General features: G+C 70.5%; 50 protein-coding genes and 1 pseudogene. 25 read left to right on the top strand and 26 right to left on the bottom strand.

The window, feature by feature from the left end; translation table 11 throughout:
• The first annotated feature begins 425 nt into the window (after positions 1–425).
• Positions 426–674, top strand: coding sequence for a hypothetical protein (locus AWZ10_RS34390; RefSeq protein WP_046704025.1), 249 nt, complete (start codon positions 426–428; stop codon positions 672–674).
• Between the two features lie 567 nt (positions 675–1241).
• Entirely contained in the window at positions 1242–1664 is a 423-nt protein-coding gene (locus tag AWZ10_RS34385; protein ID WP_046704026.1) for a hypothetical protein, read from the top strand.
• Positions 1665–1910: 246 nt separating this feature from the next.
• Here AWZ10_RS34385 and AWZ10_RS34380 read toward each other — a convergent pair whose 3' ends face one another.
• The 5 genes from AWZ10_RS34380 to AWZ10_RS34360 form a co-directional block, all read right to left on the bottom strand.
• Positions 1911–2282 carry an iron chaperone gene (locus AWZ10_RS34380; protein ID WP_060892965.1) on the bottom strand — a complete coding sequence of 124 codons (372 nt, stop codon included), beginning with the start codon at positions 2280–2282 and terminating at the stop codon, positions 1911–1913.
• Positions 2283–2544: 262 nt separating this feature from the next.
• A complete protein-coding gene (locus tag AWZ10_RS34375) occupies positions 2545–3636 on the bottom strand; it encodes a beta propeller repeat protein (RefSeq protein ID WP_060892964.1) in 1092 nt (363 codons plus the stop codon).
• A gap of 162 nt (positions 3637–3798) precedes the next feature.
• The gene (locus tag AWZ10_RS34370) at positions 3799–4092 is read right to left on the bottom strand and encodes a putative quinol monooxygenase (RefSeq protein WP_046704029.1); all 294 of its coding nucleotides are present in this window, start codon (positions 4090–4092) and stop codon (positions 3799–3801) included.
• Positions 4093–4139: 47 nt separating this feature from the next.
• Positions 4140–6701 (bottom strand): GH32 C-terminal domain-containing protein, encoded by a 2562-nt coding sequence (locus AWZ10_RS34365; RefSeq protein WP_060892963.1) that lies wholly within the window; start codon positions 6699–6701, stop codon positions 4140–4142.
• A gap of 218 nt (positions 6702–6919) precedes the next feature.
• Complete coding sequence (locus AWZ10_RS34360) at positions 6920–7882, bottom strand: carbohydrate kinase family protein (RefSeq protein WP_060892962.1); 963 nt, start codon at positions 7880–7882, stop codon at positions 6920–6922.
• Between the two features lie 249 nt (positions 7883–8131).
• Here AWZ10_RS34360 and AWZ10_RS34355 point away from each other — a divergent pair, with 249 nt between their 5' ends.
• The 4 genes from AWZ10_RS34355 (at position 8132) to AWZ10_RS34340 (ending at position 12256) form a co-directional block, all read left to right on the top strand.
• Positions 8132–9148 carry a sugar ABC transporter substrate-binding protein gene (locus AWZ10_RS34355; RefSeq protein ID WP_046704032.1) on the top strand — a complete coding sequence of 339 codons (1017 nt, stop codon included), beginning with the start codon at positions 8132–8134 and terminating at the stop codon, positions 9146–9148.
• A gap of 147 nt (positions 9149–9295) precedes the next feature.
• Complete coding sequence (locus AWZ10_RS34350; protein WP_046704033.1) at positions 9296–10309, top strand: ABC transporter permease; 1014 nt, start codon at positions 9296–9298, stop codon at positions 10307–10309.
• Positions 10306–11142 (top strand): ATP-binding cassette domain-containing protein, encoded by an 837-nt coding sequence (locus AWZ10_RS34345; protein WP_046704034.1) that lies wholly within the window; start codon positions 10306–10308, stop codon positions 11140–11142. The genes AWZ10_RS34350 and AWZ10_RS34345 overlap by 4 nt, the downstream gene beginning before the upstream one ends.
• An 82-nt stretch (positions 11143–11224) precedes the next feature.
• Entirely contained in the window at positions 11225–12256 is a 1032-nt protein-coding gene (locus tag AWZ10_RS34340; protein WP_046704035.1) for a LacI family DNA-binding transcriptional regulator, read from the top strand.
• 123 nt (positions 12257–12379) lie between these two features.
• Here AWZ10_RS34340 and AWZ10_RS34335 read toward each other — a convergent pair whose 3' ends face one another.
• Both AWZ10_RS34335 and AWZ10_RS34330 read right to left on the bottom strand, forming a co-directional pair.
• Positions 12380–12991, bottom strand: a complete 612-nt coding sequence (locus AWZ10_RS34335; protein WP_046704036.1) for a calcium-binding protein — start codon at positions 12989–12991, stop codon at positions 12380–12382.
• Between the two features lie 422 nt (positions 12992–13413).
• Entirely contained in the window at positions 13414–14058 is a 645-nt protein-coding gene (locus AWZ10_RS34330) for a hypothetical protein (RefSeq protein ID WP_060892961.1), read from the bottom strand.
• A gap of 187 nt (positions 14059–14245) precedes the next feature.
• Between AWZ10_RS34330 and AWZ10_RS34325 the strand changes: the two genes are divergently transcribed.
• Positions 14246–14443 carry a toxin-antitoxin system HicB family antitoxin gene (locus tag AWZ10_RS34325; protein ID WP_234360633.1) on the top strand — a complete coding sequence of 66 codons (198 nt, stop codon included), beginning with the start codon at positions 14246–14248 and terminating at the stop codon, positions 14441–14443.
• A complete protein-coding gene (locus AWZ10_RS34320; RefSeq protein ID WP_046704038.1) occupies positions 14440–14736 on the top strand; it encodes a hypothetical protein in 297 nt (98 codons plus the stop codon). Before AWZ10_RS34325 ends, AWZ10_RS34320 begins: the two co-directional genes overlap by 4 nt.
• A 72-nt stretch (positions 14737–14808) precedes the next feature.
• Here the strand turns inward: AWZ10_RS34320 and AWZ10_RS34315 are convergent, their stop codons facing one another.
• Together AWZ10_RS34315 and AWZ10_RS34310 are read right to left on the bottom strand one after the other, a co-directional pair.
• Positions 14809–15276, bottom strand: a complete 468-nt coding sequence (locus AWZ10_RS34315) for an ATP-binding protein (protein ID WP_046704039.1) — start codon at positions 15274–15276, stop codon at positions 14809–14811.
• 143 nt (positions 15277–15419) lie between these two features.
• A complete protein-coding gene (locus AWZ10_RS34310; RefSeq protein ID WP_046704040.1) occupies positions 15420–17546 on the bottom strand; it encodes a SpoIIE family protein phosphatase in 2127 nt (708 codons plus the stop codon).
• 207 nt (positions 17547–17753) lie between these two features.
• Here AWZ10_RS34310 and AWZ10_RS34305 point away from each other — a divergent pair, with 207 nt between their 5' ends.
• From AWZ10_RS34305 to AWZ10_RS34290, 4 genes are all read left to right on the top strand, one after another.
• A complete protein-coding gene (locus AWZ10_RS34305) occupies positions 17754–18803 on the top strand; it encodes a beta propeller repeat protein (protein WP_046704059.1) in 1050 nt (349 codons plus the stop codon).
• Positions 18804–18806: 3 nt separating this feature from the next.
• Positions 18807–19916 carry a hypothetical protein gene (locus tag AWZ10_RS34300; RefSeq protein WP_046704041.1) on the top strand — a complete coding sequence of 370 codons (1110 nt, stop codon included), beginning with the start codon at positions 18807–18809 and terminating at the stop codon, positions 19914–19916.
• 188 nt (positions 19917–20104) lie between these two features.
• Positions 20105–20416 carry an NIPSNAP family protein gene (locus AWZ10_RS34295; protein WP_046704042.1) on the top strand — a complete coding sequence of 104 codons (312 nt, stop codon included), beginning with the start codon at positions 20105–20107 and terminating at the stop codon, positions 20414–20416.
• Between the two features lie 332 nt (positions 20417–20748).
• On the top strand, positions 20749–20985 hold the full coding sequence (locus tag AWZ10_RS34290; protein WP_046704043.1) for a hypothetical protein: 237 nt from the start codon (positions 20749–20751) through the stop codon (positions 20983–20985).
• Between the two features lie 291 nt (positions 20986–21276).
• On the opposite strand, the gene AWZ10_RS34285 is transcribed toward AWZ10_RS34290, so the two are convergent.
• Entirely contained in the window at positions 21277–22260 is a 984-nt protein-coding gene (locus AWZ10_RS34285; RefSeq protein WP_060892960.1) for a cyclase family protein, read from the bottom strand.
• Between the two features lie 456 nt (positions 22261–22716).
• Between AWZ10_RS34285 and AWZ10_RS34280 the strand changes: the two genes are divergently transcribed.
• Positions 22717–22971 carry a hypothetical protein gene (locus AWZ10_RS34280; RefSeq protein WP_052769554.1) on the top strand — a complete coding sequence of 85 codons (255 nt, stop codon included), beginning with the start codon at positions 22717–22719 and terminating at the stop codon, positions 22969–22971.
• A 204-nt stretch (positions 22972–23175) separates the two neighbouring features.
• Positions 23176–23709 carry a MarR family winged helix-turn-helix transcriptional regulator gene (locus AWZ10_RS34275; RefSeq protein ID WP_234360632.1) on the top strand — a complete coding sequence of 178 codons (534 nt, stop codon included), beginning with the start codon at positions 23176–23178 and terminating at the stop codon, positions 23707–23709.
• Between the two features lie 161 nt (positions 23710–23870).
• Here the strand turns inward: AWZ10_RS34275 and AWZ10_RS34270 are convergent, their stop codons facing one another.
• Genes AWZ10_RS34270 through AWZ10_RS34250 form a run of 5 tightly spaced genes read right to left on the bottom strand, consistent with a single transcriptional unit; the run spans position 23871 to position 29711 of the window.
• Complete coding sequence (locus AWZ10_RS34270) at positions 23871–25283, bottom strand: MATE family efflux transporter (RefSeq protein WP_060892959.1); 1413 nt, start codon at positions 25281–25283, stop codon at positions 23871–23873.
• Positions 25283–26341: a cysteine synthase family protein gene (locus AWZ10_RS34265; protein ID WP_060892958.1), complete on the bottom strand. Its 1059-nt coding sequence runs from the start codon at positions 26339–26341 to the stop codon at positions 25283–25285. Before AWZ10_RS34265 ends, AWZ10_RS34270 begins: the two co-directional genes overlap by 1 nt.
• An 18-nt stretch (positions 26342–26359) precedes the next feature.
• Positions 26360–27706, bottom strand: a complete 1347-nt coding sequence (locus AWZ10_RS34260; protein ID WP_060892957.1) for an alanine racemase — start codon at positions 27704–27706, stop codon at positions 26360–26362.
• Complete coding sequence (locus AWZ10_RS34255; RefSeq protein WP_079104553.1) at positions 27703–28725, bottom strand: ornithine cyclodeaminase family protein; 1023 nt, start codon at positions 28723–28725, stop codon at positions 27703–27705. Before AWZ10_RS34255 ends, AWZ10_RS34260 begins: the two co-directional genes overlap by 4 nt.
• Positions 28722–29711, bottom strand: coding sequence for a TauD/TfdA family dioxygenase (locus AWZ10_RS34250; RefSeq protein WP_046704048.1), 990 nt, complete (start codon positions 29709–29711; stop codon positions 28722–28724). Before AWZ10_RS34250 ends, AWZ10_RS34255 begins: the two co-directional genes overlap by 4 nt.
• A gap of 289 nt (positions 29712–30000) precedes the next feature.
• On the opposite strand from AWZ10_RS34250, the gene AWZ10_RS34245 reads away from it, so the two are divergent.
• The 4 genes from AWZ10_RS34245 to AWZ10_RS34230 are packed head-to-tail and all read left to right on the top strand — an operon-like array spanning position 30001 to position 34887.
• Complete coding sequence (locus tag AWZ10_RS34245; protein ID WP_060892956.1) at positions 30001–31554, top strand: ABC transporter substrate-binding protein; 1554 nt, start codon at positions 30001–30003, stop codon at positions 31552–31554.
• Positions 31539–32558 carry an ABC transporter permease gene (locus AWZ10_RS34240; protein ID WP_408991795.1) on the top strand — a complete coding sequence of 340 codons (1020 nt, stop codon included), beginning with the start codon at positions 31539–31541 and terminating at the stop codon, positions 32556–32558. Before AWZ10_RS34245 ends, AWZ10_RS34240 begins: the two co-directional genes overlap by 16 nt.
• Positions 32555–33361 carry an ABC transporter permease gene (locus AWZ10_RS34235; protein ID WP_060892955.1) on the top strand — a complete coding sequence of 269 codons (807 nt, stop codon included), beginning with the start codon at positions 32555–32557 and terminating at the stop codon, positions 33359–33361. The genes AWZ10_RS34240 and AWZ10_RS34235 overlap by 4 nt, the downstream gene beginning before the upstream one ends.
• Complete coding sequence (locus tag AWZ10_RS34230) at positions 33358–34887, top strand: ABC transporter ATP-binding protein (protein ID WP_060892954.1); 1530 nt, start codon at positions 33358–33360, stop codon at positions 34885–34887. The genes AWZ10_RS34235 and AWZ10_RS34230 overlap by 4 nt, the downstream gene beginning before the upstream one ends.
• 118 nt (positions 34888–35005) lie before the next feature.
• Here AWZ10_RS34230 and AWZ10_RS34225 read toward each other — a convergent pair whose 3' ends face one another.
• Positions 35006–35704 carry a 2-phosphosulfolactate phosphatase gene (locus AWZ10_RS34225; protein ID WP_046704064.1) on the bottom strand — a complete coding sequence of 233 codons (699 nt, stop codon included), beginning with the start codon at positions 35702–35704 and terminating at the stop codon, positions 35006–35008.
• Positions 35705–35943: 239 nt separating this feature from the next.
• On the opposite strand from AWZ10_RS34225, the pseudogene AWZ10_RS48660 reads away from it, so the two are divergent.
• Positions 35944–36805: pseudogene (locus tag AWZ10_RS48660) on the top strand (oxygenase MpaB family protein).
• A gap of 590 nt (positions 36806–37395) precedes the next feature.
• Here AWZ10_RS48660 and AWZ10_RS34220 read toward each other — a convergent pair.
• On the bottom strand, positions 37396–37764 hold the full coding sequence (locus AWZ10_RS34220) for an STAS domain-containing protein (RefSeq protein WP_046704053.1): 369 nt from the start codon (positions 37762–37764) through the stop codon (positions 37396–37398).
• A 218-nt stretch (positions 37765–37982) separates the two neighbouring features.
• On the opposite strand from AWZ10_RS34220, the gene AWZ10_RS34215 reads away from it, so the two are divergent.
• The gene (locus AWZ10_RS34215) at positions 37983–38411 is read left to right on the top strand and encodes an ATP-binding protein (RefSeq protein ID WP_244172638.1); all 429 of its coding nucleotides are present in this window, start codon (positions 37983–37985) and stop codon (positions 38409–38411) included.
• Positions 38412–38866: 455 nt separating this feature from the next.
• Here the strand turns inward: AWZ10_RS34215 and AWZ10_RS34210 are convergent, their stop codons facing one another.
• The 4 genes from AWZ10_RS34210 to AWZ10_RS34195 all read right to left on the bottom strand — a co-directional run bounded on the left by AWZ10_RS34210 (position 38867) and on the right by AWZ10_RS34195 (position 42888).
• Entirely contained in the window at positions 38867–39772 is a 906-nt protein-coding gene (locus AWZ10_RS34210) for an aminoglycoside phosphotransferase family protein (protein ID WP_107417554.1), read from the bottom strand.
• 689 nt (positions 39773–40461) lie between these two features.
• Positions 40462–40647, bottom strand: a complete 186-nt coding sequence (locus tag AWZ10_RS34205) for a hypothetical protein (protein WP_046707792.1) — start codon at positions 40645–40647, stop codon at positions 40462–40464.
• 881 nt (positions 40648–41528) lie between these two features.
• Entirely contained in the window at positions 41529–41894 is a 366-nt protein-coding gene (locus AWZ10_RS34200) for a DUF1330 domain-containing protein (protein ID WP_046707799.1), read from the bottom strand.
• Between the two features lie 253 nt (positions 41895–42147).
• A complete protein-coding gene (locus tag AWZ10_RS34195; protein ID WP_046707793.1) occupies positions 42148–42888 on the bottom strand; it encodes a VOC family protein in 741 nt (246 codons plus the stop codon).
• A 313-nt stretch (positions 42889–43201) separates the two neighbouring features.
• Between AWZ10_RS34195 and AWZ10_RS34190 the strand changes: the two genes are divergently transcribed.
• Complete coding sequence (locus AWZ10_RS34190) at positions 43202–44398, top strand: N(5)-(carboxyethyl)ornithine synthase (RefSeq protein WP_060892952.1); 1197 nt, start codon at positions 43202–43204, stop codon at positions 44396–44398.
• 430 nt (positions 44399–44828) lie between these two features.
• On the opposite strand, the gene AWZ10_RS34185 is transcribed toward AWZ10_RS34190, so the two are convergent.
• Together AWZ10_RS34185 and AWZ10_RS34175 are read right to left on the bottom strand one after the other, a co-directional pair.
• A complete protein-coding gene (locus AWZ10_RS34185) occupies positions 44829–45230 on the bottom strand; it encodes a VOC family protein (RefSeq protein ID WP_046707795.1) in 402 nt (133 codons plus the stop codon).
• A 992-nt stretch (positions 45231–46222) separates the two neighbouring features.
• Entirely contained in the window at positions 46223–46897 is a 675-nt protein-coding gene (locus tag AWZ10_RS34175) for a DUF4232 domain-containing protein (RefSeq protein ID WP_060892951.1), read from the bottom strand.
• A 607-nt stretch (positions 46898–47504) separates the two neighbouring features.
• On the opposite strand from AWZ10_RS34175, the gene AWZ10_RS34170 reads away from it, so the two are divergent.
• Positions 47505–49403: a serine/threonine-protein kinase gene (locus AWZ10_RS34170; protein WP_060892950.1), complete on the top strand. Its 1899-nt coding sequence runs from the start codon at positions 47505–47507 to the stop codon at positions 49401–49403.
• Positions 49404–49796: 393 nt separating this feature from the next.
• On the opposite strand, the gene AWZ10_RS34165 is transcribed toward AWZ10_RS34170, so the two are convergent.
• The 3 genes from AWZ10_RS34165 to AWZ10_RS34155 form a co-directional block, all read right to left on the bottom strand.
• Entirely contained in the window at positions 49797–51350 is a 1554-nt protein-coding gene (locus AWZ10_RS34165; RefSeq protein ID WP_167366016.1) for an FAD-dependent oxidoreductase, read from the bottom strand.
• A complete protein-coding gene (locus tag AWZ10_RS34160; protein WP_046709987.1) occupies positions 51347–52075 on the bottom strand; it encodes a methyltransferase domain-containing protein in 729 nt (242 codons plus the stop codon). The genes AWZ10_RS34165 and AWZ10_RS34160 overlap by 4 nt, the downstream gene beginning before the upstream one ends.
• Positions 52076–52178: 103 nt before the next feature.
• Complete coding sequence (locus AWZ10_RS34155) at positions 52179–53414, bottom strand: lycopene cyclase family protein (RefSeq protein WP_046709578.1); 1236 nt, start codon at positions 53412–53414, stop codon at positions 52179–52181.
• Between the two features lie 452 nt (positions 53415–53866).
• Between AWZ10_RS34155 and AWZ10_RS34150 the strand changes: the two genes are divergently transcribed.
• The 3 genes from AWZ10_RS34150 to AWZ10_RS34140 form a co-directional block, all read left to right on the top strand.
• Positions 53867–55204, top strand: coding sequence for a polyprenyl synthetase family protein (locus AWZ10_RS34150; RefSeq protein ID WP_046709577.1), 1338 nt, complete (start codon positions 53867–53869; stop codon positions 55202–55204).
• Positions 55201–56745 (top strand): phytoene desaturase family protein, encoded by a 1545-nt coding sequence (crtI, locus tag AWZ10_RS34145; RefSeq protein ID WP_060892949.1) that lies wholly within the window; start codon positions 55201–55203, stop codon positions 56743–56745. The genes AWZ10_RS34150 and crtI overlap by 4 nt, the downstream gene beginning before the upstream one ends.
• The coding region (locus tag AWZ10_RS34140) for a phytoene/squalene synthase family protein (protein ID WP_060892948.1) at positions 56742–57671 on the top strand (930 nt) is incomplete at its 3' end. The genes crtI and AWZ10_RS34140, both read left to right, overlap by 4 nt.

Genomic DNA, 57671 nt, shown 5'->3' with positions numbered 1-57671 from the left:
GCTCCTCGTGTCGCCCGCGTGATTCCGTCGTCCGGCACGACCGACATCGCGGCTGGCCTACGGACCCGGCCTACGGACCCGGCCTACGGACCCGGCCTACGGACCCGGCCTACGGACCGGACCCACGTCATGCGACTACGCCGCGCCCGCAGCCGCCCGCCAAGGCCTGGGCGTGCCGCAAGGCCGCCCCCGGCGAATTCGCGCCTGCCGACCGCATCCCCGCACACGGCAGCCGGCGCGGACGCCGACGTCTGCGAGATGCCCCAGTCAGACGCCACATCGCCTGATCTCTCCATGTCCTGCAGAAGTGCGGTCAGTTGGTGGCGCCTTGGCGATTGGTCGCTACGCATTCATGGGCGCGATCGGCATACCATCGAACCTGCACGGAAGGTGATCGTGCGCGGGGGACGAGGGGGGACCACGTAATGGTGGGAGCCGACTGGGCGCTCTTCGTCGTGAGCCTGGTCTTTTTGGGTCTGCCGGCGGTGTGGATCGCGTTGCTGCTCGTGCTGGGGTGGTCGGAGAATGGGTGGGGCAACCGCATCCTGAGAGTTCTCGGCGCGTTCTGCCTGGTCGCGACAGCTGTCTCACTGGCCTGGTACCTACCGTCGCGGAACGTCGAGTGCCGCCAGAACCCGACGTCCAGCGCATGCGTGCCCATCGAGGCCCCCTGATCCACCGCGTCATGCGCCCTCGGATACACCGACCAGGCCCCATGGGCCCACGCGAGCCTTGGCGGATGCTTCGCCCGCGGGGTCATGTAGCTCCCGGTGCGAGGGGGAGAGACCCTCACTGTGGAGAGGCTGAACCGCAGACTGAGTAGGGGGCGGCCGGACACCACCTGGTGCCTTCCTCGGACTCGGCCGAAGGTGTGACAGAAGACCTGGTCAGGACAGGTGTTGGCGTACGGCCGTAGCCACGGTGAGACGGTCGTGGCCGGCACCGGTCGACCATTCGCTGCCCTCGGCAGCGGCATCCCGGCCAGGGAGCGACAACAACCGGGTAATGTCGATCTGCCCCTGGTCGAGCCCTCTGTGCAGAGATTCGTGCCCGCGGCGCTGTTCCGGCGCGAGCCCAAGGTCGACCAGCGGCCTTCGAGCTGTTCTTCTGCTTCTGTGACGGGGCGCAGGATCAGACGGACGCCGCCTATAGGGCCGGTGGCGGGTGTCGAACGGCAAGCTCGCCTTGTCGTTCGACCGTCAGGGAGCGAACGGAACGCGTATCCGTAGCGTCTGAGATGCATGAACGTATCGCGCCAAGCCGCTCTTCTGCTCCTGAGTGCCGGGCTGTTGCTCTCGGGGTGCTCGTCCTCGTCCGACAGTCCGGGCGGCGAGGGGTACACCGGCCCCACCCTGCCTGCCCGCACCGTCGCGGAGGGCAAGTGGCAGGAAGGGCCGGCCAAGCCCAAGCAGCACAAGCCGTATCCGTACGACATCAATACGCACTGCGGAATCAAGTGGCTGCATTTCGGCGGCCGTTGGTGGGTCCTCGACTCCGTGTTCCCCGGTGTCGAGCAGGTGAAGGGGGAGCCGCCCTCGCGCGAGAGCGAGAGGCTCGCCGGTTACATGACTCTGATCGGCCCGGATACCGCCAACTTCGACGCCGTCCAGATGCCCACGATGCAATTCGTACCGGCCGAGGATGAACCGCCGGGCTGCGCCTAGGCCGAAGGGCGGGGCCTTGCCGGGAAAGCGCCGGCCGCCCTCGTCCTCCTGGCGGCGGGGTGCACGGGGGCAACCGGGGAAGGTCTGACCTGGGGGAGCGGTCCTGCCCCCTCCCGGGGCTGCCGCACGGGAGGGCGCGACGACCGCCGATGCATCAGCCCGACGACATCCGCGAACACCAGTGGTTCACAAGGGCCCGCCTCACAGCGCCCGCCCGTCAGAAGTCCCGGTTCGCCTCCTCGGCCGTCACATCCACAGCACGCCGTCGTCCTCGTGCTCGCGGATGCGGAACGCAATCATGCGGCGCAGCAGGTCGCCCGGCACAGCCCGGCCGTACGGGAGCTGGACCGAGCCCTTGCCGGTGGCGAAACCGGCGAGGGCGGCGTCGAACGCCTCGCGGGTGCTCGGGGTGAAAACGATGTTGGCGTGCTTCGCGTGGCCGCTGACCATGAACAGGATCGTCCCGGATGGGTGAACCCATGAGGGATGACCCCACTTGATCGCCTCGCTCGCCGCGGGGACCGCATCGCGGGCCAGCGCCCGTACCTGCTCAAGTACCTCACGGCTCTGCCCCGCGAAGCCCTCGATGTACTCGTCGATCGTCTGCGGCTTTCCCATGGCGTCAGTGTGGCACCGCCCACCCTGAAGGGTCCGCAACGGAATGCCCCGTTGTCGGCTCCCGCCGTAGGCGCGGCCAACTGGAGTGCACAGGGCTGAGCGGCGTGCTCAGTTGTAGTCCAGGCCGGTGTTCCAGGTCGCGAAAGCGGGTATCGCCGTCCTTGGCCCGGCTGGCCCGGCTGGCCCGGCTGGCGCCGATGGGGTCGACCGGGAACGCAGTGCGGCTCAGAGCGCGGCGCGAACGTTCAGGCAGGGCGGTCCGTCAGCGCTTCAGGCTGACGATCACCGAGGAGTCTCCAAGGGAGCCGACACCGAGGATCCTGTCGGTGTCAGGGACTGCCGTGATGGCGTTCAGCCTGAGTGGTCGGCCCGTGCCGGACCTGATCCCGTCGGTGCTCGGTGGCTTCGACCGCGCGATCCCTTCACAGCGCCCGTCCGCGGTGAGGTACCGGCCGGCGCTGAGGACCGCCCCGCGTTCACCGTCGTCGACCCAGGGGCCGCGGTCGCCGCATGCTCCCTGGGCGTTCGGCAGCTTGATCCAGGCGGTGCCGTTCCACCGCAGCCGGACGCTCTCCGGAGCGGGGTCGGGCTCGTCGTCCTCGCTGATGGAGGTGTGCTCGCCGTAGACACGGACGTCGTCCTTCGCCAGCGCGGCGACCTCGGTGAGGTAGGCCAGTTCCTCGGGCGCCGGGTCCGTGTAGTGGTACTCCGGTGCCGGTACGCGCTTCCAGGCACGGCCGTCCCAGTGCATGGCGGCGGGCTGGGCGCCAGGCAGGCCGAGGCTTTCGTCGGGACCGTGCGGGTAGTGGTGGCCGACCGCCCACAGATCCCCGGGCGCGACGCCGTCGAGTGCCGTGACGGTGACGGGCAGGTCGATCGCGGTCCAGCGGGCGCCGTCCCAGTGGGACGCGCCGGTGCTGCCGTCGAGGACCCAGATGTCGTCTGCGGCGAAAGCCCGCACATCCACGGCACGGTTGCCCGGCGGACTGGGCAGTGCCGTCCAACGGGTGCCGTCCCAGCGGGCCATCCGTGGTGAGTGGCCGTCCTTCACGCTCGCCGTCAGCAGGAAGCCGCCGGAGTCCACGGCGTCGAAGCGCGCCCGGTGGACGCTGTCGCCGAACGACGTCGGCAAGGGGCGGCGCTGCCAGCCGGTGCCGTCGTCGTGCAGCAGGTAGCCGTCGCCTGCCACCCAGATGTCGTCGGCACCCGTCGCCGCCACGCCGGACAGTTCACCGGCGCCCGGGATGACCTTGTCGTACTCCCAGGTCATACGGGGGCCGATCACGGCACGCAGGGCCACCACGGAGACGAACAGAAGCAGGATCGCGGCGAGTGCGACGTTGATCTTCACCATGCGCGTGTGCACCTACGTCTTCCCCGCCCCGTGCCTACCGCGAGCCTTCGGTTGGTCGCAGACCATACCTTCCGTCCAGGCAGGTCGGCCCGGCCGTCCGCCGTGAAGGGCCGGGCCCGCGAGGCGGGCCCGGCCGATGTCGGTCCCCGGACGAGAGAGCCGTCAGGTCACGGGGTTGAGGAAGGTCAGCACCGAGGCGTCCTCCTCGATCAGCGGAGTGAGGACGGTGTTGAACGGGCCGCCGTACGGCGCCTTGAGATGGGCCTGGAAGGCGTCCTCGTCCCGGTACACCTCGAAGATCCAGAAGGCGCGGGGGCGGGACGCCTTGGTGTAGACGTCGAAGGCGAGATTGCCGTCCTCCTCCCGCACCTTCTCGGCGTACTCCAGGATCAGGCGGGTGACCTCGTCCTCCGCTCCCTCGCGGGCGGTGAATTCGGCGAGCAGGGTCTTGTTCACGGTGAGGTGTCCTTCACGGTGGGGTGTCCTTCAGGTCGGGGCGGGGATCAGCCGTGGGCGGAGTCGAGGTGCCAGACGACGGCCTTGTCGAGCTTCACCGTGCCGTTCTCGGCGAAGACCTGCACTCCCTGGCTGGCGGGGTCGGGGAAGATCTGGTCGGTGATCACCGCTTCGCCGTTGCCGCCGAAGACCTCGACGGAGGACCAGTCGACGAGGATCCGCAGCTTGACCTTGCCGTTCTTGGCCTTCAGCGGTGCTGTCTGGATACCGGGGAAGGTGCTGTTGAAGTCGACGGCGCCGGAGTGGGTGCGGTCGACGTACAGCTCCTGCGTCGTGGTGTCGTAGCCGATCACGGTCTCCTCGCCGTTCGCGCCCGTGCGGACCTTCAGGCCGAAGCGGTCGGCGTCCTCGAGGGAGAAGGTCGCTTGGATGTCGAGGGCTTTGCCCTGGGCCGCGGGGCCGATCAGGGCCTTGAAGGTGTCCTTGACGGTGACGTCGGACGCGGACACCGCGTGCGGCTGCCGCAGGGACTCCAGGGCGTCGACCGGATTGCTGACCAGCTGGATCCGGCCGTTCACCGTGCGCAGGGCCATCTCCCGGGGGACGCTCTGCGCGCCGCGCCAGGGGGAGGTGGGAACGGCACCGCTGTAGTCCCAGTTGCTCATCCAGCCGACCATGTACCGCTTGCCGTCCGGGGCGTCCTCCCAGGACACGGCGGCGTAGTAGTCCTTGCCGTAGTCGGCCCAGTCGGCGCGCTGCACGACGGACTTGGCGGCGGCGTCGGCTTCGGTGAACCGGTCGGCCAGGATGTGGCCCCAGCCGGCGTTGTTCATGTCGACGATCTGGATCTTCGCCCTTTCGCCCGCGTAGGGACGCAGGTCGAAGGAGGCCCAGTCCAGGGTTTCGCTGTTGGCGCCGGTGGCGCTGCCGACGACCTGACCGTCGACGATCAGGTTGACGGCCGTCTCCTGGGAGACGGGCTGGGCCCGGGTGTCGGACAGCATGATGTGGTCGACGTTGAGGTGGCCCCAGCCGCCGGTGTTGTCGTCGACGATCCGGATCCGCGCCCGCTTGCCGGCGAGGTCGCCGATGTCCCAGGAGGCCCAGTTGAGCGCCTCGCCGTCCTTTCCGGTGGCGCTGCGCACCACTTCGCCGTCGACGACGAGTTCGATGGCGGTCGGGTCGGCGGAACCGGCGGGATGGTTGCCGCCGCCGATGAGGAAGTTGAGGTGTTTCCTGTCGATGGTGAATTCGGGTGAGGTGAGGGTGCCGGTCGCGGTATCGCCGTCCAGGTAACTGTTGACCAGGCCGTCGCCCAGGAATCCGGAGACTTCCTGCTGGTTGGGGAGGGTGCCGGTGGCCGGTGCCGAGCCGAAGGCGTCTCCGGTCGTCGTCCAGTCGCCGTAGCTGCCGCCTTCGAAGTCGGCGAGGACCGTGCCCTCGGGCGGCGGTCCCTGCTCCATGACGGTTCCGGACTCGTGCGGGTGACGTCCACCGCCGATCTTGAAGTTCAGGTAGGGGCTGTCGACGGTGAACTCGGGTGAGGTGAGGGTGCCGGTCGTGCCGTCACCGGAGTGGAAGCTGTTGGCGAGGCCCTTGCCGTCGAAGCCGTCGACGGTCCCCTGCCCGGCCACCGCCCCGGCCGCCGGTCCGTCGCCGAAGGCGGTGCCGGTCGTCGTCCACGTACCGAAGTCGGCGTTCTCGAAGTCCTGCACCACCGTGCCGGTGGGCGGGGTGTAGGTGCCCTTGTCGTCGGCGGTGAACTTCTTGCCGTCGAAGTCGCCGACGAAGTACTGGGCGGCCGAACCACCGGCGATACCACCGGGGTTGATGTTGACGACCAGGACCCACTTGATCTTCTTCTTGTTCCCGTCGACCGCGAGGGGGAACAGGTCGGGGCACTCCCACACACCGCCGGTCGCGCCGGCCGGTCCGAACTCGCTCTGCAGCGTCCAGTCCTTGAGGTTCTTGGACGAGTAGAACCGCACCTTGTGCTCGGTGGACAGCGACACCGTCATCAGCCAGCTCTTGGTGGGCGCGTACCACTGGACCTTGGGGTCGCGGAATTCCTTGGAGCCGATGTCGAGGACGGGATTGCCCTGGTACCTGGTCCAGGTCCGGCCGCGGTCGGTGCTGTAGGCGAGCGACTGGGCTTGGACGCCCGTGTCCTTGGCGTGACTGGTGTAGATCGCCACCATGGCCGGGTTCTCCTTCGTGCCGAACCCGGTGGTGTTGTCCCGGTCGACGACCGCGCTGCCGGAGAACACCATCTCCTCGTCGTCGTGCGACAGGGCGAGCGGCAGCTCCTTCCAGTGCACGAGGTCCTTGCTCACCGCGTGTCCCCAGGACATGTCGCCCCAGGAGTTCCCGTTCGGGTTGTACTGGTAGAAGAGGTGGTACTCGCCCTCGTAGTACACGAGCCCGTTGGGATCGTTCATCCAGTTCTTCTCCGGAGTGAAGTGGAACTGGGGCCGGTAGGTCTCGGAGTACGCAGGGGTGTCGGCGGCGACGGCCTGGGGGGCCAACGGGGCTGCGGACAGGGCGCAGACGGTCGCCACCGCCGCGATCATCCGTATGCGGGCATGCCCGGGTACACGTCCAGAGCTCATGAGGTCTCCTGTGCTGCGGCCGTCCGGGCGGCCGCGCTCGATGCCCGGCGCGGACCAGCCGGAAGTGACGTCTTGTCGGGGCCGTCGTCCACGGCGCCCGACCGAGAATGTCATCGTTGACTTGTGTCATCGATGTCATCGACTGCCCGATGATGGGGGGAATCCGGCCGACGCGTCAACGGGTTCGGCCGTAACGTCCGCCTAGGCTCGCATGCCCGTCACGCCTGGTCCGCGGTGGCCAGCTGCGTCAGCTGGCTCTCCCACGGGGGATTGGGTCCGGCGACCGAGCAGGTCAGGGCCGCTACCCGGACGGCGAACCGGCACGCTTCCGCGACGTCACCGACGCCGAGTCCCGTCAGTCGGCCGCCCAGCAGGCCGCGGCTGCCGAGGTGGTGCAACAGCCCGGCGGTGAAGGAGTCCCCGGCCCCGACCGTGTCGGCGACGGTCGTCGCCACGGCGGGCACCTGGATCCGTTCGCCGTCGAGCGAGGCCAGCACACCGTCGGCACCCCGCGTGATCACGACGAGCCGCGCCCCCGCCGCGTGCCACAGGTCGCACGCCTGCTCGGGCGGGGTGCCCGGCAGCAGCAGCTCCAGGTCGTCCTCGCTCAGCCGGAGCACATCGGCGAGGGCGCACCAGTGAGCCAGCCGGGCGCGGTATACGTCGGGGTGCACCAGCAGTGGCCGGACATTGGGGTCGATGCTGACGGTCACGCCGGGGGCGGCCGCCGCGAGGAAGTCCTCCACCGCCGCCGCGCCGGGCTCCCGGACCAGGGCCAGCGACCCGGTGTGCACGCAGGCGGTGTCGGACAGGTCCACCCGTGCCAGTTCCCCGGCCGTCCACTGCCAGTCGGCCGTGTTCTGCGCGTGGAAGGAGAACGCGGCCTGCCCCTGGGAATCCAGTTCCGCCACGGCCAGGGTGCTGGGCTCGGCGGCCTGTACGGCACTCGACAGGTCCACCCCGGACGCCTCCAGGTGGGCCCGGAAGAGGCGGCCGAACACATCGCCGGACAGGCGTGCGAGGAAGCGGGCCGGGGTGCCGAGCCGTGCCAGGGCCACTGCCGTGTTCGCAGGTCCGCCGCCCGGCAGTACACGCAGGGCGAGTTCGTTCGAGGTGTTCGAGGGTTCGGCGAAGGCGTCCGCGACGCACTCTCCCAGGACGGTGATCTGACGCGGGCTCATGGGCTGCTCTTCTCTGACGAACGAACGGGCAGACCGGACCTGTCGTGGCGAGGCTACCGGCGGGCGACGGCCGCGGGCGTTGCGGGCGTTGCCGATTTGTGACGGTCGCAGGGCATTGACGTTTCCGGGAGACGGAGTCCATCATCCTCGCCAGGCAGTGTCAACGATGACATAAGTCAACGATGACACTCCCGGACGGCATGCTCAGTATCCGGCCCCGTGCCGCCCGCTATCCCACAGGAGTCGATCATGTCTCGCACCACTCGCCTGTCCTCCTCCCTCATCAGAACCGCTGCTGTCGCGGGTGTCGCGGCGCTCACCCTGACGGCCTGCGGATCCGGCTCCGGATCGACGTCCTCCGGCTCCGATTCGGGCGAGGTCAAGGTCGGTCTGATCACCAAGACCGACACCAACCCGTTCTTCGTGAAGATGAAGGAGGGCGCCGAGAAGGCCGCGGAGGCCGAGGGCGTCAAGCTGATGACGGCGGCCGGCAAGTTCGACGGCGACAACGCCGGTCAGGTCACGGCCATCGAGAACATGGTCGCCGCCGGCGTGAAGGGCATCCTGATCACCCCGAGCGACTCCAAGGCCATCGTGCCCGCGATCGAGAAGGCCAAGGCCAAGGGCGTCCTGGTCATCGCCCTGGACACCCCGACCGAACCGGAGAGCGCGGTCGACGCCCTCTTCGCCACCGACAACCTCAAGGCGGGCGAGCTGATCGGCGAGTACGCCAAGGCCGCCATGAAGGGCAAGACCGCGAAGATAGCCGCCCTCGACCTCGCACCGGGTGTCTCCGTCGGCGTCCAGCGGCACAACGGCTTCCTCAAGGGCTTCGGCGCCACCGAGAAGGACGTCGCCTGCGCCCAGGACACCGGCGGCGACCAGGCCAAGGGCCAGACGGCGATGGAGAACTGTCTCCAGAAGGAGCCGGACATCAACGTCGTCTACACGATCAACGAGCCCGCCGCGCTGGGCGCCTACACCGCGCTCAAGGCCAAGGGCCGGGAGAAGGACGTCCTGATCGTCTCCGTCGACGGCGGCTGCACCGGGACCCAGGCGGTCAAGGACGGAAAGATCGCCGCCACCTCGCAGCAGTACCCGCTGAAGATGGCCTCCGAGGGCGTCAAGGCCGTGGTGACGTACGCCAAGGACGGCAAGAAGGCGTCCGGATACACCGACACGGGCGTCACCCTGATCACCGACAAGGCACTGGACGGGGTCACGTCCAAGGACACCGGATACGGCCTGGAGAACTGCTGGGGCTGAGCCGCCCCCTGAGGCCCGCACGACTCCGCCTCTCCCCTCAGCGGGGCGGCCGTCCCTTCCTCCCTGACCGGGGGACGGCCGCCCGCTTGTCCTCGTGCCCTCCGACCAGGGCGGGCAACGACTTCTGTCTTCCGACAAGGACTTCGCATGACAGCCACGACCACACCCCCGGGCACGTCCTCGCCGTACGCCGAGCTCAAAGCACCGACCACGGCCCGCCGACTGCTCACGGCACCGACCACCGGCCCCCTGGTCGCCCTCCTGTTGGCCTGCGCCTTCTTCGCCCTCTCGACCGACCAGTTCCTCACCGGCGGCAACTTCTCGCTGATCGTGCAGCAGGTCATGGTCGTCGGCACCCTCGCCATCGGACAGACCCTGATCATCCTCACGGCGGGCATCGACCTGTCGTGCGGAGCCGTGATGGCGTTCGGCAGCATCATGATCGCCAAGATGGCCGCCGAGGGCTCCCTGCCCCCACTCGCGGCCATCGCCCTGGGCCTGGTCGTCTGCGGCGGCTTCGGGCTGCTCAACGGGCTGCTGGTGCAGAAGATCCCGCTGCCGCCCTTCATCGTCACCCTCGGCATGCTCAACGTGGCGTTCGCGCTGACCCACATCTACTCCGAGGAACAGACGGTCACCAACCTGCCCGGCCCCCTCACCGCCCTCGGGCAGACCTTCCCCCTCGGCAACACCGACATCACCTACGGCTCCCTGGTCACCATCGCCCTGTTCCTCCTCCTCGCCTACGCGTTGAGCAGCACCGGCTGGGGCCGGCACGTCTACGCGCTGGGCAACAGCCCGGAAGCGGCACGCCTGAACGGCATCCGCACCTCCCGCCTGACCATCGGCGTGTACACCGTGGCCGGCCTCCTCTACGGCATCGCCGCCGTCCTGCTCATCTCCCGCACCGGAGTCGGCGACCCGCAGGCCGGGCAGACCGACAACCTCGACAGCATCACCGCCGTGGTCCTCGGCGGCACCAGCCTCTTCGGCGGCCGCGGATCGGTCCTGGGCACCTTCATCGGCGTCCTCATCGTCGGTGTCTTCCGCAACGGCCTGCAGCTGATGGGCGTCGCCTCCATCTACCAGACCCTGATCACCGGTGTCCTGGTGATCCTCGCGGTGACCGTCGACCAGCTCTCCCGGAAGAAGGCCCGATGACCGCCACCTCCTCTCCCACGCCCGTGCTGCAGGCCCGCGGTCTGGTCAAGCGCTACGGCCAGGTCACCGCCATCGACGGTGCCGACTTCGACCTGCTGCCCGGCGAGGTCCTCGCTGTCATCGGCGACAACGGAGCCGGCAAGACCAGCCTGATCAAGGCCCTCACCGGCGCGGTGACCCCGGACGAGGGCGAGATACGCCTCAACGGCCGACCCATCACCTTCTCCGGACCGCAGAGCGCACGCGCCCATGGCATCGAGACGGTCTATCAGGACCTGGCCGTGGCCGCCTCCATGGACATCGCCTCCAACATGTTCCTCGGACGCGAACTGCGCCGCTCCGGCGTCCTCGGCAGTGTCTTCCGCATGCTCGACAAGAAGCGCATGCGCGAAGAGGCCGCCGAACACATGGCCGACCTGAAGATCGGCCTGCGCTCGCTGACCCAGTCGGTCGAGACCCTCTCCGGCGGACAGCGGCAGGCCGTCGCCGTCGCCCGTTCCGTCGCCTGGGCCCGCAGCGTCGTCGTCATGGACGAACCCACCGCCGCCCTCGGCGTCAAGGAGTCCGGCCAGGTCCTCGACCTCATCCGCCGCGTCCGGGACAAGGGCATGCCGGTCGTCCTGATCAGCCACAACATGCCGCACGTCTTCGAGATCGCCGACCGGATCCACGTCCACCGGCTCGGCAGGCGCGCCGCCGTGATCAAGCCCTCCGACTACTCCATGGCGGAGGTCGTCGCCATCATGACCGGCGCGCTCACGGTCGACGCGGCCGGAGATACTGTCGTGGCGGATTCCGCGGCGGCCAAGGCCGCCGGAGTCCAGGCCAACTGACGTACGACTGAAGCACTCACAGGTTCCGGCCCAGGCCGTGTCCGGAGCCTGTGAGTGACGAGCACAGGAGACCGTTTCCTCCATGGCAGCCAACCGCCGCCCCACCCTGGCCGACGTCGCCCGAGAAGTGGGCGTCAGCGCCAAAACCGTCTCCCGCGTCCTCAACGAGGACGGACCCGCCTCGGCCCAGACCCGGGAACAGGTCCTGGCCGCCGTGGCCAAGCTCGGCTTCCAGCCGAACCTCATGGCCCGCAACATCCGCGTCGGTGGACCCGACACCACCGTCGGCCTGGTCATCCCCGACCTCGGCAACCCCTTCTTCGGAGCCGTGGCCAGCAGCATCGAGGACACCGTCCGCGACCGCGGCCTGACCCTGCTCATGGGTTCCTCCGCGGACGACCCCGACCGTGAACGCGCGCTGACGGACAAGTTCCTCGCGCGCCGCATCAGCATCCTGATGGTCGTGCCCTCCGTCGGCGCCGAACACTCCCACCTCAAGTCCCACCGCGCCGCCGGCCTGCCCGTCGTCTTCCTCGACCGCCCGGGTTCGGGCCTGGCCACGGACAGTGTGGTCAGCACCAACCGCACGGGCGCCCACGACGGCGTCGCGCACCTGGTCGCCCACGGGCACCGGCGCATCGGCTTCATCGGCGACCTGCCCGCCAAGCTCTACACCCGCCGCGAACGTCTGGCGGGCTACCGCTCGGCGCTGCAGGAGAGCGAGATCCCCTACGATCGCGCCCTGGTCACCAACGCCCACGACCAGCACGGTGCCTCCGCCGCCACGTCCCAACTGCTGGGCCTGGCCGACCCTCCCACCGCCCTGTTCGCAGGCAACAACATCGTCGCGCTGGGGATAGTGACCGAACTGGCCCGCACCGGCCGCAAGGACGTCGCTGTCGTCGCCTTCGACGACGTGGCCCTCGCCGAGGCACTCGAACCCGCCTTGAGCGTCGTCGCCCAGGACCCTGAGGAGATCGGCAGGACCGCCGCGACCACCGCTCTGGCCCGCCTGGACGGGGACCGCTCGCGCGCCCGCACCGTCACGGTTCCCACCCGCCTCATCATCCGGGGGTCGGGGGAGCGGCCTGCTCCGGTTCTGCAGCGGGCGTGACCCTGGAGGCGTGTCGGGCACGGCCCAGGTGACCGCCGGGATCGGGGATGCGTCGTGGGTGGAGCCTGCCCTGGCGGAGACCCTCCGCAGGGTCCCCGCCAGGGCAGGCCGGAGGCGAGTCGGTCAGCGTTCGCAGCTGTCCTTGAGGTCGTTGGCGTCCCCGGTGCAGGTGTCGGTGCCGGCGTCTCCGTAGGAGCGGTCGTTGCCGGCCGTGGAGTCACCGGCGGTGAGGCGGTCGTCGCCGTTTCTGCCGAACATGATGTCGTCTCCGGCCCCACCGGTGATGTTGTCGACCCCGGCGCCGCCGAAGATGGTGTCGTGCCCGCCCTGACCGTCCAGGAAGGTCTGCGCGGTGGCGGTGTAGTCGATCGTGATGATGTCGTCGCCCGTGCCGCCGTTGATGTTGACGGGCAGGTTGCCCGTCACGAGGACCATGTCACCGAGGTCCCCCATCCCGAGAGTGAGGGTGCGGCTGTCGTACGGACAGGTGACGGTGTCACGGTCGACCTGGGCGCACCCGGATCCCGCGGTGACGGCGTCGCCGCCGTCGCTGATGGTGACCGTGTTGCCGGACCGGGTGACGGAAAGATCGTTCGCCTTCCCTGCCACGGCGTTGACGTGGATGCGAACCGAGTCCACCCGCACACCGGTCGCGGCGTGCGCCTGGCCGGCCGACAGTACGGTCGCCGCGCCCAGTGCCGCGGTCGTCACGACGGCCTGTACCGCTCTGCGCATTGAGGTTTTCACTGCTCCTCCTGTTCCCCCTGATGAACACGGGCTGGTCTTGCCGTGATCCATCCTGGGCGCGGAGCGGTGGGTGCACATGGGGGGAGCACCCCCAATTACCGACGGTGATCCGGGTGCCCGCAGCGTGATGTCTCGCTGCGACGTCGCCCGCGGCTCCCACCTGAGGATCCATGTCCCTCACTGGTCGCAGAGCGCCGCCTGGACGCGGTTCGACTGCCGGTCAGCCGGGTGATGACAGCGCCGATGATGACGGCACTGATGATGACGACACCGATCGCGCCGGCCCTGGACGGCCGGTGGAGCCCCTCAAGCGGAGCATGCACGGCCGCGCATCCTCCGCGCTCCTCCGATCGCGGATTCTCAGCCCACCGTGATGCCGACCACCGTGCCGAGGCCACCGCCACCCTCGCTCAACCCTGGTAGCGGTGAAATTCGTTGCGCAACCTCCAGATCGCGTTCCACCGCCGGGCGTGATCGGCCGCCAACAACGGGTCGGGCGCGTCCGCCCGCCGTACCGCGAGGCCGACCCCGCAGTCCCTGCACAGCTGATAGATCCGGTGGGCGCCGTCGTGCCAGACCCTGGCGTTGTCCCGGTTTCCACATACACGGCACGCCGGCGCAGCAGCTTCATCGGGCGGGACCGACGAACGGAGCACCCGCTCGACGACGACTGGCAGCGGCTCGTCGGGATGGCTCGTCGGCTCGGGGCAGTAGGCGATGCTCCCCCATCCATGCTGCTGGCCCCGCCAGGGCGCGTCTGCTCTCAGCTGCCGAAGGCCACGCGCCTTGTCCGCTCGACGGCTGTTGGCATAGGCGCGTTCGTCAGCGAGCCAGAGTTGCCGGGCGTGGTGCAGCTCCTCGACGGCCCGTACCAGCGAGCTCGGATCCTTCTCCAGATTCCGGGAAATCCCCGCGCTGAGGCAGAGATGGTGATACGTGGCCCGGAAGCCGTACGGTGCGAACTGGACCACGCAGGACCGCAGGTTCGTATGCCGGACGCACGCGGACAGGCCCTCGTCGTAGACCCGTCTCCGGTGCGTGGCGAAGCTGCTCATCCCACGACGTTACGGTCTGCCGAGCACGGACCGCACTTCACTTCGGCGGCCCGAGGTCTCGCCCTGGTCGTGCCCTTCACGAAACAGCTGCCGGGACCTTCGCCCCGATCAACTGGGTGCAGGCCACACCGGGACCACTTCGTGCCACCGACCGACGCCACCGCGAAACGGTGGCTATTCTGCATTCATGTCTGTCACCACGATGACTCTGCGCATTCCTGATGAACTGGCCCCCTCGATCAGGGCGGCGGCCTCGGGCGCCAACATGAGCGTGAACGCGTGGATCGTGCGCGCGGCACGCCGCGCCGCGACCCTCGACGCCGCGCACCAGCTCGCCGATCTCGGCCTCGGAGACGAGCTCGCGGGAGAGGGAGACGCTCTGTGAAACGTGGTGAGGTCTGGGCCCTCCCCGACGAGCGCAATGTTCTGATCATCTCCCTGACCGGCCTGGAAGAGGCCTACGGAGCGGTGGTCGCGATCCTGCTGCACCCGTCCGGGAGGTTCCCCGACACCGCCATGTCCGTCGTGATCGGTGACCCGATTCCGTGTACCGCCGTCGCGGTCAACGTTCAGCAGCTGCGGGCCACCCGGTTCGACGGCGCGAAGCTCCTCGGCGAGATCCACCCCGAGGCGATGGCCCGCGTCGACCAGGCGCTGCGCGCCGTCCTCGACCTGTAGCGCCTGCCTTGAGCTCCGCCGCCACGTGTCCTGCCGCCCCGCGCTCGCGCCGCCGGGCTCGGCATCCTCGGATCATGTCAGGCCGGGTCGGCCGTCGGCGTCGTCCGCGAGCATGACCGCGGCGGTGGTGCTCTTGCCGACCGCTTCCCGGTGCACTTCGTAGCTCTGGCACACGGCCATGACGATCTCCAGCCCGTGCTGCCCGACCCGGCTGGGCTCTGCGGCCGCGGGCACCGGCAGCCTCGGGTCGCTGTCCCAGACCGTGACCCGCACCGAGCCGCCGGACACCTCCAGATCCAGCAGGCAGGGACCGGGCGCGTACGTGCACGCGTTCGTCAGCAGCTCGCTGACCACCAGTTGCACGGTGCCCATCGCTCGAGTGGACACCGGAAGGTGCCGGACGGACTGCAGGCGCACAAGGAAGGCTCGTGCCATGGCGCGACCCTGGGCGATGTCGCCCGGACTGCCGTCGTACACGGCTGAGCTTTTGACCAGCGCGCCGTCCTGCGGCGTGCCGTTGTCGTGGGCAGCCTCGTCCATGCGCTCCGCCCGCTTCCTGAGCCTTGATCCATACACGGGGCGTCTACCCCCAGAACCCAGGAACACCGGACTCCGCCGTACCGTCCCGCCATCCGCTCGCGTGCCGTGAGTCAGAACCCGGTTCGCAGGGGGAGGACAGTCGCCTACCGGCTGCGCAGGAGGAGCAGGGCGATGTCGTCGGTGCGGATGTGGTGGGGGCCGGCGTGGTGGAGGAGGCTGTCGGCGAGGTCGTCCAAGGGCCGGTCGCCGTTGCCGGTGAGGTGGTCGGCGAGGGCTGTGATGGAGTCGGTGATGTCGGTGTCGGGGGTTTCCACGAGGCCGTCGGTGTAGAGGGCGAGAAGTGATCCTGCGGGAAGTGGCGTGGTGGTGACCGGGTAGTCGGCCTCGATGCCCATGCCGATACCGAGCAGTGGGCCCGGTTCCACCGTGAGCGCGACGGTTCGCGGCGTGGGCGCGGGGCTGCGCAGGAGAGGGGGCGGATGTCCCGCGCTGGCCAGGTGGAGCCGTCGCCCGGCGAGGTCGATGTGGATGTAGAGGCAGGAGACGAACAAGTCGGTTTCGAGATCCGTCAGGACGCGGTTGGTGCGGGCAAGGACTTCACCGGGCAGCGCGCCGGCGGTGGCGTGGACAGCGGTGCGGACCTGGCCCATGAGGGCCGCGGCGTGCATGTTGTGACCCTGTACGTCCCCGATGACGGCGGCAGCGGTGTTGTCGCTGAGGCGGATCAGGTCGTAGAAGTCGCCGCCGATGCCCATGCCGTGGGTGGCCGGCAGATAGCGGGCGGCGACGGCGAGGTCGGGGAAGCGGGGCAGGGCCACCGGCAGGAGGGCCTGCTGCAGACCGTGGGCGAGGTCGTGTTTGGCGTCGTACAGAAGCGCGCGGTCCATGGCCTGGGCGATGAGCCCGCCCAGTGACACGAGGACGGCGCGGTCGCCGGAACTGAAGGGGTGCGGCTGGTCGTAGGACAGGACGCAGCAGCCGACGCGGCGGTCGGAGACCAGCAGGGGCAAGAACGCCCAGGCCTGTTTGTCGCTGAGTCCCGATGCCCTGGGGTAGGCGCGGGCCATTTCGGCGGGGTCTGCGAAGAAGGCCGGGATGCCGCTGTGCAGGACATGGCCGGCGGGGGTGAGTTCGGTGTCGAGGGGCAGGCCGTCCAGGCGGGAGACGTTGCGCGGGTCGTAGCCCCGGTGCCCTGCGATCCTCAGGCGTCCGGCGTCGGCTGCGGAGAGGACCATGCCCTGGGCGCCGAACGCGGGCAGGATCTGGTCGGCCACCACGTTGATGACGTCGGCCACGGTGACGGTCTGGCTCAAGGCCGCCGCCAGGTGGATCAGCTGGTGGATCCGCCCAGTTCCGGTTCTCGTCGGTGAGGTGCCCAGGTCCGGGCTGATACGGGGCGGCGACGCGTCGGCCGACCGTCGGTGGAGACTGGGTGAGACGAGGGCGCTGATGCCGCTGTCGTCGGGGTAGAGCCGGATGTCGAGCCAGTGGTCGGGTGGGCGCAGCGCGGTGTAGGCGACGGGCTCGCGGGTGAAGACGGCGGTGCGGTAGTGGTCCTCGTGGACCGGGTCGTCGAGCCAGGGCACGGACTGCCACGGCAGGGTGCCCAGGAGGCGGTCGGCCCTGCGGCCGAGCAGCCGGGCGGCGGCGTCGTTGAGGTAGGTGATGCGGCCCTGCAGGTCGAAGCCGAGGGCGCCGACGGGCATCCGCTGCAGCAGGTCGACGGCGGCGAGCCCGCTCTGTGCCGGGTCCGGGCCGGGGCGGCGCAGGGGCACGGCACGCGGCTGATCAGGAATGCTCCATGGAGCGGGTGCCTGGTCCAGCACCTGGGTGATGCTGCTCGCGCTGGAGAGGATGTGCCCGCGTTCACGCCGGGTCAGTGAGGATGGGTGGCTTTTGGGCCACACCAGAGCCAGCGCTCCCCACCGGCGGACACCGTGCAGGGGAGCGAAGGCCAGCGCGAACTGGTAGGGCAGCCCCGCCGAGGCGCTCGGGTACAGGCGGGCCATGTCCTCCTGCCGACCCACCCACACGAGGCGGTCCTCCCGCACCGCCTCCGACAGCGGGCCCACGGCCGATACCGCCACCCGTCGCCACGGTGCCACCGCCATCACCGGCACCCCGCAGACCGCGGCCAGGCACAACACCGGCTCAGTCGCAGGCAGCAGGTACACGCCCGCTGCCAGAGCGCCCGTCCGTTGAACCGTGCCGCTGAGCACCTGGTCCAAGGACGCCTCGCCGACTGGTACCACATAACTGCCTTCACTCACATATCAGACAGTATGCCGCCGGAGGTCCGAACGGGGTCTACGCGTGGCATCCAGTCACTCAGCCCCGGGGACGAACCGCCTCACGGGGTTCCAGGAGCCCCGCGATGCGGTGGGCCTCCGGAGGGAATCGTGATCGGCCGGATGCCGCCTGTTCACGGGTGGGTGAACGCCCCTAGCGTGTGCGACCTTCGCGTTGTGGGGGGTCTCGTGAACGGTCTCCGTGTGGTCATCGTCTGCCTCGTGATCGCTTGTGCCGCGGTGGTGTCACCGGCTGCGGCCGTGACGCCGAGCTGGTCGGTGCTGCCGGTGCCGGCGGCGGCCCTGCCCGTGACCGTGTCCGATCTCGCCGCCCGCGGACCGGGTGAGGCGTGGGCGACCGGGTACGAGTACGCCCCCGATGGGCCGCGGCCGATGCTGTACCGGTGGAACGGCACGGCCTGGAGCCGGGACACAACCTTCCCCGGCGCCGGTGAGCCGGGCGGGCTCGGCAAGGTGCAGTTCGTCGGCAAGGAGGCGTGGATCTTCCACAACCGCGAGGGGGTGGGGCAGATCCTGCGCCGGTCGGCGGGTGGGTGGAGTGCCGTCCCGCTGCCGCAGACCCTGTGGACCTACCAGGACTTCACCGCCGTACCCGGTGGAGCGTGGGTGGTCGGGGAGGACGACACCGGGCTGAAGGTGTTGCACTACGACGGTTCCGGCTGGACCACACAGCCCACCCCGGACGGTGTGCTGTACCTGATGGGAATCACCGCGCGTACCGCCACCGACGCCTGGGCCTGGGCGGACACCAGCACCGGGACCACCGTCCTGCGCTGGGACGGCACGGCATGGCGGGACGCGAAGGTACCGCTGCCACCGGACAGCAACGTGCACACGATCGTGCTCGAACCGTCCGGCCGGGTCACCGTCGGCGGCAGCCGGTACACCGACGGTGTGGCCCGCACCTACCTGATGACCCGGAACGGGCAGGCCTGGCGCACCACCTACCCACCGCTGGGCGACACCTCCACCGAGGCCATGGTGCGCGGCCCGGACGGCGCGCTGTGGCTGCCCGTGCGCAGCGACCGCGCGTTCCAGTCGAAGTACGCACGGGTGGACGGCTCGCGCACCACCTTCTCCTACGGTCCGGAGCGCACGAACGCGATCGACGTGAAACCGCGTGCACTGGCGAAGGCCGGGTCAGCACTGATGTCCTTCGGGACCGTCGAGATCTACGGCTCGAAACCGAACCTGATGAGCGAGTGGCTGGGAGGCTGACCCATGGCACGCCGACTTCTCGTCGCGGCCCTCGCCGCCGCCATGACCATCCTCACCATCATGACCTCGGCGGCAGCCGAAACCCTGTCCTGGCACCACGTTCAGGTCCCGGCCCAGGTACGCCCACAGGCCGGTCTGCAGGACGCCGTGGCGTTCGGGCCCGACCGGGCATGGGCGGTGGGCGCCGACGCCGTCGGTCGCGAGGCACCGGGCTTCCCGCTGGTGCTGCGCTGGGACGGAACCGCGTGGCAGCGCCGGCCGCTGCCCGGGATCGGCTGGCAGGGAGAACTGCTGTCCATCGCCGCGACCTCACCGACCGCGGTCTGGGCGGTCGGCCGCGACTCCGCGGGCGGCGCCCACCTGCTCCACTTCGACGGCACCGCCTGGCAGGAGAGCCGGGTGCCGCGCGGCGTCCTGTTGACCAAAGTCGTCACCGGCGGCGGTGAGACCTGGCTGATCGGTTCGAGGGACGGAGCGCAGGTCCTGCTGCGCCGGGACGGGCGCGACTGGCGGGACATGCCGGTGCCGCCGGGAGCCGTGTACGGCCTGCACATCCTGGCGGGCGACGACGTCTGGGCCGCGGGCGCCGCCGCCACGGGTGCGGCCGTGTCGCACTGGAACGGGCAGGAGTGGCAGCAGACGATCGTGGACGGGTTCCCGCGGTCGGGCGTGGGCACCGTGCTGGCGGTCTCGCCGACGGAGGTGTGGGCGGGTGGCACGGCCGGGTTCGTCGGCGGCCCGGTGGGCCGGCCGATTCCGCCGTTGCTGGTCCGCTTCGACGGGCAAACGTGGAGCCGGGTGACCATGCCCACCGACTTCGGCTCGGTCACCTCACTGGTGCCCGACACGTCCGGCGCGCTGGCCTGGGTCTCGGTGGCCCGCTCTCAGAAGTGGGGCCCGCCGGGCAGCAGCCCGCCGTTCGTCCCCGGGCCGGATTTCCTCGCCTGGAACGGACAGTCGTTCACCGAGTACAGCGAACCGGCGGTGGCCGGGGAGGGTGACTCCTCGATGCTGCGACTGGCGCCGGTGCCAGGCACGGAGACGGTGTGGTCCGTCGGCCGTGCCGACGGCCCCGAGGGCACCTTCGCCCCACGCATCCTGCGATTCGGCTGAGAGGACGACACTTCTGGCTGTGGCGCCGGGCATCGAGTGCCGCCGGCTGGGGGCGAGAGCCTCGCTCGGCCGGACCACGATGTCGGCCTCGGCGGAACGATGCGTCACCGTGGCACCGCGCTGATGCGGCGGGCCGGGGCGTGGGCGGCCGCCTTCGAGCCCGCGTCGTCCCGCTGCATCATGGACGCATGATCACTGTTCATCTGACGTACGAGATCGACGCCGACAAGCTGGAGGACTTCGAGGAATACGGCCGCCGATGGGTTGGGCTCGTCAACCGTTTCGGCGGGACGCACCACGGCTACTTCCTGCCGAGCGAGGGTGACAGCGACATCGCCTACGCTCTCTTTTCCTTTCCCAGTCTTGCTGCGTACGAGCAGTACCGCACGGACAGCATGTCGGACCCGGACTGTCAGGACGCGTTCGAACTGGCTCGCCGAACACGCTGCATCAAGCGGTACGAACGCCGCTTCCTCCGGCCGCTCGACGCGGCGTCCTAGGTCGATGGGAGGTGCGTGGTGTGACCGCCGCTCGCGTCGCACGCCGACGCGACGCTCGGCATCGGGACAGCCGTGGCAGAGGGAGGGGCCTCGGCAGCCCGTGGCGACCGCTGGTCACCCCAGGCCGCCGAAGCCGTATCACCGTGACACCCGACCACGTGACCTGGGACTCCTTCGAACAAACCCACCGCACGACACGCGACCCCTCGGGGTTCGGCCTGTTCCGGTTCGACCGCAGTCAATACGATGACGCCGTGCAAGTCCTGAGTGCAGCGATCAGCTCGGACGACACGTGAGCACGTCCCATTGGCTCAGCGCGGAAAGAAGACGTCATGTTTGACTACGTCAACGGACTACGCCCCGAGGAGGCCGCACGCTGGGCCGCGCTGGTCGAGCAGTGCCGACCAGTCCTTGAGAGTGATGGGATGGAGGCTGTCCAGACCTTCCTGGCCGAGCGCGGTATGAGCGTCTTGCAGGCGATCGCGATCACCCGGGCACTGCTCGGGTATCCGGAGACACCGCTTCGGGTCGCCATCGACATCGTCGGCACGAGTGCGGCTCGGCAGTAACTTCAGCGAACGGCGCCCCAAGGCCTCCCGCTGACATCGGTTGAACTGTGGCGTGCGGCCAGGCCCTGGCGGTGCGGTCGGGCCCGGCGTGCCACGCGAGGTGATGCTGTTGGTCAATTCGGGCCCTCGCGTGACGTCGGCCTTCAAGACCCGGTTGTGGTCTTGAAGGCCGACGTTGTCGTAGGGGTGGGTGCGAATGTCGATGCAGTTGAGGGCGACGCGTTGGATCGGGGTCGTGGGGCAGGGTGTCGGTACGGCCCGAGCGGGTCGCGGCGGTGACCGGGTGACTGGTCACAGCACCGCCACCGGGTTGACCGGCGAGCCGGTGCCGCCCGGCACGTTCAGGGGTGCCACGACGGTCATGAAGGCGTACCGACCGGCTTCGGCGCAGGCGGCGGAGAGCGACTCCAGGTCGAGGTTGTCCAGCAGCGGCACGCCCATGGCGGTGATGGCGAGGGCGTGCACGGGGGAGGACACGCCCTCCACGGGCGAGGGCCGGCCGTCGCTGTCGCCGTCGCCGCCCAGCAGCGCGATGCCGCGCTCGGCGAGCAACGGCATGGCATCCACATGAAAGCCGGCGCTGGCGTTGTCGGGGTTCCAGGGCCCCAGCTCCCGACGGCGGCGAAAGTGGCCGGACCGCAACAGGACGGCGTCGCCCTCGCCGATGGTCACGCCCAGGGCCTCCTCGGCCGCCAGGACGTCGTCTGCGTGGACGGCCGTGCCGGGCTCCAGCCAGGCGCGGCCGAGCACGGCGGGCATGTCGATCAGGACACCCCGGGTCACCAGGGGGCCCAGGGCGGCGACCGCGCCGAACCGGGCCCCCTTGGCATCGACGGACCCGCGCGCGTCCCGCCCGTCGTACAACTGTCCGCGGTAGGCGATGTGCGACAGGGCGTCCAGGTGGCTGACGCCCTTGCCGTGGTAGTCCGCGGCGATGAAGTCCTTGTGGCAGGTGGGTTCCGGGGGCTCGATGTCGCCCAGCTCCGTCATGTGGTGCAGGGCGGGCTTGGCGTTGTCGGGACCGGGCACGGTGTTCCACGGCAGGGCCATCGGGACGACGGTTCCGGAGCGCACCAGGGCGGACGCCTGGCGCACGTGGTCCGGGGTGATCCGGTTGACGGCGCCGCGGTCGGCCGGGGTCCAGCGGCCCCAGGTGCGCAGCCGGCCGAAGAGCGCGTCGAACTCCGCACGCGTCATGGCGGGGCCGTTGTCGGGACCGCCGGACGTTCTTCCGGCGCGGTCGCGGGACGAGGGGCCGGACGGGGTGGTGGCCATGGGGGGATCAGTGCTCCAGGGATCGGACCCGCGCGGACGGGTACGGGCGCGCTGCGGTCGGGAGACGGTGGCGCGGACGAGCGAGGCCACGGCGTTGTGGCCGCAGAGTCAGAGAAACACCATGGCCGGTGTGCTGTACGTCGGCCAGAATATTGGTAGGTGTGTGGTGAGCGCAGGTGATCCGGGGAGCCGGGTCCCCGCGGTGACGCGAGCGGTGGCGATTCCCGACACCCTGGCGGCGGCGGACGGACGCCCGCTGTCGGTCAGTGAACTCGCGTGCACCCTGGGGCTGCCCAAGTGTCGCTACCTGTCCACGGTGGACCAGTTGCGGGATTCCTGCGAGCTGTGCCGGCGCAGTGCCCACATCGCGGGCGAAACCGCGCGAGCCGAGAAAGTCAGCGTTGGTGGCCTGCGACAGTTCACGGAACCACGTGAACCACGTAGGGACTGCCGTTCTTGCTGATCACACAGTCCCCGCTCGCCCTGTCCGTGATCGTGGTGAGGCATGTCGTGCTGGATCGCTATCGGGCGGCGAAGTGCCTGGTCTGGGCGAGGAACCTCTTGGCGTCCGCCCCACGGCGGGTGAGGTGGGCTGACGTCCAGGCGAACCAAGGATCGCCGGTGACCGTCCCGTCCGGCCTTGCGAACGCGCTGGTCGTCGTCGCGGACAACACGGTGCATCTGGCGATCAGCGCTGCCGCCCTGACGTGATGGGGGTGACGGCGATGACACGGGCGGAGAGCGCTTCTTGTCCCAATGTTCAACCCGGGGTCGAGGCTCGCGGCGCGACGACGACCTTGGGTGTTGCCGCCGGTCAGGGGCCGCCCGACACCGGCCCAAGTCTGTCATTGACCTCAACTTAGCCTTAGGTTCTACGGTGCTTTCATCAGCGATCCTTCATAGGGGGCACCGCACATGACGACCCAGCAGACCTCCGATGCCGAGCTCGCCACACAGCCGGCGGCTTACTGGACCGGAGTGGCTTACGAGGCCCTTATCGCGTTCACCCGGGCCCAGCAGGCCGACCTCGGCTTCACCCAGCCCCAGTTCTGGCTGCTGCGCAACCTGTCGAAGAACGACATCTCGCCCGACGGTCACGGCATGACGATCCCCGAACTCCAGCAAGCCATGAGCACCTACCTCAGAGCCGAGGACGACCTGGAGACCGAGGCGAAGGTTCTGCTGGACCGCGGCTGGCTCAGCCGCGACGGCGAGGGGCTGCTGTGGATCACTGAGTCGGGGGAAGAGGCTCGCCTCAACATCAAGCGGCACGCCCCGGAAATCCGCGACCGGATCCACCGGGGCATCGACGATGCCGACTACGTCACCGCACTGAAGGTGCTCCAGCAGATGATCCGGAACACCGGCAGCACTCTGGCCTGGCAATCCACGGCACGCTGGCAACCACACGCCGTACCGGTCGGTTGCGCTCTGGGTGTCACACGCTGAGCTTGTTCCCTATCGTCGAGACGGCGTGTAGCTCGGCGAGCGTCTCGAAGCTGACGCAAGCTCAGCGGTTGAGCTGGGCCATCAGCTCAACCGTTCGCGGCGCGGGCGGGCTCGGTGAAGGCGCCGCGTCGACCGAGGTGATGAGGCCCTGTCGTTGCCCTTCAGGGTGCCGCCACCGCTGTGGGCGCCACTTGAAGGCGGATGCCGCGGTCGAAGCGGCGCAGCAGGAGCAGGGCGGTGGTGGCCAGGCCGGTGAGCAGGCCGAGCCAGATGCCGATGGTGTCCCAGCCCGTGGCGAAGCCGAGGAGCGCGGCGGCGGGCAGACCGACGAGCCAGTAGCCGACCAGGGTGACGCGGAAGCCGCCCTTGGTGTCGTCGAGGCCGCGCAGGAGGCCGACGCCTATGTTCTGGGCGCAGTCGAAGAACTGCATCACCGCGGCGATCAGGAGGAGGTTCGTGGCGAGGTCGGTGGCCGTCCGGCTGTCGCCCTCGAAGAACGGCGCCAGCACGGCACCCGGCAGTACGACGTAGACGATCGCCACGACCGCCATGACTGCGGCGGCGCAGGCGAGGGCCGTCGACTTGAGGCGCCGGGCGGCGGCCGTGTCGCCGAGGGCGAGTTCACGGCTGACACCGAGGGACGCGGCGTGGGAGAGGCCGACGGCCATCTGGAACACGATGTAGACGAGCTGGTTGACGGCGGTGTGCGCGGCCAGCGCGGCCGTGCCGAAGCTGCCCACCAACAGGGCGACGACGGAGAAGAAGCCCGCCTCGGAGCCGTACGTGGCGGCGATCGGCGCGCCCAGACCGGTGAGCCGGCGCAGGGTGGCCGGGCGCGTCTTCCAGATGCTCAGCGACAGCACCGGCGCCAGACGGGGATCGCGCCGGGCGGAGAGGTACAGCGCCACGGACGACAGCGCGTACACCGAGGTCGTGGCCAGCCCGATGCCCGGCAGCCCCAGCTTCGGCAGACCCCAGGTGCCGTGGATGAAGACCCAGTTGAGGCCCGCGTTCACGGCGATCGAGGCGATCGTGATGCGCAACAGGGCCTGCGGGCGTCGCATGCCCACCGTGAACTGGCGGATCGCCTGGAACCACAGGCACGGCAGCAGTCCGGGTGCCATCGCGTACAGCACCGGCTTCGCCGCGTCGACGACGTCAGGGTCCTGACCGAGGAACACCACGGCGTGTCCGATCGCCACCATCAGCAGCGCGCCCGCGAGACCCGCGAGCGTGGACAGCAGCAGGCTCGCGCGGACCAGGTCCCGGACCTCCTCACGAGCGGCGTCCGCCTCGGCACCCTCCGCCTCCGTGCCCTGGGCCTCGGCGCGCGCGTCCGCCGCGGCGACCTGGTTGCCGACGGCGGTGACCAGTCCGACGCCCATGGTCCGCAGCTGGTTGAAGATCACCAGGGCCAGGCCGCCGGCGGCCAGGGCCTCGGTGCCGATCAGACCCATCATGATCGTGTCGGTGGTGGTGAGCGCGACCTGGGCGAGCTGGGTGAGCGCGAGCGGTACGGCGAGGGTCGCCAGGGCGCGGCTGTCGGTGAGGAGGCGGGTGAGGGAGGGCGGCATCAGTGGATTTCCTGCGAGGATTCGGGTGCTGAGGTGCGGCGGAGTTTGGTCAGCAACTCGTCGACCTCGCGCTCCACTTGGGGGGAGAGGAGATCACGGGCGGCCATCCAGTCGTCGTCGAAGACGGTGTCCATGTACTTCTCCCCGCCGTCGTTGATCAACGCGACCATAGTGGTGCCGGGCGGCAGCGAGGACAGCCGGGTCAGTGCCTCGTACACGACTCCGCCCGCGGAGCCGCCGAGGAGCAGCCCGGCGCGCCGGGCGACGGCCCGCGCGGTGGCGAACGCCTCGATGTCCCCGACCTTCACTCCCTCGTCCAGCAGTGAGTAGTCGACCATCGCCCCGATCGTCGCACCCTCGGGCGTGCCGGTGCCCGACTGGTAGTAGTCGTGCGCGGGCGGCCCGAACGCGATCGATCCCTTCGGCTCCACGCCGACGATCCGCAGCCCGGGCAGGCTCTCCCGCAGCGGGCCACCGGTACCGAACAGTCCGCCGCCGGTGCCCACCGCACCGACGAGGATGTCGATACGGCCGTCCAGCGCGGCGTGGAGTTCCCGGGCCACCGGGTGGTAGCCGACTCCGTTGGCCATGTTGTTGTGCTGCTCGGTGAAGTAGGCGTTGTCGGACTCGGCGGCCATCTTCTCCGCGAACTCCTCGCGGGCGGCGGTGGCCAGGTCCTCATCCCCACCGTCGGCGACGTACACCAGCTCCGCACCGAGGGCCTTCATCGCGCGCAGCTTGTCGACGGCCGCGTGGTGGTCGACGACGGCGGTGAAGGTGTAGCCGCGCTCGGCGGCCACGACGGCCAGGCCGAGCCCGGTGTTGCCGGAGGTCGACTCGATGATCCGGCCGCCGGGGCGCAGCAGGCCGCGCTCCTCGGCGTCGATGACCATCTGCCGGGCCATCCGTATCTTGGCCGTGCCGGTCGGGTTGAACTGCTCCAGCTTCAGCAGCAGCCGGGCGTCGCTCTCCGTGCGGGCCAGCTCGAACAGCGGGGTGGCGCCGATGAGTTCGGAGACCTGCCGCACGACGGGCGGCCGGTACAGGGGGTCGACCATGGGGGCTCCTGTGATCCTTCAGTGGGGGTGGCGGTCGAGACGCCAGCGGAAACGGGATCCCGAAGGCTCGACGACGACCTTCGGCGGCAGCGGAAGGTCGTGGAACGGCGACTCGTTGGAGTCCATCTGGTAGCCCGCCGTGTTGAGGTACACGAGCAGGTCGCCGACGGCGGGACGCACCGGGAAGGGGATCTTGCGCCAGGTCAGCATGTCCGACTCCAGGCAGGTCGCGGCCCCCACGCAGGCCGGGTACGGGCCTGCGTCGGCCACCTGGCCCGTGCCGGTCGGCACGAGCACCGGGTCGGGCAGGAACTCGCTGTCGAACCACTGCTCCGAGAGGCTGAGGCTGCTGCCGTCGACGGTGAGGAGCGCGTATCCGTCCCGCTCCTTGACACCCTGGATCCGGAACACCGTGAACCCGGCCTGGTCCAGCAGGGCCCGGCCCGGTTCGACGAGCAGCGTGACACCGGCCGCCCGCAGCAGCCCGGCGAGGCTGGTGCCCTCGCCCGATCCGGTCGGGGTGGCCGCCAGGATCGTACGCAGGGCGTCGGCGCCGGCGACGGGGGAGTGGTACGGGTAGAAGCCCCCGAAGGACTTGCGCGCGTGGAAGTGCTCGGGGCGTCGGCTCTCCTCGAACCGCCGCCAGTCGTCGGCGCCGACGTAGTCCACGGCGAAGCCGCCGCCGATGCTGATCCGGTCGGCGCGCAGCCCGAGTGCGCGAGCACGCGTGCACAGGCCGATCAACTCGGCGGCCAGGTCGGCGCGTTGGCGTATGTCGTAGCCGGAGAGGTGGAAGCTGAAGCCCTCCATGTCGACGGGACCGGCGACACAGCGCCGCAGGGCCGACTCCCACTCGTCCTCGCCCAGACCGAAGCGGCTGTCGGGCTGCTCCGGGGGCAGCCTGCGCAGCACCACCCGTGCGGTGCGGCCGAGTTCGTCCGCGAGCGACAGGATCCGGTCCAGTTCGTCGAGCGCGTCCACCGCGATCAGCGCGCCCTGGAGCACGGCGACGCGCAGCAGGTCGTCCGCCTTGGCCGGACCCGTCACCACCAGGTCCTCGCCGCGCACCCCGGCGGACAGCGCCTCACGCAGCTCCCCTTGGCTCGCCACGTCCACGCCCAGCCCGGCCACGGCGGCCCGCTCGGCGTAGACGGCGGCCTTGTTGGCCTTCTTCGCGTAGTACACCCGGCCGTCCACGCCCGCCTCGGCGAATGCCTCCCGGAAGGCGGCCGCGTTGGCGTCGAAGCGCTCCGGGAACAGCACGTGGTACGGGCCTCGGAGGCCGTGGCTCAGCTCGCGCAGCAGTGTGTCGCCCAGCAGGGAACGCACCTCGGGTGTGGTGTGCGAGGCGAGCGCCGTCGTCACTTCCACAGCGGCACCGCCGTGCCCAGCCCCTGGGCGAGGGCCAGTTGGGCGAACCGGTGCCCGAGGGCGATGTCCGTGACGACCAGCCCGCTGTTGTAGGCGAAGATGCGCTGCCCGGCATCCGTGCGGCCCTCGGCGCGACCGGCCAGTACGTCAGGGAACTCGGCGTCCACATCGCGCAGTTCGCCGCTCGCGTCGGCCATGTCGACGCCGGTGACGCGCATCTGCGCGGCGCTGGTGGCGATCACCCGGTCGGCGCGGTGCAGGGTCGAGGGCGCGATGCCGTAGCCGATGAGGACGGACAGCGCGGCGGGCTTGAGCCACTCGGCGTCCACGGAGGCGGGCGTGTTGGGCCCGGCCGTGGCCAGCACGACGTCCGCCTCCTCGGCCGCCGCCCGCAGATCGGTCACGATCTCCAGCTCACGGTCGGGGAAGTACGTGTTCAGCTGCTCGCGCACCGCCCGGATCCCGTCCGGGTGCGTGCCGAAGAGCATCAGCCGCTCCAGGTCAGGCCGTGTGGTCAGTAGGAAGGGCAGCGCGAGCCGTCCCTGCGTACCGGTGCCGATGACCAGGGCGTTGCGGGCGCCGGGCGCGGCCAGTTCGCGGGCCAGCAGGGCCGAGACCGCCGGGGTGCGCAGTGCGCCCACCCGGCCGCAGTCCAGCATCGCGACCGGCAGCCCGGTCTCGTCGTCGTACAGCGTCAGTGTCGTGTAGTAGTGCTGCTTGTCGCGGTCCTCGTGCAGGCCGTACTTGTACGACGTCTTCACCGCGACGACCCCGCGCACCCCGTCGCGGCCGAGCATCGCGTACGCCACCGAGTGGCCGTCCTCCGGCTTGACGGAGAGCTTGCGCGGGTTGTCGGACCTGCCCTCGGCCAGCGTGCGGTACGCCTGCTCGACCACGGACACGACGTCGGACAGGGTGATGTCGATTCCGGCCACGTCGCTGGTGCTGAGGATGCGCAGGGTCGTGTCGTCGGACGCCATGGTGTTTCCTCCCGCGTTGTCGGTGTCGGTCATGCGTGGGCCTCCACGGCGGCCTGGCCGTAGCCGTGCTCCGACTCCTCGGCGGGCGGGCGCGTCCGGCGGCCCTTCGCCCGTACGGAGGAACGTTTCAGCCAACGGTCCGTGCCGTCGTAGCGCGCCTTGAAGGGGACCCGGCCGTGGACGACGAGGTCGTTGTCCACGACGAGGACCTCACCGGGTTCGAGGCTCACGGCCACGCTGACCCGGGCGAGTTCGGCCTCCAGGCGGGCGTAGGACGCGCGGTGCTCGTCGGGCGCCCGGTCCAGCGGCGTGTACGCGGGGTCGAAGCGCAGGGTCAGGCCCTCCTCCGACTCCCACAGGGTGGGCACGGCCGGCGGGTCCCCCTGGTACGCCTGGGCCTCCTCGTAGGCGTCGTCGGGGAGGATCGGCAGAACCGGTCGGCTGAGCAGCTCCACGTCGGAAGCGGACAGTTGCACGTTCCTGATGCCGGCGGCCGTGGTGGCGACGGAGTCCGGGTTGCGCATGCAGCCGAGGATCAGCAGATGGGCGCGGCCCGGATGGAAGGCGTCCTCGGTGTGCGGGCTGAGCAGCACGCTGCTGCTGGCGCCGGTCTGCTCCTCCTCATGGCCTGCGCTCGGCACGATGTTGTGTACGAAACGGCCTTCCTGCTGCCCCTCCCAGGCGATGGGTGTGCCCATCACCGTCGACAGCAGGAGCAGGACCACGTCGTACACCGCTCCGGCGCTGCCGGCGGTCGACCAGTGGCCCGGGGTCGGACCCACCGCCTCGTCGTCGACGTGCAGACCGCGGAGCACGAACAGTCCGTCGGCGGTGTCGACGGGGCGGCAGGCATGGCGTATCGGGTCGCTCAACGAGGCTGCGACAGCGGGGACTTCGGTCAGCAGGCCGGGATGCGTGGGGTCACCGTCGTACGAGGTGAGGAGGGTGTGGGCGGCGGTGGTCAGCTCTGCGGCCGAGTCGCGGTCGAGCAGGCGTAAGGGGGTGGTTCCCATGGGCATGGGGGGGTCCGTCCGTTCCAGTGCGGAGTGCGTGTGCGGGCGCGGTGCAGTGGTCTACGGGTGGGGCTGTGGACGGTCGGCGGGCATGGCGAAGAGGGCCGCCCGAGGTGGGCCGCGTGATGCGGATGCGGCTCCGGTCGACCTCCGGAAACATAGCCAGCCCACAGAAAGCAGGAAAGGCTTGCCTAAGTTGATCTAGATCACACCCCGCATGGCCTTGTCACGCAGGTGTCACACAGGGTAGGTAAGGCTAAGCAAACTCAGTCAACTGCGGGAAAACGAGGGACAAGTGGACCTGACGCGACGTCAACTGCTCTGGGCCGGCGGCGCCATCGGCGCGGGCGTCATGCTCACCGCCTGCGGTGGCGACGACGAGGCGCCCACCGGGTCCGCCACCGGCGACCCGGCCACACCCCGCAAGGGCGGCACTCTGAGAGTCGGCGCTCTCGGCCGGGCCGGCGCCATCACCCGTGACCCGCACGGCAGTCAGGCCAACGAGAGCGACTACCTCATCATCAGTCTGCTCTACGACACCCTCACCATCCCCGGCACCAAGCCCAACACCGAGCCCCGTCTCGCCGCGAGCTGGAAGCCCTCCGAGGACCTGAAGACCTGGCGGTTCACTCTCGCCAAGGGCGCCAAGTTCCACGACGGGACGCCGGTCACCGCCGAGGACGTCGTCTTCTCCCTGAAGCGGCTGCGCGCCACCCCGTCGGGCGCCTCCCGCCTGCCCGGCATCCAGGAGAAGAACATCACCGCCGAGGGCACCGACACCGTCGTCATCGTCTCCGACTACGCCAACGCCGAACTGCCCCTGCTGGTCCGCCTCACCACCTTCGTCATCCCCAAGGGCACCACCGACAAGGACATGGCCAAGGCCCCCGGCACGGGCCCCTTCAAGCTGGACTGGTTCCGCGGCGGCAACGCCCGCCTCGTCCGCAACGACGACTGGTACGGCGGCGAGGTCCATCTCGACGCCATCGAGGTCAAGATCTTCGAGAGCCCGCAGGCCATGGCGAGCGCCCTGCTCGCCGGCCAGATCGACCTCGCCTCCAACGTCGGGGCCGTCGCCGCCCGTACGGCGGAGAGCCGCAAGGACATCCAGGCCGTCCGCCGCCCCAACGACATGGCGATGCCCATCGTCATGCGCACCGCCGACGGCCCGTTCGCCGACCCCGGGGTCCGCGAGGCGCTGCGCCTCGCCGTCGACCGTGAGGCCATGGTCAAACAGGTCCTCTCCGGCTACGGCACCGTCGCCAACGACGTCCTCGGCACGGGCGACCCCGCCTACGACAAGAGCCTCCCGCAGCGCACCCGCGACCTCACCAAGGCCAAGGCGCTGCTGAAGGAGGCCAAGTTCGACACCTCCAAGACCTACGAGCTGTACACCACCGAGGACATCTCCGGCCTCGCCGAGTCGGCCACCCTCTTCGCCACCCAGGTCCGCGAGGCCGGTGTCAAGGTGAAGGTCGTCAAGCAGGAATCGGCCACCTTCTGGGACAAGACCTGGCTCAAGGGCGACCTGTACACCACCTACTGGGGCACCAACGACTCCGTCGTCTTCTTCGCCAGCAAGACCATGGTCTCCGACAGCGGCACGAACGAGGCCGGCTGGAAGAACGACGACTTCGACGCGGCGTACGAGAAGGCCATCGGCATCCCCGACGCGAGCGAGCGCACCCGACTGCTCAAGGAACTCCAGAAGATCGAGTACGACAGCTCCGGCTACCTGCTGTGGGGCATGGCCGACGGCATCGACCTCGCCGGGGCCAAGGTACGCGGGCTGCCGACACTGCCCGGGTACGGAAGGGTGCAGCTCGAAGGCGCGTGGCTGGCCAGTTGACCCCCGACACCACCGCGCCGGCCGCCTCCCGGGAAGCCCCGGGCAGGCGGTCGGCGCGCACCCCTGTCCTGGTCCTGGGCCGGGTGGGCATGGCGCTGCTGAAACGGGCGGTCCTGCTCGCGGTGCTCCTCGCCCTCGTCTTCGGCACCGTCGAACTGCTGCCCGGCGACGCAGCCACAGCCACCTCCGAACGCGGCGAGAGCGCCGCCGACCTCGCGGCGCGCCGCGAACTGCTCGGCCTGGACCGGCCGGTGCTCGAACGCTTCCGGGACTGGATGACCGGCCTGCCCACCGGCGACCTCGGCACCTCCGCACGCGGCGAAAAGGTCACCGACCTGCTCTCCAGCGCCTTCCCCAACACCCTGCTCCTCGGCGGCATCGCCCTGCTGCTCACCGCGCTCCTGTCCCTCACCCTGGGCTGCTGGGCAGCACTGCGCCCCGGCGGCCGTCTCGACCGGGCCGTCTCCGGCACGGCGACCGCAGTCCTCGCCCTGCCCGAGTTCGTCGTCGCCGTAGCCCTCGTCCTGGTGCTGTCCCAGTGGACCGGCTGGCTGCCCGCCGTCACCCTCACCGGCGCCGACGGAACCCCCGCATCCTGGGACATGCTCGTGCTGCCCGCCCTCGCCCTGACCATCCCACAGGCCGGCTGGAACATCCGGATCGTGCGCGCGGCCCTCGCCGACGAGGCCCGTGCCCCGCACGTGGAGACAGCCGTCCTCGACGGTCTGCCGCCCCGTCGCGTCCTCACCCACCATGTGCTCCCCGGTGCCCTGCCCGCCATCGCCGCGGGCCTGGCCACCTCCACCGGCATGCTGCTGGGCGGTGCCGTCGTGGTGGAGACCATCTTCAACTACCCGGGCATCGGCTCCGTGCTGGCCTCCGCGGTCAGCGACCGCGACAGCCCGGTCATCGCCGGCGTCACCGCGCTCTCCGGCGCCGTCATCACCGCAGTGCTGCTCCTGGCCGACCTGGTCCGGGACCTGGCGACGGGAGTCCGACGGTGACCGTCAAAGCCGCCCTGCGCATCGCCCCGGCCCTGCTCCTCATCGGCCTCGCCCTCGTCGGTCCCTGGATCGCCCCGCACGCCGTGGACGCACCGGTGACCGCTCCCTACGCCACCCCCGACTCCGCAGCGGTCCTCGGCGGCGACCAGCTCGGCCGTGACGTACTCAGCCGGCTGCTGGCCGGAGGCCGCGACCTGGTGCTGGCCTCCCTGCTCGTCGCGGTCCTGGTCACCGGCACCGCCGCGGTGCTCGGCGCGATCGGCGCCGTACGACCCCTCGTCGGACGGCTCGTGGAACGCGCCGCAGACGTCCTGATGCTGCTGCCTGCCGTGCTCGGTATCCTCCTCGTCACCCTGTCCTGGCCCGACGGCGGCCGCTTCGCCGTCATCGCCGCCGCCGTCGTCCTGGGCGTGCCGTACGCCGTCCGGCTCGCGGCGAGCGCGGCGACCCCCATCGCCGAGGCCGGATACGTCGAAGCGGTGGCCGCCGGCGGAGAGCGCCTCTGGTACCTGGTCGTCCGCGAGATCCTGCCCAACCTGCGCGCCACCCTGCTGGCCCTGTTCGGGCTGCGATTCGTCGCCGCCGTCTACCTCGTCACCACGGCCGGCTTCCTCCAGGTCGGCCCCCAACCACCGGCCGCCGACTGGGCGTTGATGATCCGCGAGAACTCCTCCGGCCTCCTCCTCAACCCCTGGTCCGTCGTCGCCCCCAGCATCGCCATCGGCCTGCTCGCCCTGAGCGTCAATCTCGCGGCCGCCACCCTCGCCCCCCAGACCGGCCGGAAGGCGGTGACCGTCCTGTGAGCCACACCCGCGACCGGTACGCGAAACCGGAGGGCCCGCCGAGCGACACCCCCGCGATCAGGGTCGCGGACCTCACGGTGGCCACGCCGGACGGCCGGCACCTGCTGCGGGACGCGTTCCTGACCGTCCACCCCGGCCGGCTCGTCGCCCTCACCGGCCCGTCGGGCGCCGGCAAGACCACCCTGCTGCGCGCGCTGACCGGCCTGCTGCCGCCCGGCACGACCCGCACCGGGGGCCAAGTGAACGTCCTCGGCCACGACGTCTTCACCCTCACCGACCGGGAACTGCGCACCCTGCGCGGCACCCGCCTCGCCTACGTCGGGCAGGACCCCGGCTCCGGCCTCAACCCCCGGATGCGCGTGCGCAGCCTGGTCCGCGAACTCGCGGCCGACCGCAGCCCCGAGACGGTGGCCGCGCTCCTCGCCGAGGTCCGCCTCCCGGACGACGGCCTCCTGGCTGCCCGCCGCCCCGGCGCCCTCTCCGGAGGCCAGCAGCGCCGGGTCGCCCTCGCCCGGGCACTGGCACGCCGCCCCGACGTCCTCCTCCTGGACGAGCCGACCGCCGGACTTCACCCCGAACTCCGGGACGAGATCGGCGAGTTGCTGCGCCACCTCGCCCGCGATCACCACCTGGCCATCGCCTTCTCCTGTCACGACCCTGCCGTGGTCGAGCGCTTCGCGGACGACATCGTGGAACTCGGCACGCGACCGCCCCCGCCGAACCCCGCGCCCGCGACACCTGCCGCCGCCCCTTCGGCCCCGGAGCGCCGACCGGCCCTCGAAGTACGGAATCTGCACGTGGCGTTCCGCGGAACGCCCGCGCTCACCGGCGTCGACCTCACCGTCGCCCCCGGCTCCGCGGTCGGCATCGTGGGCGTCTCCGGCTCAGGCAAGACCACCCTGGTCCGGACCGTCGTAGGACTCCAGCGCAGCACCTCCGGCACGATCCACCTGTCCGGCGCCCTCTTGAGCACGGGCCTGCGCGGCAGGACGCGCGAACAGCGACGCGGACTGCAACTCGTCACGCAGAACCCCCTCGGCGCGCTGAACCCGAGCCGTACCGTCGGTGCCGCTGTGGGCCGCCCACTGCGCCTGCACCGCCGCTGCGCGTCCAGGGAGGCCGGTGAACGAGTGGCCGACCTTCTCGAACAGGTCGGCCTGCCGCCAGCCTTCGCCACCCGCTACCCGCACGAGCTGTCCGGCGGACAGCGCCAGCGCGTCGCCATCGCGCGAGCGCTGGCCGCCGAGCCGGAGGTGCTGCTGTGCGACGAGATCACCTCCGCGCTGGACCCCGACACGGGCCACGCGATCATGGACCTCCTTGCCGAGCTGCGCGAGCTGCATGGCACGACCCTCATCCTCATCAGTCACGACCTGCACCTCATCGCCGACCGCACGGACACCGTCACCGTCCTGGAGGCGGGCCGCGTGGTGGAGTCCGGTCGCACGACCGACGTCTTCACCGCCGCGCAGCACGCGGCGACGCAGTCACTGCTGGGTACGTCCGCGCCCGCGCCACAGCCGTGACTTCGAGCGCCCGGCGATGCGGATACGACCGCCAGTGACGATCCTCTGCGTCGGCCGACTCCGGAACGCGCTGGGCGGGACACCGGACTCACAGGGTGCCGTCCAGAGTTCCAGCAGGTCAGCGGAGACTGGACGGGAGGTCAGGCACCGTAACGGGACGGAGCACCGTGAGAGCCTCTTCCTGGCGAGCCACCATCGCGAAGGGGAACCTGTCGACTTCCAGGCAGAGATCGACATCGTCCGGGTGGTATCCGCTCCGCAGCCCACCGGCAAGATCGGCCGCGGCCTGAGAATTCCTCGCGCGCCGGAGGTACGGAGCCGCCTCGACATCGCCTCCGGCCGTACATCGGCCGATGTATTCGGCGCAGGCCAGGTCCTCGTCGGCCTTGCCTCCCTCGCCGGTGACGACGAACGTCACCGGGCCGGAATCCCTGGTTCGCAGGAACCGCGCGGTCGGGCCGGCCACCACGAAGCTCGCACACAGGACCAGAGGTGCGTTCGCGACGGCGAGCGCGCCCACGGTCCCTGCCGTCGTCTTCTGCACCAGGGTGCGGCCGGCGAAATCGCGTGACCTGAGCAGGCCGGGTGAGTTCACCGCGTCGAAGCCCGGCGCCGGAGCTCCGTCCTTCAGAGCCAGCCAACCCGAACGGCTCTCCTTCAAGGCAAGCGCCTCGCTCTCCGTCGAGGCCAGGACGATCCTCTCGACGCCACGCGAGAAGGCCCAGGCAGCCACGGTGAAGGCGCGCATGACGTCGATGACGACAGCGACACGGGGAACACCGGTCAACTCTGGGATGCCAACGAAGTGATGGTCCATCACACCATTCTGACGCCCCTGGATCATCCGAAGAGCACGATCTGATCAGGCTGCCGTCGAGGTGAGGTCAGCGAGGCGGTTCTGGTGCGAGTCGGATCCCGTCAGATCGGACGCGGATGCGCGCGTGCGGGGTGCCGGTTCACATGGAGAACGGGGGAAGACCTCTCAGATCGGGCACGACCCCACGCACAGAAATCGGGCATCGCGGACACTGGACAGCAGGAGAGGGGAGGCCGACCATGCTGACCGTAGTCCGTGAACAGCTGGGCGAAGCCCTGTTCCGCCACGTCGCCGGCCCCGACGGGCCGGCGACGCGTACCCGCATCCATGACACCCCGGGCCCGCGCTGGTTCGGTCCGGACCGCCCGATCCGCACGGTTCACGGTGACGCCTCGATGTTCATCGGTGGGCTGAGCGCTCTGCTGCTGCAGTCCCTGCATCCGCTCGCCATGGCCGCGGTGGCCGGGCATTCCGGGTATCGCGGCGATCCTTGGGGCCGACTGCAGCGCACCAGCACCTTCCTGGCCGTGACGACCTACGGCACCGCCGCGGACGCCCAGCGGGCGGTCGACCACGTCCGTGGCATCCACGAGCGGATCCGCGGGACGACGGTCGAGGGCGTGCCGTATCACGCGGCCGATCCGCATCTGCTCGGCTGGGTGCACGCCGCCGAGACGGACAGTTTCCTGCGTGCCCACGAGCGCTTCGGAGCCCGCCCGCTGGACGCCGCCGGCTACGACGCCTACGTGGCCGACACCGCGCGCGTCGCCGCGGCGCTGGGGGGGGAGCGACCCACCATGCGACCGCCGCGAGCTCTCCGCGCGCCTGACGGCCTACCGGCACGAACTGAAGGCCTCGTCCGAGGCCCGGGCCGCCGCCCGCTTCCTGCTGTTCCAGCCTCCCCTGCCCCTTGCGGTACGGCCCTTCTACGGCGGGCTGGCCGCGAACGCCGTCGCGCTGCTCCCGCCCTGGGCCCGCGGCATGCTGAGGTTGCCCCGGATACCGGTCGTCGAGAGTCTCGCCGTACGCCCCACCGGACGGGCCCTGACCCGGACCATCCGGTGGGCCATGACCCCACCTCGCCGGCCCCGTCCGACCTGAGCCCGACGTCGTGGTCGACCTCGCCACCTGCTCTGGCGCCGCGCCGCTTTCGTCGACCGGCACGGTGGCGACGTCGGCCTGTCGCTCTGGGCATACGCAGAGGCGTCGACGGGTGATTGAGGGTGTCTGCCCGGGGCGCGACGACTGCGACGGTCGCTGCGACCGCCGCGAGGACCCGTGACGACATCCTGGCAGTCCCGGGCGGCCCGGCGACGACCAGACCCACGGCCGTCAGCACCACCGGACCGCGCGCCGCCGGCTGGTCGTCGCAGACGGCCTCCGCTCACCCGCGCGCCGCTGCCTCGGCCCGGAGGTGACAACCCACCACGCCTCCCGGCGGCGGCCGCCACCGCCGTGCGGGGTTCCGGACCGCTGCGCCGACGGGCCCGTACCCGCGCCAACTGCCGCACGCCTGTCCCGCCTCTTCGCAGCGGCCGTGAACGCGCTGTCTGACCACCTGCACTCGATCGCGGTGACGGTGGTCGGCTGGGCGTCCGGGCAGCCACTGCCTCGGCGGCAGGTCGGGGCGAGGCTGTCGTGCAGCCGACGCTTACGCCGGAGGGCGACCCGAACCGGCCAGGGTGGTGCGGTCAGGGGTTCAGGGCCTGCTCGGTGGTGGGGTGGCACGGGATGAAGGTGTCGACGCCGACCAGTTGCAGGACCCGCAGAACGGACTCCTGCGCGGCGGCGATGCGCAGCCAGCCCTGCACGCCGCCCACCCGCCGCTGGGCGGCGACCAGGACGTTGATACCGCTGGAGTCCATGAAGGTCACACCGCCGAGATCCACCACGATCCGCGGCGGAGGCACCGCACCCTCCTCGGGAAGCAGAGCTTCGCCGAGGATGTCCTTGACGTCGTGGTCGATCTCACCCTGCACCGTCACGATCCGGACGTCGTCGACCATGTGGTGTTCGACGGAGAGCCGGCTCGGCCGGTCCTCTTTCTCGATGGCGGTCACCGTCTCCTCGACTGCGTTTAGGCTGGCCCTGGGGCAGGGCTTGTACGGATGATTCTGCCCCACTGCCCCGGCCGGACGCACCAGGGCAGCTGTGCCGAACGACACCGCCGTGGCATGGGTGACGGTATGGCGGGTACTGGCGTGCGCGGGGAATGAGGGCGAGACAGGTGGGGTCCGATGCTGACGGTGACGGCTGTACCGAGCCGGATGAGCACCTGATGCGGGCAGGTTATGCCCTGGGTGGAGACGACAGTTGTATCGCCGACGCCCGTCGCCACGCCGTCACCTTCCTCGACCAGGCCCGCACCGAGCGCCGACTGCCCGTTTCCGCACGCGCGAGGGACCTCACGCAACTGGTCGTCAGCGAACTGGTCACCAACGCCCGCAAGTACGCGCCCGGCCCTGTCCTGCTGGAACTGCGCATCACGACCGTCAGCGTCGAGATCGTCGTGTGGGACAGCGACCCCACCGTTCCCGCGGCCCTAGCCCCCGACCCGGACAGGATCGGCCAGCACGGCCTGGAGATCGTCAAGGCCGTCACCGAGGATCTGGCCGTCGAGCAGACGCCGGTCGGCAAACGCATCACGGCCCGCGTCACCCTGGCCGACGCGCCCAGCAGCGACAGCGCCGCCCGCGGCTCGACGTAAGGCCCGGTTCGCGCGCCTTTCGCCGTGCAACGATCGGCGGCCACGAGACCGGCCGACCCCCGGGTGCCGGCCTCTGAGACCCGGACGTTGCCTCTCCCGGGCATCCAGGCGATGCCTCACTCACGGCCACCCTCCTCGTCAACGCCTCCCGCAGTTCCCGTCGCGCCGAGCCGTGGTCTTCTACGTGGGAGCTGACACCACTTGTTGCTCGGAGCGGGGAACGCCCGGTTTCGCCGGAAGTCGATGCCTCCGCCGGGGGGCTCGGTGGTTCGCCCGTAATGTCCTCTGGTGTCGGGGGCGGGTCGTCGCGTGACGCTGCGGCTGCGGCGGGTTCCACGGGCCCGGGGTGGGCGGGTCTCCTCCGTTCCGGTCTTCGTCGGGACGGGCCGGACCGCCAGCCAGGTGACGGCGGGAAGTTCAGGGAGTGAGGGCCCGCGACGAACAACTGCTTCGAGTCACGCGAGCGACTTGTCCGCCAGGATACGTTCCAAGGAACGTCGACCCGTCCGGCTCATGGCCGGGTTGCTTTTGACGTAGTACCAGACCAACCCCATCGCTTGGACGAAAGCCCACGCCTTGCCTCGCTCCCATTCAAGGTCGTCGCTACCCAGGCGATCACGGAGCACCTGCCGCGGCCCAGCCTCGAGCAAATGCCACGCGCTCACAAGATCCAGCGAAGGGTCGGCCGGCCCGAAGCCGCCGACGTCGAGAATTCCCGTGAGCCGACCAGCGGACACGAGCACGTTGCCGGGAATCAGATCGCAATGGGCCATGGCGTCCTCAGCCGCACCTCGCGGCAGATCGCGCAAAGTTGCCCAGATGGGGCGCAGTCGGGAGACATCCAGGAGCTGCTCACTGTGTCCGAAACAGGTCTCCATCCACGCGTCATGGGACCGCAGGTCGCCTCCCCGGCCTGTACCGGAGAACGTGCGGCCATGCGTGTCGATCGCGCGTAGATCGCCGATGAGATCGGCCAAGTCGCGGGCGAACGCGGACGATTCGCCTGGGTCCTCGTCGGCGGCCACGACGCCGGGCAGCCACGTCTGCACCGACCACGGAAGCGGGTAACCTGCACCGGGTTCACCAAGCGCGACCGGCTCGGTCGTGGGGAAACGCGTGCGACCTGCCAGCTCGCGAGCCGCTTCCGCTTCGGACTCCAGCCAGCGCCGCGTCGGCTCGACCTCAGCGGACTCAAGAGGGAATCGGGCTGTGAACCGATCGCCAATACGGAAGATGGCGTTGACCGTACCCTGCGACGCGATGCTCCTGACCGGCAGGCTCCGCCAGTCAGGAAACTGCTGCTCTATCAACATGCGCACCGTCTCAGGTGACACCGTCAGCTGGTTGGCGTGCATCTTCATACCGAAAGAATTCGCGTCACGATCTGCAACCGCAACCCATTTCTGTCGCGCAACGCTGCCTGCTGGAAGTCCGGCACGTGGTGGCGGTGACCCTGAGTGCCATGGCGGGTCAAGCCATGGCGGCCATGGCGGTCACCGAGACCAGCGGACGGCCCTCCGCAGCGGTGCGCCCCATCAAGAACCGTTGTCGGATCGCATCGACATTTTCGAGCTGACTGATCGCTGACGAAAGGCCGGGGATCACCGGTGTTCGCGACGCAGGTGCCCAGGAAGCGCCTGGCAGCGGAGACGTCCCCATCGGTGGGGTACCCGGGCGCCCATCGGCCGTCACCGTCCGCCTCGCCCGAACCACTTGCTCAGCTTCGCTGACGGTCATCGGATGAAGCGCGAGCCGCGTCGTCACAAGATCGCCCATGGCAGGGAGGAGTATCACGCGGGGCGACCGGACCGCACGTGGATTCCGGCCGGGCGGCACCCGCCTGCGGTCGATGACCGTAGGTGCGGAAGGATCACGGCATGCGTGGTGGGGATGGCTGTCCGAGGTCGATCCGGTGGACCAGCAGCTGCCGTAGGGCCGTCCGGCGGAGGGCGGACGAGCGGAGGGCGGACGAGCGGTTCCGGGCGTTCGGGCTGTGTCAGGTCCTGCTGCTGCCCCGCCACTGGGTGACCGTCCGGCCCAGGACCGGGACCTAAGGCACCTTGAACTCGATCTGGGTGATGGCCGGTCCGTCGCCGGTGACCTGGCCTTCGCTGATGGACTCCGTCCAGGAGCCGTCCTTTTGGAGCTTCGCCAAAACCGTGGGGGACAGGCTGACCGTGATCTGGATGCCACCCCCGGAGGACGGGGCACGGTCTATGCGGATGTCGTTGCTCATGCCGACGAAGTTACATCCAACGCGCGTGTCAGCATGGGCTGTTGGCGTTTTGCCCGAGGTCGTGAGGGTACGGGCTGATCGCTCCTGTCAAAGGGATGTCGGTCCTCCGTCACTGCCGAACTCCAGCATCAGCCGATGCGCCACGGCATGCGTCCGCGGCGGCAGTGCCGGTGTTTTGCTCGCGGGCAGGAAAACCTCTCTCCCGCCCGTGCGGTCGCCGGGTGCCGCGATCCGCGCGGAACGGGACGGGAGCCGGAGTCGTGGCTCCACGGCGGCACGGGGTCACCGGGGTATCGGGCGGCAGGGTGGGAGTGACGCCATGGTGGAGCCCTTCAATTGCGGATCATTCGGCCGGCGACTCCGTGCGGCAGCCAAGGCGCGCGATCCTCACTCGGAACGTCGGCCGACCAGCGGCTGGAACCGCCCGGTGGGTGTCCGCTTCTGAACCTGTTCCCGCCGGCCGGCCGGACCGTGTGGACGGGCCTCCCCCTCATCTGCTGTGCCGAGGAGAGTGCTTCGATGTCGGCGGTGATGCCGTGCGTGGCGCAGAAGTCCAGTGTGGCCGTGGGTCGCGTGCCGGCGGTCGCTGTCGGCGGAGCCGGGTTTCCCGCGTCCCACGAGCAGGCCGGTGCTCTCCACGGTGGGTCCGAGGTGCCCGAGGCGAGAGGCGACACCCGTTCACAGGCGGGCCCCGGAGCGGCGAACCGCAGGAGGTGTGACCGTGTGGCCCTGATTCCTCCGCTCGAGTCCATGCTCACCGAAGCGGAGCGGAGATCGCTTCTTGCGGTCAGGCTGACTCGGCAGGTGGGGTTCCTTGTGGCGGAGCGGAGAAGGACAGCGAGCGCCCTGGATCTCGGCGCCCGAGGAGGTGGCCGCAGGGACTACGTGGTCGACTGGTGGCCCGCCCGGTCGGCTTCCGTTCGCAATGTGCGAGCTCGCTGGGCCGGGTCGTAGTTCGGTCCGACCCCCTCGATCAGCAGCAAGTCGCCCTCGACGTGATCGGTCCGCAAACGCAGGATGGCCCGATAGGCGGGAGAGTCGTACCAGGCACGAGCTTCGGCAAGGCCGGGGAACTCGATCAGCACCATGCTGCCGGGCCACGTACCCTCTACGACTTCGGTCGGCGGACCGTGGATGACGAAGCGGCCCGCGAAGGGGTCGAGGGTCGCCTGGATACGCTCCAAGTACTCGATGACGTCGGAGTGATTCCGGCGGCTGCGGAGATGAGCAAAGCCGTACGCGGACACCACAAGGCTCCTTCGTTCCGGGAGAGTTGGCTATGGCCGGAACGTAGCTGGAGGTGGTTGGGAGGGCGATTACTCCAGAGGTAATGGCCGATTTCGAGTTGCGGGTTGTGGTCGGCGGGTGAGCTGATCTCGCTCCTGATACGCACGCGCTCGCCGCCCGAATCGACAGGGACACCGCCGCCCGACCCACCCTGGGTCGTGGCGCATGGGCACACAGGGCTCACATGTACAGGGTCTCGTTGGGGGTCCCGCGTCAGGACGGGGCGAGGACGCAGAACTCGTGGCCCTCCGGGTCGGTCAGGCACGTCCACGGTACGTCGCCCTGGCCGAGGTCGATGTCGGTGGCGCCGAGGGCTCGCAGCCGGGTCACCTCCGCCTCTTGATCGTCACCGGGGTACGGCAACAGGTCGAGATGGACACGGTCCGGCACGGTCTTCCCGCCGGGCGTGCGGAGGAACTCGAGATACGGGCCGACACCCCGGGCGGAGCGCAGCACCGCGAGATCGTCAGTCACCTCATGCAGGATCCAGTCCATCGCCTGACCCCAGAACCGGGCCATGGCCCGCGGATCGGCGCAGTCGACCACCACGGCGGCGATCGGCCCGGTGTCCCGATAGATCTCCCGAGGCTCCAGCACGCAGAACTCGTTGCCCTCCGGGTCGGCGAGGACCGTCCACGGCACCTTGCCCTGGCCCACGTGGGCGGGCGTCGCACCGAGAGCCTGGAGTCGCGCGACCAACTCCGCCTGATGGGCCGCAGAGGTGGTGGCGAGATCGAGATGCATACGGTTCTTTGCCGTCGTCCTGGGTTCCGGGACGGGAACGACGTCGACGCAGACGGCGACCGGGTCCGGCCAGACGAGGCCGCCGACGGGCCCCACGTAGGTGGTCACGCCGGGGCTGTAGGCGCTCCAGCCGAGCGCCTCCGCCCAGAACCGGCCGACCGCCGGGGCATCGAGAGCCTTCATGTTCACCTGAACAGGTCGCAGTGCCATGGCGACGATCCTATGCACCCGCTCCGCAACGGCATCCGCACGTACCCTCGCCAGGACAGACGCTTGATCGGCAGCCGAGTCGTCGTGGGACGTCGGGTTGCCGATCAAGGCCGGCCACAAGCGGGCAGAAGATCGAGGGCCGCACCCGACAGCCGTCTCCGCGCTGGTGTCCGCCTCGCCGCCCTTGGGCTCGGGACCGGAGTACGGTGGCGGTACCGAGAGCACCTCGCACGCCGTCATCCACTTCGGCGTCGCCCTCGGGGAACGGCAATCCCGGAGCGCATGGCGTCCGGTCGGAAATGAGCCGCCCCACATGAGCATGTTGAGTCTCGGAGTACTCGCCTCCTCGCACAAGGAGAACGAGTTTCGGCTACCGCTGCACCCCAGCCACCTCGAACGGATCGCCCCGGACGTACGCGCGAGGATCTTCCTCGAACAGGGCTACGGCCGCCGGTTCGGCGTCGCGGATGACGCGCTGCGGCCACTTGTGGCGGGTTTGCGTTCTCGTGCGGAACTCCTCGCCGAGTGCGACATTCTGCTGTTGCCCAAACCGATGCACGACGATGTCGCCGAGCTGCGCGAGGGGCAGGTGCTGTGGGGATGGCCGCACTGTGTGCAGGACGAGAAGATGACACAGATCGCCATTGATCGACGGCTGACCCTGATCGCCTGGGAGGCCATGAACCACTGGACCTCCACGGGCGCTTTCAGCGTCCATGTGTTCCACAAGAACAACGAGCTGGCCGGTTACTGCTCGGTGCTGCACGCCCTGCAGCTCGGCGGGCTGACCGGCAGTTATGGGCGTCGTCTGCGCGCGGCGGTCATCAGCTTCGGTGCCACGGCGCGCGGAGCGGTCACGGGCCTGGGCGCCATGGGGGTCTCCGACGTCACGGTGCTCACCCAGCGGGCTGCCGCGGCGGTGGCCTCGCCGATGCCCTCGGTCGTGATGGGCCACTTCGAGGAGCAGGAGGACGATCCCTCGCGCCTGCAGGCATTCACCCCGACCGGTCCCGTGCCGCTGGCGGAGTACCTGGCCGGGTTCGACATCATCGTCAACTGCGTCCTGCAGGACACCGACGCGCCGCTCATGTTCGTCAACGACGATGAACTCGCCCTGTTCCGGCCGGGCACTTTCTTCATCGACGTCGCCTGCGACGAGGGCATGGGCTTCGGATGGGCCCGCCCGACCACCTTCGGTGAGCCCATGCTCACGGTGGGACCGGATTGCCACTACTACGGGGTGGATCACAGTCCGTCCCACCTGTGGAACTCCGCCACCTGGGAGATCAGCGAGGCGCTCCTTCCTTATCTGCGCAAGGTCATGAGCGGTCCCCAGGCATGGGACAGCGACGTGACGCTCAGAAAGGCCATCGAGATCCGCGACGGCGTCGTCCAGAACCCGAAGATCCTCTCCTTCCAGCACCGTCAAGCCGACCATCCTCATGGTCCTGAGGCCCTGGCGAACCCGGTGGCCCAGGAGCTCCAGAGATCATCCGTGCGACCGGCCTGATCGGGACCTGGACGCTCATCGGCCGGTGGGCCGACCCGGGCTCGTCCAGGCGGCTACCGGCCGACTCACTCAACCTCAGCCGTATGTCCGGAAGCAGCCAGGCGCTGACGCGGAGAGGGTCTCAAGGGCGCCCTTGAGAAGCTCGCGACGGGTCGCCTTGCCCGGATCGGACCGCCGCGAGGTGAGATCCCAGCGCTTGGGGAGGAACAAGCACCAGAGTCGACGGCGTCGGAGGCGGTGTCCGAGGCGGCGTCCGACGCCCGGTGCAGGGCCCAGGCCCGCCTGGCAGTTGGTCACTCACCGCCGGCGGTGCCTGTGCACTGCGGAGGAGGGGGCTCGCAGGTCGGCACGGGGGCCGCCTCCTGGAATCAGCCATGCCTGGGCAGGCTTGCCCCTGCTCTCGCCCGGTTGGCGCGCCACTTGCCTGGCGTCATGCGTTCCAAGAGCGCGTGCACAGGACGAGGCGGTAGCCGTCCGGGTCCGCGATCGTCACTCCGTACCGGTCCCAATACGGATTGTGGGCGGTGACTCTGGTTCCCCCTGCGGCCAGGAGGCGTTCGATCTGCTCCTCGGTGACGGGAGTGCCGAGGTAGACGACGAAGAGGTCGTCCACGGTGGGGGTGGGCTCCAGCGGGTTCTCCGGATCGTGGGTGATCTCGAAGTGCCACGTACCGGCGGGCGGGCCGACCATGAGCAGGTCGTGCTCGCCGGAGACGCGCTCGGTGGTTCGCCACAGGACATCGAGCCCGAGTCCCTGGACGTAGAAGCGTTCGGCGGCGGCGAGGTCCCGGGACGGGCGCGCCATCCTGATCTGGGTGGAGGAGTCAAGCATGTGGAGCACTCCCATACGGCCCCGCGAGGCGGGCCTGTCGAAGTAGTGGTGGTCGAGCGGGCTCGGAGACTCCAAGTATCCCGGTTCGTATGGCAGTTGTGTGCCATCAGTGTTCCTCTGCGCAGGCGACCTCGGCGGTGCTGACGGCGGCGCGCTTCCAGACGGATTGTGGTGGACGGCGTCCGTGAGGTGACGTCACGACGGTGACCGGTGCCCGGCGCCGGTGAACCCTCCGGCCCGGCTCCCGTACCTGCGGGGGCCGGGCCGGATCCGCGCCTTGCCGACCGGACGGACAGCACCGGGTGGAACGGGCCGAACGCGCCGGAACGACTGTGTGACGCGCGGGATCGACAGCGGGCGGTTGGGCTTCCCGGGCCACATGTGCCTTGCGGCGTGCCGGAGAGCTGGACGGGGCCGGCGCACGCCTTCGCGGCAGCACCGCCTGCCGGGGGAGGGCAGGGGGCCTCGGCCGGGCCCTTCCCCGGGCGGAGGTCAGGCGGATTCGGTGGGGAGGTCCGCCTCCACCCAGTCCTGGATGCCTTCGCGGTACTTGCGGACGTCGGTGTAGCCCAGAGCCGTGAGCCGGTCGGCGACCTGTCCGCTGTTGGGGCACGCCGGGTGGGAACAGGGCGAGCCTCTCAGGCACGGCGGCACTGTGCCTTGGCGTTGAGGACCTGGCGGGCGTGGGAGGGTGGCGAGGACGATCGCGCCGACAGGTTGAACCCGTGTCCTTGAGGGCATGGCCAGGTGACGTGGGCCGGCCGTCCCGAAGGTCGACACGAGAGGGGCCGCCATGGTTCCCTCGGTGATCTGTCCGCGATGGCAGGCGACCTCTCCGCGGTGGTATCCGGTGTGGCGTCACAGGGGCGGGGCTGTCGGCGTGGGCACCGGGCCGGTGCAGGTCCGGCCCGTACCCGCGGGCCGAGCCGTCGGAGGGCACGTCTCACCGCGTACGTGCCCGGGTGCGGGCCGGGAGCAGTCCGGCGCGGTGGTCAGTAGGTGAGCGCGTCCTCGGCGGTGCCGAAGAAACTGGTGACCTGGCCGTCGTTGACCGTCACGGGGCCGTCGTCGATCGCCACGGTCGCCGGGCTCTCGGAGGCGGTGAGTGCGACTTCCACCTGGTCGGTGCTCTTGCCGCCCGCCGTGTCGGCGCGGGCGAACAGGATCCCGGCGTAGGCGCTCTCGCCGGCCTCCATGATCCAGTCCTTTCCGTCGGGGCCCATGTGCTCGGCGGCGCCGTCGAGCCCCGGAATCGTGATCACCAGCTCGTTCACCGGCAGCAGACAGGGGTCGCCGCTCTTGTTGGTCGCGGTCAGCAGGGCGTGGTTGACGAGCTTGGACGCGACGGTGACCTTGTAGCTCAAGTCGGTCGTCTCGCACATGCCCACGCCACCGTCCTGATCGTCGTCCACCCCGGGTTCCGAGGACGGCGGGGCGCTCTCGGGGCTGCCGGACGAGTCGCCCTTGTCGCTGCCCCCGTCGCCAGGGCCGGCCGTCGAAGGCGTGTCGCTCTCCTTGCCTCTGTCGGCAGCGGACGGGCTCGCTGTCGCGCTCGGGGCGGCCGTGTCCTTCTCCGCGTCGCCGTTGCAGGCGGTCAGCGCCATGATGCCGAGCGAGAGGACGGCGAGTGCGGCGGTGGTACGGCGTGAACGAGTTGCGTAAGCCATGAGAAGCCCCCCGGGAATCGGAATGTCTGGGTGATCGTGCCGCACGGACGCGGCACTGCAACCCACTCACATCGAGAGAGAACCGTCTCCGTACGGATTTGTGACAATGTGACCGCGACTGTGGCGGAGTGCACCCGGGCATTCCAGGCCGCCCAGCCGACGGGGTCGGCCTCACGACGGAGCCTGCCGCATGGAGGAGAGTCCTCCCGGAATGCGGGGATCGGCAGGAGCTGCCTCGGGAAGGGCTGCTGCCGTCGGGGAACGACCGTGGACAAGCCTCACTGCACCTCTCGTACCCCGCTAGGGGGCGCGATGTCGTACCCGTCGATACGTCCGCGCGCTGTTTGCGCTGCTGCGCGCCCTGTGGCGGTTGCGTGCGGCTCGTCAGAATGTCATCTCTCGGCTCACCTTCGATCGGAGCCGTTTCGGCACGGGGGCGCGGGTCTCCCGGCCTTGCTGTGTCCGTGGCCCCGCCCCGACCGTAGGTCATGGCTCCCGGCAGACGGCGTGGCGGTCTTCGGGGACGTCGACGGACGGGTGATGGTGCAGCGTGGTGGAGCCGCTTCGACATGGTACGGATCCTGGGCGCGTCGGCCCGTTCGAGCTGATGGGCCGTCTGGGCTCGGGCGGCATGGGCAGCGTGTACCTCGCCCGCCGTACCGGCGGCGGTCTGCTTGTGGCGCTCAAGACGATCCGGGCCGATCTCTCAGCGGAACCCGGTTACCGTGAACGCTTCGCCCGGGAGATCGAGATCGCTCGCGCGGTCCGCAGTGTGCACACCGCGCAGCTCGTCGACTTCGACGCCGACGCGGACGTGCCCTGGCTGGCGACGGAACTCGTCAACGGCCCGAACCTCGCGGACGTACTGGCCGCGCACGGCCGGTTGCCCGACGGCAGCGTGCGTGTCCTGGCAGCCAGCCTGGCGGAGGCACTGACGGCGATTCACGCCGCCGGCATCGTGCATCGCGATGTGAAGCCGTCCAACATCATCCTCGCCGAGACCGGACCACGCCTGGTCGACTTCGGGGTCGCACGGCCTGTGGGACACGTCGGACTGACCTCGACGGGGCAGTTCGTCGGCAGCGTCGTCTACGCCTCCCCCGAGCAGTTGCTCGCTCAACGGGTCGGTCCGCAGAGCGACATGTTCTCTCTCGGAGTCGTGCTCGCCGAGGCATCGGGCGAGGTGGTGCTCTCCGCACAGGGCACCCCGCTCGCGGCCGACTCCGTCGACGGCCGGACCCCGTCACTGTCGTCCCTGCCGCCGGATGTGGGGGCGATCGTGCGGAAGTGCCTCGGACGGGACCCGGACGTCCGACCGTCACCGGCCGAGGTCCCCGGCATGCTCACGGAGCTGCCGCGTCCCGACGGCCGCGGTACCTACCGGTGGCTCCCGGACTCCGTCGCCCGTTCGGTGCGCCGGAGTTCGGAGGGCCTGCTGGCCGTCACCCATCCGCCGACCGCGCTCGACCCGCAGTCCGCGGGCGCTCACCGTCAGCCGACGGCGACCGCGTACGTGCCTGCCGGAGGTCCGGCGGCCGGGCACACCCCCACCAGCCCGATCGGCCCGCTGCGAAGTCCCGTTCCCACGCCTGCCGCCGGTAGGAGGCTCGCTCTCACCGCCGCCCTGGTGCTGGCGGCGAGCCTGCTCGTCGTGACGGGTGTGTCGCTGGCCGGACAGGACGGCGGGACCGAGTCCGGGGACGGGAAACCGGACGCCGTGCCCAGCACAAGGGTCACCGCCTCGGCCGAGCCGTTCGGTGACGGGAAGCCGTCGAGCGGGACCACCCCGCCCCGGGACCCCGACACCCCCGCAGGCACACCGGCGGAGCAGGTCCGGGCTCCGTCGGCCGCGGCACCCGAGCCGCCCACGTTCACGACAGGGACACCGGGTGTGTCCCGATATCGGCACCCGGGGTACGCGGCCACGGTGACCGCTGTGGAGGAGACGGACGGCCATCAGCTCACCGTCGCACTGCGGGCGCGAGGCGAGGCGGATCTCCGCGAGCCGGACACCACGTGTCTCGTGGTGCGGGGACCGGACGGGACGTTCACGGTGCGTCCGACCGCGTGGGACGCCGAGACGGCCCGGCCCGGCGCTTTCGACGGGACGCTCACCTTCCCGCTGCTCGTGTCGGGAAGATACGTCCTCCGCTATTCCTGTCAGAACGACTACTCGGACGCCGAACTGGGCACCGCGACCGTGCCCCGCATCGGCATCTCCCGCTACAGCGACGAGTTCTTCGCCGTCGTCCTCTCCGTGGACCGTACGTCCAGTGGTGTGCAACTGGTGTTCGCGTCGGCCGGAGACCCGTCCTTGCGGAGCCCCCGGACGTCGTGCCTGAACCAGCGCGGCGCACCGGAGTACCCGCAGAACGTCCGCCTCGATCGCAGCGACACGACGCTGAACCACTTCCACTACGGCGTCATGGACTTCCCATCGGGCGCGGCGGGCAGCAGCTTCACCTATTCGTGCGCCGACGACTACAGCGCCGTACCCCTGCCGTGAGAAACCGGACTGACATCGTGAACAAGTGCCCTCGGGCACGCTCTGTGGTCTCCAGTGCCTTGGACAACGACCAAGCGCCTCGGCCGTTGTGTCGCTGAGGCCTTCGGGACGCTGATGCAACCTGTCGGGCCCCTCAGCCCCCTCAGCCCCTTCGTGAAGACGTTCCATGGTCGGCCAGCCCCCTTTCACATGTGACAGGTGTGGCAACCGTCGGGAACGAGGAACAGGCAGGCGGCCGGGCTCCTGCACTGAAGGGAGCAGTATCGCCGTGCCGGGTGCGGTCGGCAGCAGACAGATGTCGAGGAACGCCAGACCGTACTGGCCTGCCGCGAAGAACAGTGGTGCCCAGGCCATGTCGAACGCAGGCTGCGAGCTCCAACCCCCACGACGGCATCATCCGAGTCGCGCGAGGCGGCGCAGCAGCGGGCCGCGGCCGCGGTCGGGTACGGTCCACAGGGTCTGGCCGCTGACTCCCCACCGCTCGAGCAGCGCGTTGGCGGCGAGGAACCCGCTCGTGGCCGCGCGCTCCATGAGGGCGACCGGGAGGCCGGTGCGGACCAGGTCCCCGGCCACCACCAGTCCGGGGTCGCTGGTGCGAACCGTGGGCCGGTTGTCGTACTCGCCGACCGGGAACAGCGGGCAGTCGGCCCGCCACTCGTGCCGTTCGTCCAGCACGGCCGCCTCGCGCGTCTCGGGGTAGACCCGGTGCAACTGCTCCAGCAGACGCTTCTGTTCGACGTCATGGGGTGAGTGGTCGGGTAGGGCGTAGGCGTGCAGTTCCACGACGGAGCCGCCGGTGCGGGCGGCCCAACGCGCCGCCTCGCCCTCCCAGCGATCGAGCACGCTGACGTTGTCGAGCGTGCCGTAGCCGCTGGTGCCCAGGAAGCCGGGACGGCCGGCGGCGACGGGGCGGTCCAGCCACAGGCGGGAGACCAGGAACGGCGGCGTGCTCCGCAGGGTGGCCACTCGCTCGCGCCACGCGGCGTCGCCCAGGTGCGGGGAGCGTCCGACGAGGGAGCGGAGGCCGACCGTGTCCAGTGCCAGGACGACGGCGTCATGGCACTGTTCCTCCTGGCCGGCGGCGACGAGGAAGCCGCCGTCGGACGTGGGCTCGATCATCTCGACCGGGGTTCCGATGCGCAGGTCGGCTCCGTGGCCGCTCAGGTAGTCGGAGAGAGGGTTCCACAGGGCGGTGGGGAAGGGTTCCTCGGGTACGTCGAACAGGAGCCCCTCCGCCGAACCGAGGAAGTAGATGTGGAACATGAGCACCATCTCGGCCGCGGACAGTTCGCGGGCGTCGGCGAAGAAGCTGCGGGAGAACACCTCGAACGCGAGGTGCCGCGCGGCCTCGGGGAAACGGATCGCGTCGAGGAAGTCGCGGGCGCTGACGTCGTCGAGACGGGTGTGGACCTCGGGAACCCGGACGTCCAGAAGGGGCAGCGCGGCGACCGGGTTCATGCGGAACAGGTCGCGGAGGCCGAAGGCGGGGCTCAGGGCGACGAATCCGAGCGCGCTCCACGGCGGGGTGCGCGGGACGTGCCGGAAACTGTCGTCGAGACCGTCGGCGTGCCGTAGGGGATAGTCGGGCAGTCCCCGCAGACGCGTCAGACCGGGGTCGGTGCGCCGCAGCAGTCCGCGCAGGTTGTAGTACTGGCGGAAGAACGCGTGGAAGCCGCGGCTCATGGTGACGGTGGTGCCGTCCGACAGAACGGTCGGCCAGCCGGCCAGACGTCCGCCGAGGGTCGGCTCCCGTTCGTAGAGGGTGACCCGCATGCCGCGTTCGGCGAGGGCCGTCGCGGCCGCCAGTCCGGCGATGCCGCCCCCGATGACCGCCGTGGTCGGGGGCGGGCCGCCCGTGAAGCGCGGGGCGCCCGGCACGGCGTCCAGCCTGCGGGCCCGCCGGTCCCTGCCGTGCCTCATCGGGTCGGTGCGCCGGGAAGCCCTCATCGGCCGTCCTCGGTGGTGGCCGGTCGGCGGGCGACGACCGTGTGCGTGATGCCGGTCTGCCATCCGGGCAGGGGCAGCACCTTGACGGTTTCGAAGCCGTGGGAGCGGACCCGGGCGGCGAAGGCGTCCGCGGTGTCGAACTCGACCACGCTGCGCCACAGATGACGGTAGAGGCCACCGTCGCCGAGGAGGGCTGCGACGGGCAGGACCATGCCTCGGCACACCCCCGTCCACACGGCGCGGTGGGTGGCTCGGCCGCTGAGGGTGTACTCGTGCACCGCCAGGCGTCCCCGCGGCGCCAGTACGTCGCGCACCGTCGACAGGACGGCGTCGGGATCGGTGACGTTCCGGAAGAGATAGGCCGCGAACACGGCGTCGAACGGCCCCGACACACCGGCCTCCACCAGGCGTTCGGCGGGCGCGCGCACGAAGCGCACCCCGTGGCGCCAGGGTTTGCGGGCCGCCCGCTCCAACATGCCTGCCGAGGCGTCCACCGCGGTGATCTCGGCACCGGGGAGCACGGCGCAGAGCGCGGCGGTGGACGCACCGGTGCCGCAGCCGAGGTCCAGGACGCGCAGGCCGGTGCCGCCTCGGGGCAGGCCGAGGCGGCGCGCCGAGCGGCGCAGATGGGCGTGGTAGCCGGGGTTGGCGGCGACCAGAGTGTCGTAGCTACGAGAGGCGTGGTCGAACGCGGCGGCCAGATCCTCGTCGCGGAGCAGCGTCATGAGGTCTCCGTAGGTTGTCGGGTGTACAGAGGCCGGGTGCACGGAGGGCGGTGTACGGGGGGCGGTGTACGGGGGCCGGGGGACCCGGAGGCGTCCGTGCGGGTCATGGGCGGCCGGGATCACGGTCGGGCAGTGGTCTGCCGGAGATGGGGTGTGGGGCGGGCCTGCGGGGCAGCCAGGACAGTTCCGCGGCGGAGCGGAGCATCGGCAGCACGGGCGTGCGGACGCCGATGGCGAGGTCCTCGTGGAGGCGGGTTTCACCGTCCAGGAAGCGCAGCAGCCGCTGGGTCGGGAGCCGCGAGAACAGCCGCGCGAAGAAGGCGGCGCCGTCGACCCGGCCGCTGTCCAGGGCTCTCAGCAGTACCGCGTCCATCGCGCGCGAGCGGGCCTTGTGGGCGGGGGGAGGCAGCGGGTGCCGTCCGGCGCGCAACGCGTCGGCGACCGCTCGCGTCTGCCGCTGGATGGCGGAGAAGGTGTAGCCCGTGGACGGCCGTGTGGCGCCGCCCGCCGTACCGATGCGGAACACGGAAGGCCCCGACCGGCGCTCGAAGCGCGCGTCGGTCATGGGGATCACTCCGGTCTCGGTCGAGACGATCTCGAAGCCGCTGAGGCCCAGCACCTCCTCGGTGTAGCGGCGCAACGCGGCGTCGTAGGCGTCGTGGGACAGGGCGGCACCGGAGAACTCGGTGTACTCCAGGAGTGCCTGTCGGCTGTCGGTGGGCAGGACATAGCCGAAGGCGAGTCCGCCGGGCGGCTGCGGGACCCGGAAGTCCATGAACTCCACCGTGCCGCGATCGAACACCGGTTGCTCGGTGCGGACGAACCAGCCGTGGAAGTGCTGCAACAGGGTGGTGCGGGCGGCAGGCAGGCTCTGGAGGGGCCGGGAGTCGAAGACCCAGCGGGCACGTACCGTCACGGGGGCGCCCAGGCCGGTGCGGGCGCGGATCTCGGCTCCCCCGGCGACGCCGTCCACCGTCTCGACGACCGCCTCCAGACGGCGGACCTCGTCGCTGCGTGCCAGCGCGCGCGCGACGAGTTCCTCGAAATCGTCGGAGCGGATCATCTTGTAGGTCAGGGGCGCGATGTCCTCTTCGAGGATCCGCCCCTCGGGAGTACGCACCCGCAGCCGCCGCCAGACGGCGCTGAGGGCGGCGTCGTAGGGGCCGGGCCCTTTCTCCCAGAAGCACCAGGTGCGGCTCGGAGGACGCAGCGGGCCGGGCGGGGCGTCCATCAGGATCACCGACAGGTGGCGACTGCCTGGGGCGGTGCGTGACAGCCGGTGGGCGAGCGACAGCCCGGCCGCTCCCGCGCCCACGATGGCCACGTCAGCTTCCAGCACCTGCGGCTCCCTCCCCGTCCGTCCGCGCCGACGGAATGCGTGCGGCCGTCGGCCTCTCGCAAGCTTTCCGCCCCGGGGTCCGCGGCGGATGCAGGCTCGACCGGATTGTCGGCCGTGCGGGGGGCGTGAGGGAGTGACGGTGGTGCGAACGGCGCGTGGTCGTCTCGGCGGTGCGAGGTGACGGGCGCATCCGGGCGCACCCGTTTCCGTCCGCGTCGGGTTCGCATCGCTCGGCTCCCGAAACTCCTCCACCCTGGGAGGACGGGCGAGGAGAGGACAACCTGCATCGCCTGGGCAGCGCTTTGCTCCGGTTGGCACCGCGCCGTCGCACGGATGGCCCTCGGGCCGTGAAGGAGCCGCACCTTTTCACCCCTCCGGCGCATCCGCGTGCGCCTCTGCCGCGGAAGGCGTTGAAACAGGCACCCGCTGTGTTTGCGACGGAAGGAACCGTGATGGGCCCCAGCGACGCGAAGGACCACCCTCTGGCTGCGTCACCGCCCGGATCCCGGGCGGCGCCCCCGCGGGAGCCTGCCGACGGCGATCCGCGCCCCGGGGGCCGCGACTCCGCCGCCGGTACGCGGCAGGAAGGCCTCTCGCATCCGCCGCCCGGCGCAGGCGAACTGCACGCCGTCGACAGTGACGTCCCAGGGGCCGTGCGACGCGTGCTGGAGGGCCTGCTGTCGGAGCGCACCGAACGCGCCGCCGCCCTCGACCCGGTGTTCGCTGGGGATCTGGCCGAGCGCGTCGCGCGTTTCGCCCTGGACGGCGGCAAACTCATGCGTCCGCGCTTCGTGTGGTGGGCCCTGCGCGCGTGCGGTGGAGGGGCCGCCGAGGCGGGGGCCGCCCTGCGCATCGGCGCCGCACTCGAACTGATCCAGACCTGTGCGTTGGTCCACGACGATGTCATGGACGGCTCCCGGCTGCGTCGCGGACGGCTCGCCCTGCACGCCGACGTCGCCGCGCAGTACGCCGACGGCATGGCTCCCGCGCACGGGACGCGCTTCGGGGAGGCCGCGGCGATCCTCGCCGGTGATCTGGCCCTGGCCTGGGCGGACGACATCGTCGCGGACACCAGGACCGCGTCGGCCACCGACCGCGTCGTCCGCGAGCTGTGGAGCACCATGCGCACCGAGATGGTGGCCGGGCAGTACCTGGACATCCAGGGCCAGGCCACGTCCTCCAGGTCGCTGGCCCGCGCGATCCGCGCCGCCTGCCTGAAGAGCGCCCTGTACTCCGTGGAGCGTCCGCTGGCCCTCGGAGCCGCTCTGGCGGGCGCGGACGCCGCGCGGACCCGGGCCCTGTGCTCGGCGGGCCGGTGCGTCGGTATCGCCTTCCAGCTCCGGGACGACCTCGGCGATGTCTTCGGCGGTCCCCGGCACACCGGCAAACCCACCGGGGGAGACATTCGGGCGGGCAAACCCACCTATCTGGTCGCCGTGGCGCAGGCCCGCGCCGAGGCGGCCGGCGATCGGCATGCCCTCACCCTGCTGCGGCAGTCGCTCGGCAGCGCCGATCTCTCGGAGAACGGTCTCGCCGAGGTCGGTGACGTCCTCGTCCGCACCGGTGCGCGCGACATCGTCGAGGCGAAGATCGCCCGGCTGGTCACGCGGGGACTGCGCCATCTCGAGTCCGCCCCGCTCGAAGCGGAGGGCCGGCTGCGCCTGCGGGAGCTGCTGCACGCCACGGCCGGCAGCGCGCCGACGCCACCGCCCTCCTGCGGCGCGACCGGTCCCGTGGACGGCATCGGGGTCTCGCTCCTGCTGGGCGCCGTCGAAGGGGCCGCCCGATGACCAGGTCCGTTGTCGGGCGCACGGATCACGTCGTGGTCGTCGGTGGCGGACTCTCCGGCCTGGCGGCCGCACTGCATCTGCTCGGTGCCGGCCGCCGGGTCACCCTCGTCGAGCGCGACGCGTTGCCCGGCGGGCGCGCCGGCCGCCTGGTGCGCGGCGGCTACCGCATCGACACCGGGCCTACCGTGCTTACTATGCCGGAGCTGGCGGACGAGGCCTTCGCCGCGGTCGGCGAGAACCTGCGCGACCGGGTCGAACTCGTCCCCCTGCACCCGGCCTACCGGGCCCTGTTCGCCGACGGCAGCAGCCTCGACGTACACACCGAAGCCGAGGCCATGGAAGCGGAGATCGAACGCTTCGCGGGTGCCGAGGAGGCCGCGGGATACCGACAACTGCGCCGGTGGCTGGAGCAGTTGTACCGGGCGCAGATGAGGCGCTTCATCGACACCAACTTCGACTCACCCTTCCAACTGCTCACCCCGGACCTCGCCCGGCTCGCCGCGCTGGGCGGCTTCGGACGGCTGGACGCGCGGATCGGCCGCCACCTGCGCGACGAACGCCTGCGCCGCGTCTTCTCCTTCCAGTCGCTGTACGCCGGGGTCGCGCCGGCACGGGCGCTCGCCGCGTACGCCGTGATCGCCTACATGGACACGGTGGCCGGCGTGTACTTCCCCCGAGGCGGCATGCACGCCCTTCCGCAGGCCATGGCGGACGCCGCCGCCGAGGCGGGCGCCGACCTGCGTTTCGGCCAGGAGGTCATCCGGCTGGAACGCTCGGGCGACCGCGTCACCGCCGTGGTCACCGCACAACAGCGCATCCCGTGCGACGCCGTCGTCCTCACTCCGGACCTGCCCGTCACCTACGCCCTGCTCGGCCGCACGCCACGTCGCCCACTACGGATCAGGCATGCGCCGTCGGCCGTCGTCCTGCACGCCGGCACCGACCGGACCTGGCCCGGACTCGCGCACCACACGCTGTCCTTCGGGGCCGCATGGCGGCGCACCTTCGACGAACTCACCCGCACCGGGCGCCTGATGAGCGATCCCTCGCTGCTGATCACCCGTCCCACCGCCACCGACCCGACCCTCGCCCCGCCCGGCCACCACCTCCACTACATCCTCGCCCCCTGCCCGAACACCGACATCGGACCGGACGCCGCCGCGTGGGGCGACCTGGCTCCGCGCTACCGCGACAGCGTCCTGCGGGTGCTGGAACGGCGAGGACTCGACGGTATCGCCGACGCCGTCGAGGAGCAGACCCTGGTCACACCGGCCGACTGGCACGCCCAGGGGCACGCGGCGGGCACCCCCTTCTCGGCCGCTCACACCTTCGCGCAGACCGGCCCGTTCCGGCCGCGCAACCTCGTGCGCGGCACCGCGAACGCCGTACTCGCCGGCTGCGGCACCACACCGGGCGTCGGCGTGCCGACTGTGCTGCTGTCCGGCAAACTCGCCGCCGCCCGGATCACCGGGCGGCACGCGACACCCGCCCCCAGGCGCGTCCGCACCGCGCCGACCGCATCGGAAGGAACGCCTTCATGACCGCCCGCGAACTCGACGCGGCGGGCATCACCGAGCCGGCCCTGCGCGACGCCTACACGCGCTGCCGCCGCCTCAACGCCAGGCACGGCAGGACCTACTTCCTCGCCACCCGGCTGCTGCCCGTGGAACGCCGCCCCGCCGTGCACGCGCTCTACGGCTTCGCCCGCTGGGCCGACGACATCGTCGACCGTCCGGCGGCGGGCGTGCCGCAGCACCGCCGCGCGGCGGACCTCGCCCTCCTGCACGAACGCCTCGAACGGGGCCTGCGCGACGGCGACAGCCCCGAGCCGGTCGTCCTCGCACTCGCTGACACCGCCCGCCGCTACGCCATCGACCACCGGCACTTCAGCGACTTCATGGCGTCCATGCGCAGCGACCTGGACGTCACCGACTACCCGACCTACGACGCCCTGCGCACCTACATGCACGGCTCCGCCGCCGTGATCGGGCTGCAGATGCTGCCGATCCTGGGAACGGTGGTCCCGCGTGAGGAGGCCGCCCCGCACGCGGCCGCCCTGGGACTCGCCTTCCAGCTGACCAACTTCCTGCGCGACGTGGGCGAGGACCTCGACCGCGGCCGCGTCTACCTCCCCGCCGACCTGTTGGGTGCGCACGGCGTGGACCGGGAGCTGTTGTCGTGGAGCCGCCGCACCGGCCACAGCGACCGGCGGATCACCCAGGCACTGCGGGCCTTCGAGGACCTCACCCGCGGCGTCTACCGCGAGGCCGCGCCGGGCCTCGCCATGCTCGACCCCGTCGCACGTCCCTGCATCCGCACGGCGTTCGTGCTGTACGGAGGGATTCTGGACGCCGTCGCCGACGACGGGTACGTGGTGCTGCACCGGCGCGCCGTGGTCCCCCGGCGGCGGCGTGCGGCGGTCGCCGTCGACGGGCTCGTACGCCTGACGACGGCAAGGGCCGGAGTG

Source organism: Streptomyces europaeiscabiei, assembly GCF_001550375.1.
Lineage (GTDB): Bacteria > Actinomycetota > Actinomycetes > Streptomycetales > Streptomycetaceae > Streptomyces > Streptomyces europaeiscabiei.
Note: the sequence above shows the minus strand (reverse complement) of the source record. Positions and strands in the feature narration are given on the sequence as shown.

Coding starts and splice junctions, on each gene's coding strand:
- AWZ10_RS34165 (WP_167366016.1), bottom strand. CDS start 51,350: ATGAGGGCTTCCCGGCGCACCGACCCGATGAGGCACGGCAGGGACCGG.
- AWZ10_RS34335 (WP_046704036.1), bottom strand. CDS start 12,991: ATGCGCAGAGCGGTACAGGCCGTCGTGACGACCGCGGCACTGGGCGCG.
- AWZ10_RS34345 (WP_046704034.1), top strand. CDS start 10,306: ATGACCGCCACCTCCTCTCCCACGCCCGTGCTGCAGGCCCGCGGTCTG.
- AWZ10_RS34185 (WP_046707795.1), bottom strand. CDS start 45,230: ATGCTTGACTCCTCCACCCAGATCAGGATGGCGCGCCCGTCCCGGGAC.
- AWZ10_RS34355 (WP_046704032.1), top strand. CDS start 8,132: ATGTCTCGCACCACTCGCCTGTCCTCCTCCCTCATCAGAACCGCTGCT.
- AWZ10_RS34295 (WP_046704042.1), top strand. CDS start 20,105: ATGATCACTGTTCATCTGACGTACGAGATCGACGCCGACAAGCTGGAG.
- AWZ10_RS34225 (WP_046704064.1), bottom strand. CDS start 35,704: ATGGACCATCACTTCGTTGGCATCCCAGAGTTGACCGGTGTTCCCCGT.
- AWZ10_RS34285 (WP_060892960.1), bottom strand. CDS start 22,260: ATGGCCACCACCCCGTCCGGCCCCTCGTCCCGCGACCGCGCCGGAAGA.
- AWZ10_RS34315 (WP_046704039.1), bottom strand. CDS start 15,276: ATGGACGAGGCTGCCCACGACAACGGCACGCCGCAGGACGGCGCGCTG.
- AWZ10_RS34290 (WP_046704043.1), top strand. CDS start 20,749: ATGTTTGACTACGTCAACGGACTACGCCCCGAGGAGGCCGCACGCTGG.
- AWZ10_RS34215 (WP_244172638.1), top strand. CDS start 37,983: ATGCGGGCAGGTTATGCCCTGGGTGGAGACGACAGTTGTATCGCCGAC.
- AWZ10_RS34325 (WP_234360633.1), top strand. CDS start 14,246: ATGTCTGTCACCACGATGACTCTGCGCATTCCTGATGAACTGGCCCCC.
- AWZ10_RS34365 (WP_060892963.1), bottom strand. CDS start 6,701: ATGAGCTCTGGACGTGTACCCGGGCATGCCCGCATACGGATGATCGCG.
- AWZ10_RS34375 (WP_060892964.1), bottom strand. CDS start 3,636: ATGGTGAAGATCAACGTCGCACTCGCCGCGATCCTGCTTCTGTTCGTC.
- AWZ10_RS34170 (WP_060892950.1), top strand. CDS start 47,505: ATGGGCCGTCTGGGCTCGGGCGGCATGGGCAGCGTGTACCTCGCCCGC.
- AWZ10_RS34205 (WP_046707792.1), bottom strand. CDS start 40,647: ATGAGCAACGACATCCGCATAGACCGTGCCCCGTCCTCCGGGGGTGGC.
- crtI (WP_060892949.1), top strand. CDS start 55,201: ATGACCAGGTCCGTTGTCGGGCGCACGGATCACGTCGTGGTCGTCGGT.
- AWZ10_RS34380 (WP_060892965.1), bottom strand. CDS start 2,282: ATGGGAAAGCCGCAGACGATCGACGAGTACATCGAGGGCTTCGCGGGG.
- AWZ10_RS34390 (WP_046704025.1), top strand. CDS start 426: ATGGTGGGAGCCGACTGGGCGCTCTTCGTCGTGAGCCTGGTCTTTTTG.
- AWZ10_RS34340 (WP_046704035.1), top strand. CDS start 11,225: ATGGCAGCCAACCGCCGCCCCACCCTGGCCGACGTCGCCCGAGAAGTG.
- AWZ10_RS34275 (WP_234360632.1), top strand. CDS start 23,176: ATGACGACCCAGCAGACCTCCGATGCCGAGCTCGCCACACAGCCGGCG.
- AWZ10_RS34255 (WP_079104553.1), bottom strand. CDS start 28,725: ATGACCGACACCGACAACGCGGGAGGAAACACCATGGCGTCCGACGAC.
- AWZ10_RS34175 (WP_060892951.1), bottom strand. CDS start 46,897: ATGGCTTACGCAACTCGTTCACGCCGTACCACCGCCGCACTCGCCGTC.
- AWZ10_RS34300 (WP_046704041.1), top strand. CDS start 18,807: ATGGCACGCCGACTTCTCGTCGCGGCCCTCGCCGCCGCCATGACCATC.
- AWZ10_RS34250 (WP_046704048.1), bottom strand. CDS start 29,711: ATGCCCATGGGAACCACCCCCTTACGCCTGCTCGACCGCGACTCGGCC.
- AWZ10_RS34160 (WP_046709987.1), bottom strand. CDS start 52,075: ATGACGCTGCTCCGCGACGAGGATCTGGCCGCCGCGTTCGACCACGCC.
- AWZ10_RS34150 (WP_046709577.1), top strand. CDS start 53,867: ATGGGCCCCAGCGACGCGAAGGACCACCCTCTGGCTGCGTCACCGCCC.
- AWZ10_RS34195 (WP_046707793.1), bottom strand. CDS start 42,888: ATGGCACTGCGACCTGTTCAGGTGAACATGAAGGCTCTCGATGCCCCG.
- AWZ10_RS34330 (WP_060892961.1), bottom strand. CDS start 14,058: ATGAGCAGCTTCGCCACGCACCGGAGACGGGTCTACGACGAGGGCCTG.
- AWZ10_RS34360 (WP_060892962.1), bottom strand. CDS start 7,882: ATGAGCCCGCGTCAGATCACCGTCCTGGGAGAGTGCGTCGCGGACGCC.
- AWZ10_RS34350 (WP_046704033.1), top strand. CDS start 9,296: ATGACAGCCACGACCACACCCCCGGGCACGTCCTCGCCGTACGCCGAG.
- AWZ10_RS34265 (WP_060892958.1), bottom strand. CDS start 26,341: ATGGTCGACCCCCTGTACCGGCCGCCCGTCGTGCGGCAGGTCTCCGAA.
- AWZ10_RS34385 (WP_046704026.1), top strand. CDS start 1,242: ATGAACGTATCGCGCCAAGCCGCTCTTCTGCTCCTGAGTGCCGGGCTG.
- AWZ10_RS34270 (WP_060892959.1), bottom strand. CDS start 25,283: ATGCCGCCCTCCCTCACCCGCCTCCTCACCGACAGCCGCGCCCTGGCG.
- AWZ10_RS34190 (WP_060892952.1), top strand. CDS start 43,202: ATGAGCATGTTGAGTCTCGGAGTACTCGCCTCCTCGCACAAGGAGAAC.
- AWZ10_RS34210 (WP_107417554.1), bottom strand. CDS start 39,772: ATGAAGATGCACGCCAACCAGCTGACGGTGTCACCTGAGACGGTGCGC.